General features: G+C 72.0%; 48 protein-coding genes and 5 pseudogenes (1 of these 53 running past the window's edge). 15 read left to right on the top strand and 38 right to left on the bottom strand.

Translation table 11 applies throughout. The annotated features are described in order from the left end of the window. Both ACH442_RS44420 and ACH442_RS44415 read right to left on the bottom strand, forming a co-directional pair. On the bottom strand, nt 1-637 hold the 5' end (the start) of the coding sequence (locus tag ACH442_RS44420; RefSeq protein ID WP_396344214.1) for an MFS transporter. The gene continues 767 nt to the left of window position 1, outside the view; 637 of the gene's 1,404 nt are visible here — the first part of the coding sequence; the start codon lies at nt 635-637; its stop codon lies off the left edge, out of view. Further along, entirely contained in the window at nt 624-1,160 is a 537-nt protein-coding gene (locus tag ACH442_RS44415) for a hypothetical protein (RefSeq protein ID WP_396344213.1), read from the bottom strand. Before ACH442_RS44415 ends, ACH442_RS44420 begins: the two co-directional genes overlap by 14 nt. 87 nt (nt 1,161-1,247) lie before the next feature. On the opposite strand from ACH442_RS44415, the gene ACH442_RS44410 reads away from it, so the two are divergent. Beyond that, nucleotides 1,248-1,739 carry a hypothetical protein gene (locus ACH442_RS44410; protein WP_396344212.1) on the top strand — a complete coding sequence of 164 codons (492 nt, stop codon included), beginning with the start codon at nt 1,248-1,250 and terminating at the stop codon, nt 1,737-1,739. A 318-nt stretch (nt 1,740-2,057) separates the two neighbouring features. Here ACH442_RS44410 and ACH442_RS44405 read toward each other — a convergent pair whose 3' ends face one another. From ACH442_RS44405 to ACH442_RS44375, 7 genes and pseudogenes are all read right to left on the bottom strand, one after another. Next, complete coding sequence (locus ACH442_RS44405) at nt 2,058-2,804, bottom strand: metallophosphoesterase family protein (protein ID WP_396344211.1); 747 nt, start codon at nt 2,802-2,804, stop codon at nt 2,058-2,060. Beyond that, nucleotides 2,801-3,730 carry a carbamate kinase gene (gene arcC, locus ACH442_RS44400; RefSeq protein ID WP_396344236.1) on the bottom strand — a complete coding sequence of 310 codons (930 nt, stop codon included), beginning with the start codon at nt 3,728-3,730 and terminating at the stop codon, nt 2,801-2,803. Before arcC ends, ACH442_RS44405 begins: the two co-directional genes overlap by 4 nt. Continuing rightward, on the bottom strand, nt 3,730-4,731 hold the full coding sequence (argF, locus tag ACH442_RS44395; RefSeq protein WP_396344210.1) for an ornithine carbamoyltransferase: 1,002 nt from the start codon (nt 4,729-4,731) through the stop codon (nt 3,730-3,732). Before argF ends, arcC begins: the two co-directional genes overlap by 1 nt. A 24-nt stretch (nt 4,732-4,755) precedes the next feature. Beyond that, nucleotides 4,756-5,974: pseudogene (locus tag ACH442_RS44390) on the bottom strand (arginine deiminase). Nucleotides 5,975-5,986: 12 nt separating this feature from the next. Next, complete coding sequence (locus ACH442_RS44385) at nt 5,987-7,324, bottom strand: amino acid permease (protein ID WP_396344209.1); 1,338 nt, start codon at nt 7,322-7,324, stop codon at nt 5,987-5,989. Beyond that, a complete protein-coding gene (locus ACH442_RS44380) occupies nt 7,321-8,157 on the bottom strand; it encodes a class II glutamine amidotransferase (RefSeq protein WP_396344208.1) in 837 nt (278 codons plus the stop codon). The genes ACH442_RS44385 and ACH442_RS44380 overlap by 4 nt, the downstream gene beginning before the upstream one ends. Before the next feature lie 57 nt (nt 8,158-8,214). Continuing rightward, nucleotides 8,215-10,035, bottom strand: coding sequence for an alkaline phosphatase family protein (locus ACH442_RS44375; RefSeq protein WP_396344207.1), 1,821 nt, complete (start codon nt 10,033-10,035; stop codon nt 8,215-8,217). A 194-nt stretch (nt 10,036-10,229) separates the two neighbouring features. On the opposite strand from ACH442_RS44375, the gene ACH442_RS44370 reads away from it, so the two are divergent. Beyond that, the gene (locus ACH442_RS44370) at nt 10,230-11,096 is read left to right on the top strand and encodes a YhjD/YihY/BrkB family envelope integrity protein (RefSeq protein WP_396344206.1); all 867 of its coding nucleotides are present in this window, start codon (nt 10,230-10,232) and stop codon (nt 11,094-11,096) included. On the opposite strand, the gene ACH442_RS44365 is transcribed toward ACH442_RS44370, so the two are convergent. After that, a complete protein-coding gene (locus ACH442_RS44365; protein ID WP_396344205.1) occupies nt 11,068-13,692 on the bottom strand; it encodes a LuxR C-terminal-related transcriptional regulator in 2,625 nt (874 codons plus the stop codon). The two genes, ACH442_RS44370 and ACH442_RS44365, sit on opposite strands and share 29 nt — an antisense overlap. Nucleotides 13,693-13,970: 278 nt before the next feature. Here ACH442_RS44365 and ACH442_RS44360 point away from each other — a divergent pair, with 278 nt between their 5' ends. Then, nucleotides 13,971-14,411 (top strand): hypothetical protein, encoded by a 441-nt coding sequence (locus ACH442_RS44360; RefSeq protein WP_396344204.1) that lies wholly within the window; start codon nt 13,971-13,973, stop codon nt 14,409-14,411. Here ACH442_RS44360 and ACH442_RS44355 read toward each other — a convergent pair. From ACH442_RS44355 to ACH442_RS44330, 6 genes and pseudogenes are all read right to left on the bottom strand, one after another. Further along, on the bottom strand, nt 14,408-17,023 hold the full coding sequence (locus ACH442_RS44355; protein WP_396344203.1) for a LuxR C-terminal-related transcriptional regulator: 2,616 nt from the start codon (nt 17,021-17,023) through the stop codon (nt 14,408-14,410). The genes ACH442_RS44360 and ACH442_RS44355 overlap by 4 nt on opposite strands. 114 nt (nt 17,024-17,137) lie before the next feature. Then, entirely contained in the window at nt 17,138-18,196 is a 1,059-nt protein-coding gene (locus ACH442_RS44350) for an alpha-amylase (RefSeq protein ID WP_396344202.1), read from the bottom strand. A gap of 76 nt (nt 18,197-18,272) precedes the next feature. Next, nucleotides 18,273-18,503, bottom strand: a pseudogene (locus tag ACH442_RS44345) (RDD family protein); the annotation flags it as partial. Further along, nucleotides 18,500-18,970 carry a hypothetical protein gene (locus ACH442_RS44340; RefSeq protein WP_396344201.1) on the bottom strand — a complete coding sequence of 157 codons (471 nt, stop codon included), beginning with the start codon at nt 18,968-18,970 and terminating at the stop codon, nt 18,500-18,502. The pseudogene ACH442_RS44345 and the gene ACH442_RS44340, both read right to left, overlap by 4 nt. Next, a complete protein-coding gene (locus ACH442_RS44335; RefSeq protein ID WP_396344200.1) occupies nt 18,967-21,606 on the bottom strand; it encodes a cation-translocating P-type ATPase in 2,640 nt (879 codons plus the stop codon). Before ACH442_RS44335 ends, ACH442_RS44340 begins: the two co-directional genes overlap by 4 nt. A gap of 19 nt (nt 21,607-21,625) precedes the next feature. Continuing rightward, nucleotides 21,626-22,114 carry a DUF6069 family protein gene (locus ACH442_RS44330; RefSeq protein ID WP_396344198.1) on the bottom strand — a complete coding sequence of 163 codons (489 nt, stop codon included), beginning with the start codon at nt 22,112-22,114 and terminating at the stop codon, nt 21,626-21,628. A gap of 195 nt (nt 22,115-22,309) precedes the next feature. On the opposite strand from ACH442_RS44330, the gene ACH442_RS44325 reads away from it, so the two are divergent. Continuing rightward, nucleotides 22,310-23,971 carry an aminotransferase class V-fold PLP-dependent enzyme gene (locus ACH442_RS44325; RefSeq protein WP_396344197.1) on the top strand — a complete coding sequence of 554 codons (1,662 nt, stop codon included), beginning with the start codon at nt 22,310-22,312 and terminating at the stop codon, nt 23,969-23,971. A gap of 22 nt (nt 23,972-23,993) precedes the next feature. On the opposite strand, the gene ACH442_RS44320 is transcribed toward ACH442_RS44325, so the two are convergent. The 5 genes from ACH442_RS44320 to ACH442_RS44300 form a co-directional block, all read right to left on the bottom strand. Beyond that, nucleotides 23,994-25,469 (bottom strand): amino acid permease, encoded by a 1,476-nt coding sequence (locus ACH442_RS44320; RefSeq protein WP_396344235.1) that lies wholly within the window; start codon nt 25,467-25,469, stop codon nt 23,994-23,996. Between the two features lie 120 nt (nt 25,470-25,589). Next, nucleotides 25,590-26,570, bottom strand: a complete 981-nt coding sequence (locus ACH442_RS44315) for a hypothetical protein (RefSeq protein ID WP_396344196.1) — start codon at nt 26,568-26,570, stop codon at nt 25,590-25,592. Beyond that, on the bottom strand, nt 26,567-26,923 hold the full coding sequence (locus ACH442_RS44310; protein ID WP_396344195.1) for a GntR family transcriptional regulator: 357 nt from the start codon (nt 26,921-26,923) through the stop codon (nt 26,567-26,569). The genes ACH442_RS44315 and ACH442_RS44310 overlap by 4 nt, the downstream gene beginning before the upstream one ends. A gap of 271 nt (nt 26,924-27,194) precedes the next feature. Then, nucleotides 27,195-27,512, bottom strand: coding sequence for a hypothetical protein (locus ACH442_RS44305; protein WP_396344194.1), 318 nt, complete (start codon nt 27,510-27,512; stop codon nt 27,195-27,197). A gap of 152 nt (nt 27,513-27,664) precedes the next feature. Continuing rightward, nucleotides 27,665-28,237, bottom strand: coding sequence for a TetR/AcrR family transcriptional regulator (locus tag ACH442_RS44300; RefSeq protein WP_396344192.1), 573 nt, complete (start codon nt 28,235-28,237; stop codon nt 27,665-27,667). 85 nt (nt 28,238-28,322) lie between these two features. Between ACH442_RS44300 and ACH442_RS44295 the strand changes: the two genes are divergently transcribed. Together ACH442_RS44295 and ACH442_RS44290 are read left to right on the top strand one after the other, a co-directional pair. Further along, nucleotides 28,323-29,204 (top strand): SDR family oxidoreductase, encoded by an 882-nt coding sequence (locus ACH442_RS44295; RefSeq protein WP_396344191.1) that lies wholly within the window; start codon nt 28,323-28,325, stop codon nt 29,202-29,204. 111 nt (nt 29,205-29,315) lie between these two features. Further along, complete coding sequence (locus tag ACH442_RS44290) at nt 29,316-30,653, top strand: aromatic acid exporter family protein (protein WP_396344190.1); 1,338 nt, start codon at nt 29,316-29,318, stop codon at nt 30,651-30,653. A 39-nt stretch (nt 30,654-30,692) separates the two neighbouring features. Here the strand turns inward: ACH442_RS44290 and ACH442_RS44285 are convergent, their stop codons facing one another. From ACH442_RS44285 to ACH442_RS44275, 3 genes are all read right to left on the bottom strand, one after another. Further along, nucleotides 30,693-31,205: a hypothetical protein gene (locus ACH442_RS44285; protein ID WP_396344189.1), complete on the bottom strand. Its 513-nt coding sequence runs from the start codon at nt 31,203-31,205 to the stop codon at nt 30,693-30,695. Nucleotides 31,206-31,329: 124 nt separating this feature from the next. Then, the gene (locus ACH442_RS44280) at nt 31,330-32,043 is read right to left on the bottom strand and encodes an SGNH/GDSL hydrolase family protein (protein ID WP_396344234.1); all 714 of its coding nucleotides are present in this window, start codon (nt 32,041-32,043) and stop codon (nt 31,330-31,332) included. Between the two features lie 2 nt (nt 32,044-32,045). Then, nucleotides 32,046-33,764, bottom strand: coding sequence for a phosphatidylglycerol lysyltransferase domain-containing protein (locus ACH442_RS44275; protein ID WP_396344188.1), 1,719 nt, complete (start codon nt 33,762-33,764; stop codon nt 32,046-32,048). An 85-nt stretch (nt 33,765-33,849) separates the two neighbouring features. Between ACH442_RS44275 and ACH442_RS44270 the strand changes: the two genes are divergently transcribed. Beyond that, entirely contained in the window at nt 33,850-34,758 is a 909-nt protein-coding gene (locus ACH442_RS44270) for a hypothetical protein (protein WP_396344187.1), read from the top strand. Further along, nucleotides 34,733-35,833 (top strand): alpha/beta hydrolase, encoded by a 1,101-nt coding sequence (locus ACH442_RS44265; protein WP_396344186.1) that lies wholly within the window; start codon nt 34,733-34,735, stop codon nt 35,831-35,833. The genes ACH442_RS44270 and ACH442_RS44265 overlap by 26 nt, the downstream gene beginning before the upstream one ends. A gap of 105 nt (nt 35,834-35,938) precedes the next feature. On the opposite strand, the gene ACH442_RS44260 is transcribed toward ACH442_RS44265, so the two are convergent. Then, on the bottom strand, nt 35,939-36,613 hold the full coding sequence (locus ACH442_RS44260; protein WP_396344185.1) for a response regulator transcription factor: 675 nt from the start codon (nt 36,611-36,613) through the stop codon (nt 35,939-35,941). A 134-nt stretch (nt 36,614-36,747) separates the two neighbouring features. On the opposite strand from ACH442_RS44260, the gene ACH442_RS44255 reads away from it, so the two are divergent. Beyond that, nucleotides 36,748-38,151, top strand: a complete 1,404-nt coding sequence (locus ACH442_RS44255) for a sensor histidine kinase (protein ID WP_396344184.1) — start codon at nt 36,748-36,750, stop codon at nt 38,149-38,151. Between the two features lie 698 nt (nt 38,152-38,849). Here the strand turns inward: ACH442_RS44255 and ACH442_RS44250 are convergent. The 4 genes from ACH442_RS44250 to ACH442_RS44235 form a co-directional block, all read right to left on the bottom strand. After that, a complete protein-coding gene (locus ACH442_RS44250; RefSeq protein ID WP_396344183.1) occupies nt 38,850-39,461 on the bottom strand; it encodes a pyridoxamine 5'-phosphate oxidase family protein in 612 nt (203 codons plus the stop codon). 17 nt (nt 39,462-39,478) lie between these two features. Beyond that, entirely contained in the window at nt 39,479-40,951 is a 1,473-nt protein-coding gene (locus tag ACH442_RS44245; RefSeq protein ID WP_396344182.1) for a carboxylesterase/lipase family protein, read from the bottom strand. A gap of 67 nt (nt 40,952-41,018) precedes the next feature. Continuing rightward, nucleotides 41,019-41,789, bottom strand: coding sequence for an alpha/beta fold hydrolase (locus ACH442_RS44240; protein WP_396344181.1), 771 nt, complete (start codon nt 41,787-41,789; stop codon nt 41,019-41,021). Nucleotides 41,790-41,834: 45 nt separating this feature from the next. Continuing rightward, on the bottom strand, nt 41,835-42,467 hold the full coding sequence (locus ACH442_RS44235; protein ID WP_396344179.1) for a class I SAM-dependent methyltransferase: 633 nt from the start codon (nt 42,465-42,467) through the stop codon (nt 41,835-41,837). A 228-nt stretch (nt 42,468-42,695) separates the two neighbouring features. Here ACH442_RS44235 and ACH442_RS44230 point away from each other — a divergent pair, with 228 nt between their 5' ends. Beyond that, nucleotides 42,696-43,208 (top strand): hypothetical protein, encoded by a 513-nt coding sequence (locus ACH442_RS44230; protein ID WP_396344178.1) that lies wholly within the window; start codon nt 42,696-42,698, stop codon nt 43,206-43,208. A gap of 413 nt (nt 43,209-43,621) precedes the next feature. On the opposite strand, the gene ACH442_RS44225 is transcribed toward ACH442_RS44230, so the two are convergent. Beyond that, a complete protein-coding gene (locus ACH442_RS44225; protein WP_396344177.1) occupies nt 43,622-45,136 on the bottom strand; it encodes an FG-GAP repeat domain-containing protein in 1,515 nt (504 codons plus the stop codon). Between the two features lie 298 nt (nt 45,137-45,434). On the opposite strand from ACH442_RS44225, the gene ACH442_RS44220 reads away from it, so the two are divergent. Both ACH442_RS44220 and ACH442_RS44215 read left to right on the top strand, forming a co-directional pair. Next, nucleotides 45,435-46,019 carry a TetR/AcrR family transcriptional regulator gene (locus tag ACH442_RS44220; RefSeq protein WP_396344176.1) on the top strand — a complete coding sequence of 195 codons (585 nt, stop codon included), beginning with the start codon at nt 45,435-45,437 and terminating at the stop codon, nt 46,017-46,019. After that, nucleotides 46,016-47,164: a GDSL-type esterase/lipase family protein gene (locus tag ACH442_RS44215; RefSeq protein WP_396344175.1), complete on the top strand. Its 1,149-nt coding sequence runs from the start codon at nt 46,016-46,018 to the stop codon at nt 47,162-47,164. Before ACH442_RS44220 ends, ACH442_RS44215 begins: the two co-directional genes overlap by 4 nt. Nucleotides 47,165-47,352: 188 nt before the next feature. Here the strand turns inward: ACH442_RS44215 and ACH442_RS44210 are convergent, their stop codons facing one another. The 6 genes from ACH442_RS44210 to ACH442_RS44185 are packed head-to-tail and all read right to left on the bottom strand — an operon-like array spanning nt 47,353 to nt 54,323. Continuing rightward, entirely contained in the window at nt 47,353-48,573 is a 1,221-nt protein-coding gene (locus tag ACH442_RS44210; RefSeq protein ID WP_396344174.1) for a hypothetical protein, read from the bottom strand. Next, nucleotides 48,570-50,246, bottom strand: a complete 1,677-nt coding sequence (locus ACH442_RS44205) for a beta-N-acetylhexosaminidase (protein ID WP_396344173.1) — start codon at nt 50,244-50,246, stop codon at nt 48,570-48,572. The genes ACH442_RS44210 and ACH442_RS44205 overlap by 4 nt, the downstream gene beginning before the upstream one ends. 8 nt (nt 50,247-50,254) lie before the next feature. Then, nucleotides 50,255-51,082 carry a carbohydrate ABC transporter permease gene (locus ACH442_RS44200; protein WP_396344172.1) on the bottom strand — a complete coding sequence of 276 codons (828 nt, stop codon included), beginning with the start codon at nt 51,080-51,082 and terminating at the stop codon, nt 50,255-50,257. Next, nucleotides 51,079-52,062, bottom strand: a complete 984-nt coding sequence (locus ACH442_RS44195; RefSeq protein ID WP_396344171.1) for a carbohydrate ABC transporter permease — start codon at nt 52,060-52,062, stop codon at nt 51,079-51,081. Before ACH442_RS44195 ends, ACH442_RS44200 begins: the two co-directional genes overlap by 4 nt. After that, nucleotides 52,059-53,387: an extracellular solute-binding protein gene (locus ACH442_RS44190; RefSeq protein ID WP_396344170.1), complete on the bottom strand. Its 1,329-nt coding sequence runs from the start codon at nt 53,385-53,387 to the stop codon at nt 52,059-52,061. The genes ACH442_RS44195 and ACH442_RS44190 overlap by 4 nt, the downstream gene beginning before the upstream one ends. A gap of 24 nt (nt 53,388-53,411) precedes the next feature. After that, nucleotides 53,412-54,323 carry a MurR/RpiR family transcriptional regulator gene (locus tag ACH442_RS44185; RefSeq protein ID WP_396344233.1) on the bottom strand — a complete coding sequence of 304 codons (912 nt, stop codon included), beginning with the start codon at nt 54,321-54,323 and terminating at the stop codon, nt 53,412-53,414. A gap of 95 nt (nt 54,324-54,418) precedes the next feature. Here ACH442_RS44185 and ACH442_RS44180 point away from each other — a divergent pair, with 95 nt between their 5' ends. After that, nucleotides 54,419-55,318: a BadF/BadG/BcrA/BcrD ATPase family protein gene (locus tag ACH442_RS44180; protein ID WP_396344169.1), complete on the top strand. Its 900-nt coding sequence runs from the start codon at nt 54,419-54,421 to the stop codon at nt 55,316-55,318. A gap of 79 nt (nt 55,319-55,397) precedes the next feature. Here the strand turns inward: ACH442_RS44180 and ACH442_RS44175 are convergent. After that, a pseudogene (locus ACH442_RS44175) lies at nt 55,398-55,687 on the bottom strand (Na+/H+ antiporter NhaA); the annotation flags it as partial. 292 nt (nt 55,688-55,979) lie between these two features. Here ACH442_RS44175 and ACH442_RS44170 point away from each other — a divergent pair. Both ACH442_RS44170 and ACH442_RS44165 read left to right on the top strand, forming a co-directional pair. After that, nucleotides 55,980-56,891, top strand: a pseudogene (locus tag ACH442_RS44170) (RNA polymerase sigma factor); the annotation flags it as partial. A gap of 12 nt (nt 56,892-56,903) precedes the next feature. Next, entirely contained in the window at nt 56,904-57,119 is a 216-nt protein-coding gene (locus tag ACH442_RS44165; protein ID WP_396344168.1) for a hypothetical protein, read from the top strand. Between the two features lie 164 nt (nt 57,120-57,283). On the opposite strand, the pseudogene ACH442_RS44160 reads toward ACH442_RS44165, so the two are convergent. Further along, nucleotides 57,284-57,494: pseudogene (locus ACH442_RS44160) on the bottom strand (ATP-dependent Clp protease ATP-binding subunit ClpC); the annotation flags it as partial.

The raw sequence follows: 57,494 nt of genomic DNA, 5'->3' as shown, positions 1-57,494 counted from the left end.
GCCCCAGCGCGGAGAGCACGGCGCCACCCGGGTCGGTCGGCTTCGACGGGTCCGGCGGCAGCGGGTCGTGCACCCAGCGTCGGCTCAGCACCGCGATCAGCAGCACCACCGCCACCTGGAACAGGAACGCGGCCCGCCAGCTGATCACCGTGGTGATGAACCCGCCGATCAGCGGACCCGTCGCCGCCCCGATCCCGCCCAGCGCGCTGATCGCACCGAACGCCTTCGCGCGCGACGTCAGATCGGTGAACAGCAGCGTCGTCAGGATGTAGACGGGCGGGATCAGCATCGCCGTGCCGACACCCTCCAGGATCGAGTTGCCGATGATCAGCACGCCGATGCCCGGGGCGAAAGCACTGAGCAGGGCACCCACGGCGTACACCAGTAGTCCGGCGGTCAGGCAGCGCTTGCGGCCGATCCGGTCGGTCAGCTTCCCGCCCGGGATCATCAGCGCCGCCATCACCAGCAGGAAGATCGTGATCGTCAGCTGCACCCCGGCCACCGTGGTGTCCAGGTCCTCGCTGATGTCGTTGATCATCACGTTCATGTTCGAACCGGCGAAACTGCAGATGAACTGCGCCAGCGCGAACGGGATCAGGGCCCGCCGCAGCGCAGCCTTGTTGTCAGTAGCGTCCACTGTCACGACTCCATCTCGGGCCGACCTCAAGCCATTCCCGCGTCCACGCGCGGTCCCGCCGCCGATCCAGCCCGGCACGGGCGATCCGGTACAGGCCGGCCAATCCGGCGGCCAGGCACAACACCACGGCCACGCCGATCGCCACCGACTGCGCGACCGGGTCGTGCTTGCCCGGCGGCGCCTGCAGTGCCCCCGCCCGGTCCACCCAGACCGGCACCCGCGTCCCGGCCAGGTCACCGGCGGTGGCCGGCACGAGCCCGGTCTGCAGGGTGCCGTCCGGCGCTCTCCACCGGGCCTTGGCGCTCTCCGAGGTCGCGGTCTCCTGCAGCAGGGCGTCCACCGGGAACAGGTGCTCGCGCTCCCACTGCTGGGCCTGCAGGTCCGACCGGTACCCGGCCTGCCCGGCCTGCCACGCCAGCAGCGGCGCCCCGGCCAGAAAAGTGAGGACCAGAAGGAAGACGAGCAGACTCTCGACCCGGTCCGAAGTGCGGCGCAGCAGGTTGCGCTCCCGTCGCCTGAACATGCGTCCCAGATTCACGGCGACGGGCCGCCACCGAATCACCCCGGCAGGGTGAGGGTCCGGGCGGGCTCTTCGGTGACGCTTCACCCCATGGCGCGTACGCGGATCCGCCTCACCCACGAGACCGCCGAGGCCACCGCCTCGGGCATCTACGGCATCATCGTCGGCGCGGCTGTCCTGGTCACCGCGCACAAGGTCGCGGCCTGGCGGGAGGTCCTCGCCGTGGTCGTCACCCTGATCGTGTACTGGGTCGCGGAACGCTACGCGCGGATCGTGGCCGACCGCATCCACGAAGGCCATCGGCCGGCGTGGCACGTGGTGCGCGAGCAGCTGACCAGCGGCTGGGAGATCATCACGGCGTCGCTGGTGCCGCTGGTAGTCCTGATCGTGGTGCGCGCGTCGGGGGCCGCGCTGCTCACCGCGGAGATCCTGTCGCTGACGACCAGCACGCTGCTGCTGTGCCTGGCCGGCTGGCGCATCGGATCCGGCGGCCGCCTCACCACCGGCGAACGCATCGTCTCGACCGTGGTGGCCGGCGCGTTCGGCATCGCCCTGATCCTCCTGAAGACCCTCCTGCACTGACACCGGCCCGCCCGCGCCGGCCACCCACCGCCGGGCACATGCCGGAGCCCCCGCGGGCCACCCTCCCCCGGGCACATGCCGGAGCCCCCGCGGGCCGCCCTCCGCCGGTCAAGTGGCTGAGCCCCCGCGGGCCACCCTCCCCCGGGCACATGCCGGAGCCCCCGCGGGCCGCCCTCCCCCGGGCAAGTGGCTGAGCCCTGCGCGCCGGCCGGACGCTGAGCCACGGCCGGGGCCTGCGGTGCTGCGGCGTCGCGCCCGCCGCGGGCACGACCGCCGGCGTCCGGCCGGCCGGCGTCGCGCTCCGCAGGATCGCGCGGTCTACTTCGGGGAGAGCTGTTCGACGGGCCGGGAGCGGGGGACGGTGATCAGGCGGGCGGTTCGCCAGCCGCCGGCCACGAAGTGGCGTTCGGTCACGGTGGTCACCCCGTCGCCGCTGGTGATGCGGCTCCAGGACGGCGGCGTGCGGCGCACCCGGCGGCTCGTCGCCGTGCCGGCCACCACCACGGTGGTGCCGTTCATCGGGCGTACGTCGGGATGGTGGGTGTGCCCGGCCAGCAGCAGGTCGGCGCCCGCGCGCAGGAGCTTGCCCCCGTTGAGGAGGGTCCGCCCGAAGGGCGGGTGGTGCAGCGCGACCAGCCGCAGGTCATCCGGTGGCGCGGCGGCGAACGTGGATTCGACGAGGGCCAGCTGGGAGCGGCGGACCAGGCCGTCCTTCCAGCGCCACCGCGGCATCGACTGCAGCCCCACCGCGGTGACTCCGGGAAGCCGCACCACGGGATCCAGGTCGGCGGAGATGAACGCACGGTACCGGTGGTACGGACGGTACAGCCGCCACGGATGGTCGAGCGGCAGGTCGTGGTTGCCGGTGACGACCAGCACCGGGCCGGGCAGCCGGTCGAGGAACGCCCGGGCCAGCTGGAACTCGCCGGCCCGGGCGCGCATCGTCAGATCTCCGGTGACCACGGTCAGGGCCGGCCCCCACGCGGTCACATCGGCCACCAGCAGGGACGCGGCTTCCGGATCGTGGACGCCGAAGTGCAGGTCCGACAGGTGAGCGATGTTCACCTTGCGAGATGGTAGTCCCCGGCGGGGGTGACGACCGTCCCCGCTTTGCCGGCCAGGATGGCGGCGGCGTCGTCGAGGGCGCCGATCGCGGCGAGGCCGCCGGTCAGTTCGACGAAGCGGCTGACCGCTTCGACCTTCGGGCCCATCGAGCCGGCCGGAAATTTCTCCCGGCGCAGTTCGGCCGGGGTGGCGCGGGCGATCGGGGCCGGTGCCGGGCCGCCGAAGCCGCGCAGGACCGCGGGGACGTCGGTGAGCAGCAGTAACGCGTCCGCGTCGAGGGCTTCGGCGAGGACGGCGGTGGCCAGGTCCTTGTCGACGACGGCTTCGACGCCGCGCAACCGGCCGTCCTCGTCGCGGACGACGGGGATGCCGCCACCGCCGGCGCAGACGACGACCGTGCGGTCGAAGAGGAGCTGGCGGATCGTGCGGGTCTCGACGACGCGTTGCGGTTGCGGGGACGGGACGACGCGCCGCCATCCGGCGCCGTCGGCCGCGATCGACCAGCCGCGCTGCTCGGCGTACTGTCGCGCGGTCTGTTCCTGATAGACCGGGCCGACGAACTTGGTCGGGTTGGTGAACGCCGGATCGGCGGCCGAGACCAGGGTCTGGTCGAGGATCGCGGCGACCTGCCGGCCGGGCAGCGCGTTCTGCAGCGCCTGCAGCAGCCAGTAACCGATCATGCCCTGGGTCTGGGCGCCGAGGACGTCGAACGGGTACGGCACGTGCAGGCTCGCGTCGGCCGCCGACTGCAGGGCGAGCATGCCGACCTGCGGGCCGTTGCCGTGGGTGATGACGATCTCGTGCTCGGCGGCGAGCGGCGCGAGCGCGTCGACGGCCCGTACGGCGTTGGCCCGCTGGACGTCGGCGTCGGGGCGCTGGCCGCGTTCGAGCAGCGCGTTGCCGCCGATGGCGACGACGATCCGCATCACGAGCCCAGCGTGGCGACCATGACCGCCTTGATCGTGTGCATCCGGTTCTCGGCCTGGTCGAAGACGATCGACGCCGGCGACTCGAACACCTCGTCGGTGATCTCCAGGGCGTCGAGTCCGGTGTGTTCGAAGATCTCCTCGCCGACCTTGGTGCGCCGGTCGTGGAACGCCGGCAGGCAGTGCATGATCTTCGTGGCCGGGTTGCCGGTCGCGCGGACCACGTCGCCGTTGATCTGGAACGGTTTCAGCAGCCGGATCCGCTCGTCCCAGGCCTCTTTCGGCTCGCCCATGGACAACCACACGTCGGTGTAGAGGAAGTCCGCGCCGCGCACGCCCTCGCCGACGTCCTCGGTGTGGGTGATCCGCGCCCCGGTCGTCTCGGCGATGGCCTCGGCCGCCTTGATCACCTCGTCGGGGTTCCAGCGGGACTCGGGGGCGACCATGCGCACGTCCATGCCCATCATCGCGCCGGCGACCAGCAGGGAGTTGCCCATGTTGTTGTGCGCGTCGCCGAGGAACGCGAACGACACGTCGTTGTCGTGCTTGACCGTGTGCTCGCGCATGGTGAGCAGGTCGCACAGGGTCTGGGTGGGGTGCCACTCGTCGGTCAGGCCGTTCCAGACCGGCACCCCGGCGTACCGGGCGAGCGTCTCGACGCTCTCCTGGCCGAAGCCGCGGTACTCCAGGGCGTCGTAGAAGCGGCCGAGCACCCGCGCGGTGTCCTTGACCGACTCCTTGTGGCCGAGCTGGGTGCTGCCCGGGTCGAGGAACGTGACGTGCGCGCCCTGGTCGTGGGCGGCCACCTCGAACGCGCAGCGGGTGCGGGTGGACGTCTTCTCGAAGATCACCGCGATGTTCTTGCCGGTCATCCGGGGCACCTCGGTGCCGCTGTACTTGGCCGCCTTCAACTGGGCGGCCAGCCGCAGCAGGTAGCGCCACTCGCCGGGCGTGAAGTCGAGTTCCTTGAGGAAGCTACGGTTGCGCAGGTTCACAGACATGATCAGTTCCTTTTCGGTACGGGATCAGGCGGCGTCGCGCTCGACGGGGCAGGTCATGCAGCGTGGCCCGCCACGGCCGCGGCCCAGTTCACTGCCCGCGATGGTGATCACCTCGACGCCGTGTCGGCGCAGGTACGTGTTGGTGGTGACGTTGCGCTCGTAGCCGACGATCACGCCGGGCTCGACGGCGAGGAAGTTGTTGCCGTCGTCCCACTGCTCGCGCTGCGCCGCCCGTACGTCCTCGTTGGTCTCGAGTACCTGGATCTTGTCGATGCCCAGGGTCTCGGCGATCGTGGCGAACAGGTCGTCGTTGCGGACGACGGTGAGCCCGTCCTCGTCGTCGCCGGGCAGCACGGTCCACGACCGCAGGGCGTCCTGCAGGTAGGGGTACATCACGAAGGTGTCCCGGTCGATCATGGTCATCACCGTGTCGAGGTGCATCATCGCGTGCGAGTGGGGCAGCTCGATGGCGATCACCTTGGTCGCGGCGCCGGCCAGGAACAGGTTGCGGGCGAGGTTCTCCACGCCCATCGCGGTCGACCGCTCCCCCAGCCCGATCATCACCGCCGTTGCCGAGCACGTGGATGTCGCCGCCCTCCAGGGTGGCCGGCTGGTGCGGCTGGTCGTCGGCGCCGTACCACATGTCGAATTCGGCGAGGGTGAACATCGGGTGGAACCGGTAGATGGCCGAGCTGTGCACGGACTCGCGGTGCCGGGCGGCCATCGCCATCGGGTTGACGCTGACCCCGCCGTAGATCCAGGCCGAGTTGTCCCGCTGGAACAGGTGGTTGGGCAGCGGGGCGAGCACGAAGTCGTCGGCGCCCATCAGCTCCCAGCGCAGGCTGTTGACGGTGAACGCGGACAGCTCCTGCTTGAGCACACCGCCGATCAGGTATTCGGCCAGCTTCCCGCTCTCGGCCTGCTCGGCGAGCCGGCGCAGCGGCCCGGCCAGGGTCACGCCGACGGTGTCGTCGGTGATGATCCGGTCGAGGACCCAGTTGCGGGCGTGCGGGATGTCGAGCACGTCGGCGAGCAGTTCGGCGAAGTAGTGCACCTTGATCCCGCGTTCGCGCAGCACCTCGGCGAACGCGTCGTGCTCCTCGCGGGCCCGGCGCGCCCACAGGATGTCGTCGAAGAGCAGGTCCCTGACGTTGTCCGGGGTGAGGCGGCTGAGTTCGACACCGGGACGGTGCAGGATCACCTGCCGCAGGCGGCCGGTCTCGGAGTCGACGTGGAATGGCATGGTTCTCCCCGATCATTCGTGGGCGGGGACCGGCGGCGGCGCGGTCATGTGCTTACGGACGGACAGGTAGACCGGGATGCCGAGCAGGAAGGCGCCGCCGGCCATCAGGAACGGGCCCCACACCACGAACCAGCGGTCGTCGCCGGTGTTGCGCGAGTACCAGACGAAGAGGATCGAGAAGAGCAGGCTGAGGACGGCGATGACGACGTCGCGCGTCAGCCGGCCCTTGACCCGCCACTTGAGCTGGGCGAGGGCGCTGAACGCGTACGGGATGGCGGCGGTTATCCCGGTCATCAGCACCAGGGTGTTGAAGACGGTGGCCCCGCTGGCGCCCATGTAGCTGATCGCCATCGCCACGCTGCCCAGCACCGTCGACGACAGGATGCCGATGGCCGGCACGCCGCGGGACGACATCTTCCCGAACGCCGCCGGGAACACGCCGTCCTTCGCCGCCGCCAGGGGCATCTCGGCGCAGATCATGGTCCAGCCGTTGAGCGCGCCGAAGCCGGAGACGATCACCGCGAGGGCGGTGAGGTCGCCGGCCCAGGTGCCGCCGCCGGCCATCAGGTTCGCGGCCGCCGAGTAGGACGCCTTGTCCTCGGCGAGCGTGGTCAGCGGCACGATGCCGAAGACGGCGACCATCGAGAGCAGGTAGACCACGGCGGCGGCGAGGGTGCCGAGCACGGTGGCCCGGGGCACGTTGCGAGCCGGGTCGCGGACCTTGGCCGCGGCGACCGCGGCGCACTCCACGCCGAGGTAGCTGAACAGGCAGATCGCCATGGCGCTGCCGATCGCCTTCCAGTCGCTCTCCCCGCTGACGTTGGCGGGCTTGAAATTCGCCGTACTGATGAAGAACAGCCCCATCGTCGACATGATCACCAGCGGGATGAACTTGATGACGGTGGTCCAGAGCTGGACCACACCCATGTTCTTCACCCCGGACAGGTTGATCAGCGCCGGCACCCAGAGCCCGACCAGAGCGATGAGGATGCTCCAGCCGACTTTCCCGTCCTGGTTGACGAAGTGCTCCACGTAGTAGACCCAGCCGGTGACGATCGCGGCGTTGCCGGCCCATGCGGTGATCCAGTAGGACCAGGCGTTGGCGAACCCGACGGTGTTGCCGAACGCCGCGCGGGCGTAGGCGTACGGGCCGCCGTCGGCCGGCAGGCGCCGGGACAGCGCGGCGAACATCACGGCCAGGGCCAGCGCGCCGATCGTGGTCAGCACCATCGCGAGGATGCTGATCGAGCCGATCCCGGAGAGGGAGTACGGCAGGTTGAAGATCCCGACCCCGATGATCGTCCCGAGGATCAGGGCGGTGGCCTGCGGGAGCCCGAGCGTGCGGTTCACGGCGCGGCCGGTTCGAAGTGACCGAGTTCGTCCGCACCCTTCTGGATCACTCCGTAGGACGACTCCGGGACCGGCTGCCAGGCACCCTCGAGTTCACCGAGCGGCTCGGAGACGACCAGCCGGGTCTCCTCCGACAGGCGCTGGAGCTGCGGGTTCTCTGGGTAGAGGCGCTGCAGCGCGGTGGTCTCGGTGCTGTAGTACAGCGACCGGCTGCGCCCCTCGCTGGAGTACCGGAAGCACCACACCCGGTCGCCGTCGGTGGTGCCGACCGTCATCTGCAGCGGGTCCGGCACGCCGTGCGTCCGGCCGACCGCCTCGACCAGGCCGGCCATCCGCTCGACCGCGGCGACCGGCCGGTCCCGCAGGCCGAACGTGAGCGCGAGGTGGAACATCACCTCGGAGTCGGTCGAGCCCTCGATGGTCGGGAACAGCCGCGGGTCGACGGCGAGCAACAGGTCCCGTTTGAGTTTGTGGAACTCGCGGATCGAGCCGTTGTGGACCCACATCCAGTTCTCGTGGCGGAACGGGTGACAGTTGGTCTGCTGCACGGCGGTGCCGGTGCTGGCGCGGATGTGGGCCAGGAACAGCGGGGACGACGTCGAGCGGGCGATCTCGCGCAGGTTCGCGTCGCTCCAGGCCGGGCCGACACTGCGGAACAGCGCGGGATCGGCCGGCCCGTCGACCGGGTACCAGCCGACGCCGACGCCGTCACCGTTGGTGGTCTCCACGCCGTACCGGGAATGCATGCTCTGGTCGATGAGGGAGAAGCGTGGTCTGTAGAGCAGCTCGTCGAGGCGGATCGGCGTGCCCGAATACGCAAGCCACCGGCACATCGCGGCTCCTTCCGAGGTCGATGCGGGTCATCGTCGGCGGGCCGGGCCCGCGCGGGTTCACCCCGGCGGGGTGAGCTTCTTCAGCGAGCCGAGCAGGTAGCGGTACACCTCGTCGGCGCCGACCAGGTCGCCGGGCGGATCCCAGCCGGACGGGTGGATCAGGACCGCGCGGCTCTGGGCGCCGCCGAGACCGCCGTGGCAGCCGATCAGGTCCTCGAACGCGGCGACCTCCTGCGTGGCCGGGTCCCAGACGCTGTTGACGACCAGGTCGCCGGTGTGCGCGAGGCGGTCGTGGCGGCGCAGGTCGTCGGCCGCGTGCGGCCCGAAACCGTGCAGCGGGTCGGTGCCCTCGACGTGGTCGTCGTCGAGCCAGCGGCGCCCGTCGGGACCGAGAACGATCGGCCCCTCGCGCTCCGACCGGACCAGCACCCAGCCGACCCCCGGGTGCGTGATCAGGCCGGGCAGCAGATCGGGCCAGCCCTCCTCGATCTGTTCCAGGGTCACCCGCCCTGGTCGCTCGGTGAAATAGATCAGGGCGAGATTGCCCGACGCGGCAACGACGACACCCTCTTCCCGCGTACCGGCGAGGCCCGTCACCAGAGCCTCGACGGTCTCGCCGTGGCGCTGCGCGAACGTGGCGCCCTGACTCTGCCCGTGGTCGGAGAGCACGACCAGGTGGTACGGCCGGGGTGCCGCCGCGGCCACCTCCTCGAGGACGGCGAGGGTCGCGTCGATGCCTTCGAGGGCCGCCAGGGACTCGGGACGGGCCGGGCCGGCGTGGTGGGCGATCTCGTCGTAGTCGACGAAGTCGCAGTAGATCACCGGTTTGCCGCGCATCAGCTGCTCGGCCAGCACGGCCAGGTTCAGGTGCCGCAGCGCGACGTTGGTGGCGCCGCGCAGCAGCACGTACGACCAGGCGCGGTGCATCCGCGGCCGGACCCGGCGCAGCCGCTGACGGCGGGCCTGGTACAGCTCCTTGAGGATCTCGCCGCCGGTCAGGACCAGGGAACGAGTCAGGCCGAACGGGTCGAGCAGGTACGTCGAGACGTACGTGCGGGGGCCGTCGGAGGCGCGGCGGGCGGTGCTCATCGTCAGCAGCGACGTCGGCGCGTCCCCGGAGAACACGTTGCTGACGCTGACCCCGCCCCCGGCCAGCAGTCCCTGCCCGTCGGAGCAGCGGGCCTCGACCAGGGCGGCGTCCCGGGGGTGGTTGGTGACGACCAGGCGGGCGGTGTCCTTCTCGTACCACCGGAACGCCGGCACCTGGTCACTCGCGCCGTGCAGGATCCCGGCCTGGCTCGCCGGCGTGGTCGCCGGCAACTGCGCGTACCACTCGGTCATCGTGTGCGTGCCGGCGGCGAGCCGGCGGCCCAGCGCGGGCAGGTTCCCGGCCTCGACGGCCCAGCGCGCGAGCGGCGCCGACAGCCCGTCGATCTGCACGATCAGCACGCCGGGGACGTCGGTGGCCGGCACGCTCGCCCGGATCCGCCGGTTGATCCGCAGTAGACGCTGGGTGACCACGCCGTCCTGTCCCGCCGTGACCACCCAGAGCCCCGCGCTCATCAGGCCCGCGCCCAGCCACGCCGCGCCGAACGCCGCCCCGAGCCCGTCGACGTGCACCCCGGGCGCCAGGTCCAGCACCACGTAGACCAGCAGGGCCTGGGCGAGCAGCCACCCGCACACGACCGCGGCCCAGCCGGCCGCCGACAGCAGCCGGACCAGCGCCGGTCGCAGCAGCGCCCCGGCCAGCCCGATCAGGGTCGCGACGCCCACGACGGCCCAGGCGTTGTCCGCGCTCACCCCCGGCAGGACCACGATCGTCAACCCGAGGGCGGCCGCCCCGAGCACCACCGTCGCCACCAGCGCCGTCACCCGCATGTCCCCACGGTCGCGGGTCGCGGGCCGGCGCACCTCACTCCGGCGGGGTGAGGGCGGGGGCGCGGCGTGGCCGGACGCGGCCGTGGCCGTACGGCAATCGGGTTCTGCGGGTTTCACTCGCCCGGGGTGGGGTGAGCCGGCGGCCGGGAGCGGACAGTGGGCCGGCAACCACAGCAGAGCGGAAGGTGGCCGCGATGCCGGAGCCCCTCGGGCCTCTCCAGCGGATCCCGGGCCGGCTACGGCCGCGGGCCGACCTGATCCTCGGCAGCCGGCCGGGGAAGCTGCTGCTGCACGGCGCGGGCGAACTGGTCCGGGTGCAGATCTTCGACCGGGCGATGACCCTGGCCGCGCAGTCGTTCACGTCGATCTTCCCGATGCTGATCATGCTGGCGGCGCTGCTCGGGCCGGGCTACCGGGCCCGGCTGGCCGAGGTGCTGCAGCTGCCGGACTCCAGCGAGCGGCTGTTGCAGGCCGCGCTGAGCGGCAGTCACAGCAACGCCTTCGGCGTGGTCGGCTGCCTCATCGTGATCCTGTCGGCGACCGGGCTGAGCCGGGCGCTGGTCCGCTCCTACCGGGTGGTGTGGACGGTCGCGGCGCGACCGGCCGGGGCCGCGGCGACCGGGCGGCAGATCGGGACCGTGGTCGCGCTGGTGGTGTTCCTGCTGTTCGCGCGGGCCCTGGGCACGCTGGCCGCGCTGCTGCCGGCGCCGCGCCTGTCCGGGGTGCTGGTGGCGCTGGTCGCGGACACGGCGCTGGCGATCCTGCTGCCGTGGCTGCTGCTGGGCCCGCTGGCGCCGCGGCGGCCGCTGATCGCCGGTGGGGTCGCGTTCGGCCTGATGATGGTCGCGGTGCGCGGCGCCGGGGCGGTCTATCTGCCCCGGGCACTGCAGTCCAGCACCGACCGGTACGGCACGATCGGGCTGGCGTTCACCTACATCGGCTGGCTCTACGTCCTCTCCTTCTGCCTGCTGCTGGCCGCCGTGATCGGCGCGCTGCTCGCCGGCCCGGACACGGACGACCAGGCCGGCGACCTCACAGATGCCCCAGCTGACGAGCGATGACCACGGCCTCGCGGCGGCGAGCGGCGCCCAGCTTGCGGTAGATCGAGCGCATGTGCGCCTTCACCGTGTTCACCGAGATGCCCAGGTTCTCGGCGATCTCCCCGGCGGTCAGGACCGTCGGCAGGTACTGCAGGACGTCGATCTCGCGTTCGCTGAGCGGCCCGGCGGTCGGCGGCGTGCCGATCAGGATCTCCCCGGTGATCTCGGCCAGGACGCCCTCACCGGCGGCGCCGCGCGGCTCGGTCAGCCACTGCTGGCGCTCGGCCAGCATCATGATCCGCCCGGCGTCGAAGCGGCGGAACGGCCGCCGGATCCGGTTCGGCTCGGCCGCGGCCAGCGCCCGGCCGAGCGCTTCGGCGGCCCGCTGCCCCCGGCCGTTGGCGTCCGCGGCCAGGGCGGTGAGCAGCCACGCCGAGACTGCGGAGATCTGGTCCGGCCCGTCACGCAGCACCGCCAGCACCGCCTCGGCCCGGGCCGGGTGACCGGCCGCCTGGTACGCCTGGGCCAGCCGCAACTGCTCGGGCGCGAAGAGCCCCTCCTGCCGGGCGTAGCGGGTGAGCACCGGCCACGGATCGTCCAGCGCGAGGTCGGTGTCGGCCTGCGCCAGCGTGACGATCCGGTCCAGGATCGGGGCGTTCACCCGCGGGCCGGCCTCCTCGACCGCCTTGGTCAGCACCGCCCGGGCGGTGTGCGGCTCACCCCGGTCGATCAGCAGGCCCGCCCGTAACGAGCCGGTCAGCACGGTCAGTGCCGCTTCCGGATTGTCGCCGCACGCGTGCAGGGTGCGCCGCATCGACTCCTCGGCCTCGGCCTCCCGGCCCTGCTCCCGTTCGATCACCGCCTGGGCCAGGTACGCCGGGGCGGTCGCGATCCGGTTCTCGGCGCCGATGCGGCGCGCCACCCCGATCGCCGTGGCCGCGTGGTCCGCGGCCTCGCGCAGGGCGCCCTGGATCACGCAGAGCAGGGCCAGGTTGCCGAGCGCGTTGATCTCGATCAGCGGGATCCCGGCGGCTCGCGCCCCGGTGGCGCCGGCCCAGAGGTAACGGTCGGCGTGGTCGAGCTGGCCCGACCAGAGCAGCCCGGCACCCTTGCAGGCCAGGGCGATCGCGCGGTACTGCGGCATCGCCGGGACCTGGTCCCAGCGCAGCGCGGCCAGCCGGTTGAGCACCCGGGTGGATACTTCGATCAGCGTCGGCATGTCGCCCTGCCAGCGGGCCACCATGGTCGCCTCCAGCACGTTCAGCGCGATCCCGATCGAGCGCTGGGCGTCGGCCTCCCGCCCGATCAGCAGCTGCCGGACCCGGCCGAGCTGTTGCTGCACCCCGGCGACGTCGCCCATCGAATAGGTGATCATCGTCTGGCAGAAGGCGATCTCGGCGGTGGCCGGCAGCCGGTCGACCGGGATCCGCCGGATCAACCCGGCCAGCTCCATCCGGTCCGGCGAGACGAACAGCGGAACCGCGTAGTCGACGACCAGGCGGCCGGCCAGACGCCAGTCGCCCCCGGAGACGGCGTGGCTCAGCGCGGTGAGCGGGCTGCCCTGCCGCGCGTGCCACTGCGCGGCGAGCAGGTGCAGGCGGCCGGCGTGCCCGGTCTGTTCCTGGGCCAGCCGGCCGCGCAGTGTGGCCCGGAACTGCCGGTGGTAGCGGAACCAGCCGCCGCCGGACCGGTCGAGGAAGAGGTTGGCCCGTTCCAGCTGCTCCAGCACCTGGACCCCGTTGCGGCGGCCGGTCAGCGCCTCGGCCAGGCTGCCCGAGATCCGGTCCGGCAGGCTGGTGGAGAGCAGGAAGTCCCGGATCTGCGGGGGCTGCACGGCCAGCACCTCGCGGATCAGGTAGTCGGCGGCGGCGTCGTCCGGGTCCACCCCCGGCGGTGCGTCCAGCGCCAGCCGCAGCCCGGCCCCCCAGCCCTCGGTGGTGCGGACCAGCGTGGCCAGTTCGTCCCCGGGCATGCGCCGGCCGAGCAGGGCCAGCAGTTCGGCCGCCTCGCCGACGCGAAACGCCAGGTCGGAAGCGCGCAGCTCGGTCAGCTCGCCGGCCGCCCGCAGGCGGTGCAGCGGCAGCTCGGGCACGGTGCGGCTGATCAGCACGAGGCGCAGGCGTTCCGGCGGGTTGCGCAGCAGGCCGGCCAGTCTGGACAGGACCCGCGGCTCGGTCAACTCCTGCAGGTCGTCGAGGACGATGACGATCGGGCCCGGCGCACCGCCCAGACCGGAGCCGAGGCGGCGCAGGAAGGCCGGGCCGTCCACGCCGAGCAGTGGACCACGGTCGGGGACGACCTGGCCGGGGCGGACCACCCCGCTGCAGCGTAGGGCGAGCATGAGATCGGACCAGAAGACGTACGGGTCGTTGTGTCCCGCGTCGAGGGCGAGCCAGGCGATCGGCCCGTTCATCGACCGCGCCCCGGCCCACGAGGACGCCAGGGCGGTCTTGCCCCAGCCGGGGCCTGCGCAGATCATCGTCACCGCTCGTTGCGTCCCGGTGTCGATCATCTCGGCCAGCCGGGACCGCCAGATCACTCCCTGGGGCAGGCGCGGGCGTGCCACCTGCGCGGACGCTATCGCGGTCGGTGGGCCGTTGCCCCGCTGCTCCCGCATATCGCCTCCCACCCCGGAAAAGCCCGCAAATCGGTCGCATTACTCAGAGTTACTTGTAACGCCAAGTTTCGGCCGCGTGACGCCACTCCCGGGACACGACGGTGACGATCAGTGACAGAACGTCCGAGCCACTCCGCCACGCAATCACAGGGGGTGCATGCCCAGCAACCCCCCGCATTCGCAGGTGTCGAAGAATTTACTGTGCAACTTGCAGGATTTGGCACGTTCACCCCTGACGTGTGAGGTGTCCAGCAGCAGATCGCCGTCTGCTGTGAGCTATGTCGAACAGTTACGCGAGTGAACGTCCTACCGGCGCCGACGCCCCTGCCCCGCCCGCCACCGGGTGGGCCGGGGTGCTCGTCTTCGCCGGCATCATGCTGCTGTCGCTGGGCGTGTTCCAGGCGACCGAGGGCGCGGTCGCCCTCCTCCACGAGCAGGCCTATGTGGTCACCTCGGAAGGCCTGCTCGTCGAACTGGACTACGCGGTCTGGGGCTGGGTGCACCTGATCCTCGGGCTGCTCGCCCTGGCCGCCGGCACCGGCGTCTTCCTCGGGTGGCTCTGGGCCCGGATCATCGGGATCCTGATCGCCTTCGCCGGTGCCCTGCTCCACTTCGTCTTCCTGGCCGCCTCACCCGTGTGGTGCACGATCCTGCTCGGCATGGACGTGCTGATCATCTTCGCTCTGGCCGCCCACGGCCGGGACGTCCGCAGTTCCTAGATCAGATTGAGGGATCGCGCCCGGCGCACCGCCTCGTTGCGCCGGGACGCGGACAACTTCCGCAGGATGCTGCGCACGTGCGTCTTGACCGTGTTGACCGAGACGTACATCGAGGCGGCGATCTCCTCGGTGGGCAGCATCTCCGCCATCCCGCGCAGCACGTCCAGCTCCCGCTTGCTCAGCGCCTCGGCCACGACCGGCTCGGCCACCGACTGCTGGTGCCCGCCGGTCGGAGCGCCGATCGCGGCCAGCTTCTCGTCGCGCAGCACCCGCCGCAGCACGCCCCAGGCCTGGTGGACCGGTCGCCGCAGGTTCTCCGGGCCGGCCACCCGCAGCCCGCGGCGCAGCGCCTCCCGGGCGCCGACCACGTCGTCCGCGGTCGCCGCCAGCATGGCCAGCAGCAGCCACGCGTCCAGGGCGGTGGGTGCGGCCACCCCGGCCGCGTCGGCGACCGTACGGGCCACCTCGTGCGCCCGGCCGGCCTCGCCCCGGGCCAGGGCCAGGGCGGCGTCGAGCACGGCCACGTCCGCGGTCCGCGGTTGCGGGTACTCGGCGAGGATCGCCGCGGCCTCGTCGGGCTTGCCCGCGCCGAGCAGCAGCCGGACCCGGCCCAGATCGATCTCGCGGCGCAGCCACGGCGGCGCGGCCGGGATCGGGGTCAGCGCGTTCAGCGCGCCGCGCAGCTCGCCGCGGACCTGCAGGCGGCGGGAGCGGACCAGCGCGTAGGTCGCCACCGCAAGGGGATCCTCGCCGGGCTGGGCGCCGCGCAGGTGCCGGTCGGCGGCCTCGATGTCGTAGCGTTCCAGGGCCACCCAGGCCAGGGTCACCTGCGCGGCGACCGGCCGGTGCTCCGGGGCGAGGTCGCACTGCGCGGCCAGGTCCAGGGCCTGCCGCGCCATGCTCTCGGCGCGGGTCAGCCGCCCGCGGTACGCCTCCAGCACCGCGATCGTCCGCAGACCGTCCACCTTGACCGCCTCGCAGCCGGCCGGGGCCACCGCCACCGCCTCGTTCAGCACCTCCACGGCACCGCCGACGTCGCCGCAGGCGCTTCGCGCGGCCCCCTCGGCGGCCAGCAGCAGCGCCCGCAGCTCAGGGTGCCGGGCCAGTTTCCGGGCCGGGGCCACCCCGAGGAACGCGTGCGCGACCGGCGCCAGTTCCCGGGCCCGTTCCGGCTCGGGTCCTCCGGCCAGCAACAGCAGCTGCATGAGGAAACAGGTCAGGGTGAGGCCCTCGCCGCAGTCACTGCCCTGGATGGCGAGCAGGTTACCGGCCAGCGTGAACAGTTCCCGGGCCTCGTCCGGGTGACCGCCGCCCCAGGCCAGCGCGGCCCGCACCATCACCACCTCGGGCAGGTCCAGGTGCTCCGGGAGCCCACCGAGCAGGCCGCCGAGCCGCCCGCGGGTGCCCTCGAGGATCAGCCGCCCGATCGCGAAGTCCTCGATCACCATGCTCGCCGCGGTCCCCCAGTCACCGGCGATGACCGCATGGTCGACCGCGTCGGTGAGGCGGCCGTTCTGCGCGAGCCAGTGGGCGGCGCGCTGATGCAGCGTCGCCACCCGCTCCGGTTCGGCCCAGGCCAGCTGGGCGCGGAGCAGCTCGGCGAAGAGCCGGTGGTAGCGGTAGAGGTCGGCGCCCGCGGCGACCGGCTGGATGAACGCGTTCTTCCGCGCCAGCTCGGCCAGCAGGCGGGGCGCGTCGGACCGGTCGGTGACCGCGGCGGCCAGTTCCGGGGAGAACGTGTCGAGGAGGCTGGTCTCCAGCAGGAACTGCCGCTTCGCCGGGGTCTGGGTGCGCAGCACCTCGCCGATGAAGTACTCGGCGATCGTGGACTCGTCACCGGAGATCGTGGTGACCATCCGGGTGACGTCGGCCCGGCCCTGCATCGCGCAGGCGCAGAGCCGGATCCCGGCCGCCCAGCCCTCGGTGTGCTCCAGCAGCGCGTCCAGGTCGGGGCCGGCCACCGGCACGCCGTGCAGCTCCATCAGCCGGGCCGTCTCCTGCGCGGTGAACGCCAGATCGGCGCCGCGCACCTCGCGCAGCTGCCCGGCGAGCCGGTAGCGGTAGAGCGGCAGCGGCGGGTCCCAGCGCCCGGCCAGGACCACCCGCAGACCGTGCGAGTGGGCCAGCAGGAACTCCAGCCCGGCGGCCCAGTCCAGGCCGGGCAGCTGGGCCGCGCCGTCCAGGATGAGGACGACCGGGGTGGGCTGGGCATCGATGATCGCCGCGAGCCGGGCGAGGACCGCCCGGCTCGCGGCGGCGCCGGGAACGGCCGGTTCCGGGGCCGGCACGCCGGCGCGGCGCAGGCCCTCCAGAACGTACGACCACAGGTTGGCCGCCGGCTCGTCCCCGTTCTCGCAGGTGATCCACGCGATCGGCCAGTCATGCGTACGCGACCGCACCCACGAGGCCAGCAGCTGCGTCTTTCCGCTGCCGGCCAGCCCGGTCACCACGGTGACCGGGCCCCGGACGGCGTCGCTCAGCCGGGCCAGCAGGGCCGGGCGCGCCACCATGAACGGAGGCGCGGCCGGCACTGCGAACTTCGAGGCGAGCAGAGATCCGTCCGCGTCATACGCGGTTATGTCTGGTGAGTCCGCTATCAGGTTTATGGACACGATGGTTCCCTCCGGAAGCCGACCCCATTTCGATCTCCTCGTTCAGACTCCCGGCGCTACCAGACCCGCGCATCGTCCGGATCGGATAATCCGTGACCTTCGGTGCTGGTCATCTCACTCGCCGACTAGAACATGCGTTCCCCAGGGTGGCAGATCGACGTACAGCCCGTCGCGGGCCAGTTCGCTTCCGGAGCGTTCGAACACCCGGCCGTCCAGACGGTCGGTCAACCGCCAGGCCCGGCCGCCAAGATCGGCCCGGACCAGCAAGATCCTTCCCTGGGCGGGCCGGTCCGAGAAGTTGACCACCACGACCGAGGAGTCCCACGCCCAGGCGAGCAGGTCCTGATGCGACGGGTTGTCCGGCCACCCGGCGGTCTCCAGCATCTCCCACCGTCCCTGCCGGACCTCGGCGGCGGCTGCTACCACGGCGCGATAGAAGTTGTGCAGTGATTGGTCAAACGGCTCAATCGGATATCTCGCCAAGAAGACCGGCATTTGCGTACGCCGTCCGCTGAACTGCCCGTCGTGCCACAGCGTCGCGCCGGGCAGCGTGGCGATCACCACCGCCGCGGCCCGCGCCCGACCGTCCGGGAAGGTCGCCGCCGCCCGCGGCTCGTCGTGGTTCTCCACGAACCGGATCAGTCGCTCCTGGTAGTCCAGCCCGGCGCTGAGGTGCTTGCGGATCGACCCGGCGTCCTCGTGGACCAGCCGGTCGTAGAGGCGCTTGTCGTAGCAGTGATCGAAGCCGTGCTGCTGCAACAGCCACTCGGTGTCCCAGTACGCCTCGGCGACCAGCGTCACGTCCGGGTGCCGCTCCCGCAGCCGCCCGATCACGTGCGGCCAGAACTCCTCCGCCGGGGGTGAGCCGGCAAGCTCGCCCCAGGTCCGCGCGAAGATCTCGTTGACCAGCAGCATCGCCATGTCGCAGCGGATGCCGTCGCACTGTTCGGCGATGCCGGAGAGCGCGGCCACGGTCGCGTCGCGCGTGCCGGGCGCGAACGCGTTCAGCTGCAGCACGTCCGGCCAGGGCGGGAAGTACGGGTCGCGGCCGTTGGCGATGGTCCCGTCGGCCGCCCGGACGAACCACTCCGGGTGCTCGGTGACCGCCGGGTGGTCGGGGGCGACGTGGTTGGGCACGTAGTCGAGGAAGAGCTTCACCCCGCGGCGGCGCAACTCCTCGCGGCGCCGCGAGCCACCGCACCGGGCTCCCGTCGGCGCGCACCACCCGCACGCCGAGCATCGCCATCCCGGGGGTGCGCCCGGCCAGGGTCCAGAACAGCGCGCAGTAGAGGGCCAGTAGTGCCGGCAGGAAGACCAGGTAGGACGAGATCAGCCACCGGGCCGCCTCGCGGGCCTCGGCGCCGACCACCGAGGCGACCATCGCGAGCGCGGTCACCGCGGCAGCGGCGACCGCCGCCACGGTGAGGGTGTCGATCAGGTACGCCAAGGTCCGGCTGACCAGCCCGGCGTACCGGCTCATGGCACGTCGCCGCGCCTCGACATCCGCAGCGTGAGCCGGTCCACCGCGCTGTCCCCGGCGGCGGCGCCGGCCCGGACCCGGCCGACCGCCTCGCCGACGATGCTCTCGCGCTGGCCGCGGATCAGGCCACGGACCCGGTCCGGCTCGTTCTCCAGCAGGGTCAGGACCCGTTCGAGCTGGGCGTCGACGACCCGTTCGACGATCGGTGAGTGGGCGAGCCGTTCGACGGCCGCGTCCACGGCCCGCTGGGCGCCGCGCTTGCCGCGCTCGCGCTCGGCGGCGCCGCGCTCGGCCAGCACTGTCCAGCGGGCCCAGACCTCCGCGGCCGTACGCAGGCTCTCCCGGTCGAACCGCGTCCTCTCCCGATCGAGCCGCGTCCGGAACGCAGCGAGTTTGTCGGCGCTCTTCTCCCCGGCGCGGATCGCGGCACCGATCGCCACGTCGCCGAGCTGGATCAATGCGATCATGATGGACTCCCGGCCCGGCGCCGTAGCACCGCCTTGCGGATCTCGGTGGGGATGACCACGGTGAGCGCGGCGACCAGGCAGATCGCCCACTGTCCGAGGTCGAGGTGGACGGTCTGCAGGATGCGCTGGAACAGGCCGAGCTCGGTGGCGAGCACGATCGCGGCCAGTGACATGCCGCTGGTGATCACGAACCGCCGGTCGTTGAACGTCTCCAGGCTGAACACCGAGCGCAGGTCGCTGCGCGCGGTCCAGGAGAAGATCAGGTTCATCAGCGAGAACGCGGTCAGACCCATGGTCCGGGCGACGCCGACGTCGTGGTTGCGCTCGGCGAACCAGAGCACCACCAGCGTGATCGCGCCCATGAACACACCGAGCAGGCCCAGCCAGCCCAGCACCCGGTTGGTCAGCAGCGGCTCGTCGGAGCGGCGCGGCGCCCGTTTCATGAGGTCCGGCTCGGCGTTGCCGTAGCCGAGGCCGACGGACTGGAACACCTGAGTGGTGAAGTTCAGCCACAGTGTCTGCAGCGGCAGGAACGGGACCCCGGCGGCGATGTTGCCGATGCTCGCCGCCAGGAAGGTGACGATCATGCCGGCCAGCACGCCCATCTGGAAGTAGATGTACTTCTTCAGGTTGGCGTAGAGGGACCGGCCCAGCCCGACGGCCTTGACGATGGTGGCGAAGTCGTCGTCGGTGAGGATCATCGCCGCGGCTTCCTTGCTCACCTCGGTGCCGGTGATCCCCATCGCGATGCCGATGTCGGCCTTCTTCAGCGCCGGCGCGTCGTTGACGCCGTCGCCGGTCATCGCCACGATGTGGCCCTTGCGCCGCAGCACGTCGACCAGGCGCACCTCGTGCTCGGGGGTGACCCGGGCGATCACGCCGATCTCCCGGTCGGCCTCCTCGTCGCTCATCGCGGCGAACTCGGCGCCGGTGATCGCGCGGCCGCGGATGCCGAGCTTGCCGGCGATGGCGGCGGCGGTGATCGCATGGTCACCCGTGATCATCCGGACCTCGATGCCGGCCGCGTGCGCCTCCTCGATCGCGCCCTTCGCCTGCGACCGGGGCGGATCGACGATGCCGACCAGCGCGAGCGGCTCGAGATCGTGCAGCAGGTCGAGCAGGTCGCCCTCGACGCTGTCGACCTCGGTGCGCGCGGTGGCCATCACCCGCAGGCCCTGACGCGCCAGGCGCTCGTTCTCGGCGAGGTAGCGGTCGCGCTGCTCCGGGGTGATGGCGCAACGCGCGAGGATCTGGTCCGGGGCGCCCTTGACGAAGCAGACGGTCCTTCCCGAGATCTCGTGAAAGGACGCCATCATCTTGTACGCGGCGTCGAACGGCAACTCGGCGACCCGGGGGTACTTCGCGCGCGTCGCCTCGGCGTCCAGTCCACCCTTCTCGGCCAGGACGACCAGCGCGCCCTCGGTCGGGTCGCCGATCAGCGTCCCGTCGGTGACCACCGCGTCCGACGCCAGGATCATCGGCAGCAGATGTTCCTCGAGAGGCACGTCGGGCTCCCCCGCGACCCGCTTGATCATGCCTTCCGTCGAGTAACCGCCGCCGGAGATCACGTATCGGCGGCCGGGGATGGCCATCTCGGTCGCGGTCATCTGGTTCAGCGTCAGGGTCCCGGTCTTGTCCGAGTTGATCGCCGACGTGGAACCGAGCGTCTCCGTCGACCGCAGCCGCTTGACGATCGCGTTCGACTTGGCGAGCAGCTGGGTGCCGAGCGACAGGATCGTGGTGACCACGGCCGGCAGCCCGGTGGGGATCGCCGACACCGCGAACGCGACGGCGGCGGTGAACACGACGTTGAACTCGTTGCCGCGGGCCAGGTTGATGATGACCGACGCCAGGAGCGCGAAGCCGGCGACGTACAGAATCTGGTTGGTCAGTCTCGCCAGTTGGCGGGTGAGCGGAGTGTCGGCGTCCTTCTCCGTCTGCAGCATGCCGGAGATGCGGCCGACCTCGGTGTTCATCCCGGTGGCGGTGACCAGCAGCTCTCCCGAGCCGCGGGTGACGTTGGTGTTCATGTAAGCCATGTCGGAGCGGTCGCCGAGGTCGGTGTCGGCCTCCGCCAGCGGCTCGACGTTCTTCGCCACCGGGAGGCTCTCGCCGGTCAGCGCCGACTCGCCGATCTCCAGCGTCGCCGCGCGCAGCAGCCGCCCGTCGGCCGGCACCACGTCACCGGCCTCGATCTGCACCACGTCACCGGGCACGAGCTCCTCGGCCGCCAGCTCGGTCAGCGCGCCGTCGCGGCGCACCCGGGCCTTGACGATCATCATCTTCTGCAGCGCGTCGATCGCGGCGGCCGCCTTGCCCTCCTGGTGCAGGCCGAGAGCGGCGTTCAGCAGGGTCAACGCGATCAGCATGACGCCGGTGCCCCACTGCTTCAGCGGGTAGAGGCTGCCCAGGCCGGCGATCAGCAGGACGATCTGCATCGGGTCGGCGTACTGCCGCACGAACGAGCGCCACCACGGTTCCCTCTTCGCCTGCGCGAAGCGGTTCGGCCCGTACTTCTGGCGGCGGTTCTCGGCCTCCTTCGTGCTCAGCCCCTGTTGACGGTCGACATTTTCCACTTCCAGGGCTTCCGGTACGGAGAGGGTGTGGAAGATCGGTGTCTCCGGCGGAGTGGTCATCGTGGCCATCGCGGGCCGCCTACCGGTACTGCTGGGGGTAGGGCCGCGGGGCCGGCGGTCGCGTGTCCGTGCGGACCAGGCGCGTCGCGCTGCGGGCCACACCGGAGAGCAGCGAGCCGATCGCGATGCCGATGATCATGTTCAGCCCCGAGGTGTAGAACTTCTCGGCCCGGCTCGCGTCGGTGACGAACGGTGCCAGCATCGCCGAGATCGTCGCCAGCGCGACCACCCAGCCGAAGAACCGCATCGGCCGGGGCGTGGTCAGGATCAGCACGTGCACCAGGCCGGTCGCGACCAGCGCGGCCAGGGCGGCGCCGAGGGCGTACCAGCCGGTGCTCGCGTCACCCCAGGTTCCCTGGCCCTTCGGGGCGAGCACGTCGATGTCGAAGATTCCGCGCCCCAGCAGGATCCCGGCGACGGCGATCAGCGCCGCCACGGCCGCGGTGGCGCCGCCGCCGGCCCAGAGCTTCCCGGCGTTGACGGTGGGTTTCACAGGTTCGGCGGTCATGCGATTCTCCTCGGTCAGCGCTCACGTGGCCTGCCGCGCCGAGAATCGCCGGACGCGCCGATCGCCGCCTCATCCAGCCGGGATGACTCTGCCCGGCGGTGCTCGCAGCAGCCCCGTCCAGGGCTTACGGATCTTTGCGACGACGGTAGGTTCTGCCGATTGAAGTGCGCAGACCCGACCCGTTGAATGGACAACATGAGCGACCCTCGTAACGGCATGCTGGCGCGGATCCGCGCCGGTCTCCTCGGCGCCGGGCACCCCCTGGACGGACCGTTCGGTCCCCGGCGCATCACGTACGCCGACTACACCGCGTCCGGCCAGGCGCTCGACTTCGTCGAGGACTTCCTTCGCGACCAGGTGCTCACCCGCTACGCCAACACGCACACCGAGGCGTCGGCGACGGGCGCGCAGACCGGGGCGCTGCGGGAAGAGGCGCGGCAGATCATCCACCGCAGCGTCGGCGCCGGGCCGGACCACGTGGTGATCTTCTGCGGGTCCGGGGCGACGGCGGCGGTCGCCAAACTCGCCGGGCTCCTCGGACTGCGCATTCCGGAAAACCTCGACGACCGGTACGGCCTGAGCGCGCACATCCCCCGCGACGAGCGACCGGTGGTGTTCGTCGGCCCGTACGAGCACCACTCCAACGAGCTGCCGTGGCGCGAGTCGATCGCCGACGTCGTCGAGATCGACTCCGACCACAGCGGGCACGTGGACCTGGACTCGCTGCGCGAGGCGCTGGTCGCCTACGCGGACCGCCCCGTCCGGATCGGCAGTTTCTCCGCCGCGTCCAACGTCACCGGCATCCTCACCGACACGGCGGCGGTCTCCACCGTGCTGCGCGAACACGGCGCCCTGTCGGTGTGGGACTACGCCGCGGCCGGACCGTACGTGCCGATCACGATGGCCGGCAAGGACGCCGTGTTCCTGTCCCCGCACAAGTTCGCCGGTGGTCCGCAGACCCCGGGCGTCCTCGTCGTCGACCGGCGGCTGATGACCAACCGGGTGCCGGTCACGCCGGGCGGCGGCACCGTCGCCTACGTCGACCCGACCGGCCACCGCTACCTGACGGACCCGGTCGTCCGGGAGGAGGGCGGCACCCCGGCGATCGTCGAGTCGATCCGCGCCGGCCTGGTCTTCGCGGTGAAGGACGCGGTCGGCACCGACCTGATCACCGCCCGCGAGCACGCGCTGTGGCAGCGCGCCAAGCGCCGCTGGGTCGCCGAGCCGAACATCGAGATCCTCGGCGACGTCGAGGCCGACCGCTTGTCGATCGTCTCCTTCCAGATCCGGGCCGGCGGAAAGTACCTGCACCACAACTACGTGGCGGCGCTGCTCAACGACCTGTTCGGCGTCCAGGCCCGCAGCGGCTGCTCCTGCGCCGGGCCGTACGGGCACCGGCTGCTCGGCATCGACGAGGCTCACTCCCGGGAATTCCGCGACGAGATCCTCGACGGCTGGGAGGGCATCAAACCGGGCTGGTCACGGCTGAACTTCAACTACTTCATCTCCGACACCGTCGCCGACTACCTGATCGAGGCGGTGCTGCTGATCGCCCGGCACGGCGCGCGCCTGCTGCCGGACTACCGGTTCGACCCGCGGACCGGCCGGTGGACGCACCTGCGGCACACTCCCCCGCCGGTACGGCTCGCGGACCTGCGCCTGGCCGCGGACGGCACGGTCACCACCCCACCCCCACCGGCGGCCGGCGTGGGCGAGGAGGCGCTGGCCGGCTACCTGGACGAGGCCCGGGCGGTGCTGGCCGCACGAGCGGAACCGGCCGACGGCGTACGCCTGGATCTGCCTCTGGGTTTCGAGAAGCTGCGCTGGTTCCTCCTCCCGGACGGCTGCCTGCGCTGACACCGGCTCGGCCGGGAGAGGGTCACCGGCCGGGTGCGGCCTCGTCCACCGACTCCTCCCGGCGCGCCAGCCGGTTGTTGCGCCGCCCGTAGGTGAGGTAGACGACCAGCCCCGCCGTCATCCAGGCCAGGAACCGCAGCCACGTCTCCACCGAGAGGTTCGTCATCAGGTAGAGGCAGGCCAGCGCCGACACCACTGGCAGCAGCGGCGACAGCGGCACCCGGAACGGCCGCTCCAGCCGCGGCCGGGTGCGCCGCAGCACCGGCACCGCGACGGAGACGACGACGAACGCGAACAGCGTCCCGATGCTGACCAGGTTGGCCAGCGACGACAGCGGCACGAAGCCGGCCAGCGCGGCGATGAGCAGGGTGGCGCCGATCGTCACCCGGAACGGGGTGCCCCAGCGCGGGTGCACCGCGCCGACCGACGCCGGGAGCAGGCCGTCGCGGGACATCGCGAACCCGATCCGGCCGATGGCGACGATGTCGACCAGGATGACGCTGGTCAGGCCGGCGACCGCGGCGATCGACACGAGGTTCGAGGCCCATCCGGCGCCGACGGCGCTGAACGCCGACGCGATCGGCGCGCCAGGGTCGATGCTGCGGTAGTCGACCATCCCGACCACCACGAACGACACCGCGATGTAGAGCACCGCCGACACCCCGAGGGTGCCGAACAGGCCGAGCGGCAGGTCCCGGTGCGGCCGCCGGGTCTCCTCGCCGAGGTTCGCGACGGCTTCGAAGCCGGTGTAGGCGAAGAAGACCACCGCCGCGGCGGTCAGGACCCCGGCGATCCCGTACGTCGACGGCGCGAACCCGAACAGCAGTTGCGTCAGCGGCTGGGTGAGCCCGGACTCCTGCTCCGGGCTGGGTTGCGCGGCCGGCACGAACGGGGTGAGGTTCGCGGCCTTGACGAAGAAGAGCCCGGCCACCACCACGAAGACGCAGATCGCGATCTTCACGGCGACCAGCACGTTCGTGACCCGGGACGACTGCCGCACCCCGGCGGCGGCGACCGCGCCGAGCAGCAGGGTGATCGCCACCGCGCCGACGTTGACGGTGCTGCCCTCCCCGAACAGCGTGCCCGGCAGGTCGAAGAGTTCGGCCAGGTACCCGGACCAGCCGCGGGCCACGACGGCGGCGCCGAGCGCGAATTCGAGGACCAGGTCCCAGCCGATGATCCAGGCGAAGATCTCTCCGAGGGTCGCGTACGCGTAGGTGTAGGCGCTGCCCGCGGTCGGCACGCTGGAGGCGAGTTCGGCGTAGCAGAGGGCGGCCAGCAGGCTGGCCACCCCGGCGATGGCGAACGCCACGGTGACCGCCGGCCCGGCGTGGTCGCGCGCCTCGACCCCGGTCAGCGTGAAGATCCCGGTGCCGATCACGATGCCGATCCCGAAGCCCATCAGGTCGAGCGGCCCGAGGCGCCGGCGCAGCCCGCGCCCGCTGCTCTCGTCGTCGCCCTGGGCGAGAACGTCCTCGATCGGTTTGGTCCGCATCATCGACACGAGTCCGTCCTCTCCCCCGGTGCCGCTGTCACCGCGGCATACCCCGGCCGGGCGATCTTGAACACGGTCCTGGCCGGCGTCTCGCCGCCGATCGCCCGTTCGCCCGCTGATCGGTTACCGTCGCGTCCGGTCGGCCAGGGTGTTCAGCAGCGCGGCCCCGGTGGCGGCGTCGTCGACCGTCACCACCAGCGACCGTCCGCCGCTGCGCTCGACCAGCAGCCCCGCACCCGAGCGGAGCACGACCCCGACCCGGCCGCCGCGACCCAGCCGCCAGCCCCACCCACCGAACTCGCGGATCGGGTGGACCTCGGTGACCGACGCGCGTTCCACCTCGTCTGCCGGCACGTGCGTGCCGGGCCAGCCCACGATCGACCGCACGGTCAGCCCGGTGGCGTCGACCCGCACCGTGTAGGCGAACATCGCCGCGAACACCACCGCCAGCAGCACCGGCACGACCAGCATCGCCCACTGCCGCACCGCCACGGCGACCAGCGCGGTGACGACGATGGCGATGCCCCCCACGACCAGGCCGGGGCCGCCGTCGGCGCGGCGGAACCACACGGCACGTTCATCACCGGTCAGGCCCAGGCGCGGGGCGTCCGCCGCCACCGGGCCGCCGGCCGGCTCGTGCGGGTCGCCGGGCACGATCCGGGCGGCGACGGCGGCCGGCACGAGCGGGACGACGATCACGGCGGCGACGGTCCAGCCCGGCAGCGTCGCCTGGTGCGCGTCCGTCAGACCGCGCTGGCATGCGGCGATGGACAGCAGCACGCCGGCCCCGAGGCCACCGATCCACACATTGGACGCCGCCACCATCCGCCGGGTGATCCCGGACGCGCCCCAGAACCAGCCGAGCGCGCTGAACATCACGCAGAAGACGATCACCAGCAGCGCGGAGCCGGCGATCAGGGAATTCAAGGACATGAACCCATCCGGTACGGAGGAGTTCCCGCCCCAGTGCGAAGCGAGTGGATCCGGCAGGTCGGCCCGCCAGGTCCAGACGATGACGGAAACCACTGCCACCGCCCCGAGTGCCGCCAGTGCGGACCACAGCGCCGCTTTCCGCGCGGGTGCCCGCCAGGAGTGGGTCGTCATTGCGTCATCGCCTCCTTGAGAAGCACGGTCAGAGTTTCGGTGGAGATGTTCGCCGCGCGAGCCGCGCCGACCAGTGCCGTCAGGGCGTCCTTCACCGGCGACAGGTCGGTGTCGGCCCGAGCGGTGACGACGGCACCCCGGCCGCGGCGCAGCTCGATCAGGCCCTCGTCGCGCAACTGCTGGTAGGCCTTGAGCACGGTGTGCACGTTCAGGTCGAGCGACTCGGCGAGCTCCCGGGCGGCCGGGAGGCGGTCGCCGGGCCGGAGCTCGCGACGGGCGGCGGCGAGGTGCACCTGAGCGGCGAGTTGCGCGTAGAGCGGCTCGTCGCTCGCCGGATCGATCCTCCAGAGCATGCTTCGACTCTACTTGTTCTATTGCAACTAGAACAAGTAGAGGAGACCTCTGCCACCGAGATCGCGCATCACGGAACCCTCGGCAGGGAAGGAGGGCCGGCGGCAACGGCATCTGGCCGCCAAGCTCAGCCCCGCGCCGCCGGTACACAGAAGACTACCCAACGGAGTTGCCGTCACACCCGTCCGTGACGATCGACACTGGAATGATCTTCATGTGTTCCCCTGCGTCGCCTCGCCCGGCCACCTCGGCCGCCGTGCCCACGGCCGCTCCTCACGCCGGGACGATCAGGGGCTGTGGCGCGGCGGCCTTCAAGCGCGAGTTCTGGCCGGACGCGTGCGTGCTCACCTTGATAGGCTCGGCGTCCCGTAGCCCCCGCGTGGCCTGCCGCACCACCGTCCACGTCGTCTGCACCAGCGTCCCCAGCACGTGAAGATCCTGCAGGTCACGCACCAGCCCGACCGGCCCGGTGCGAACCTCGGCGAGCCCGTCGGCATGCAGCCGGTCCGGCTCGTCGACCCCGGAACCGTGCCGCTGCTCGCCGTAGCGTTCGACGATCGGGGTCAGGCGCCGGACGTGCTCGCCACTCATCTTCGCCGGCGCCTCACAGGTGAGGAGCACATCCGGGTGCTCGGCACGGCCCGCGCCGACGGTCCGCGCTGTCCCGGCTGGTTCTCCGGGTCGTTGTTCGGGCCTCACGACGACCCGGAGAACCAGCCCGGACCGCGACGCGCGCCGGGAGGTCAGCTGAGAAAGGCCGTCGCGGCGCGCAGTTCGCCGAGGGCGGCCACCGCGTAGGGCGCGAACTCGTCCTCCCGATCACTTTCGGACCAGGCGGTGTAGCCGCGCTTGAACGCGAGCAGCCCCAGCTCCCCCGCGAGCGCCGCGATCGCGTCCGGCACGCCCCGGGTCACGAGGGCGGACGTCATCGCCGCGGCAAGGCTGACGCTTTTCAGCGCGTCCCGTTCCCGCAGCTCCGCGCTGGCCGCGACGGCGGCTTTCAGGCGCGGCGCGATCTCCTTGCTCATCGGCCCGATCGCCCCCGACGCCCGGGTCAGCCCGGCCGCCACCGCTTCGAGCGGGCTGGTCCCGGCGGGCGCCTCGGCGATCCCCTCGGCGAGGAGCCGGCTCAGCGTCTCCTGCCCGGCGACGAGCAGTTCGCGCTTGTCCGGGAAGTGCCGGAAGAACGTGCTCTTGGTGACCCCGGCCCGTTCGGCGATCTGGGCCACGGTCGTCGCGTCGTACCCCTGTTCGGTGAAGAGGTCGACCGCGGCGACGACGAGGCGTTCACGAGCGCCGGGTTCCCAACGAGCCATGACGCCCATCATAGGCGACGGGACTTTTGTCCCATCACTCTGCTACGGTGACGGGACTTAAGTCCCATCACTTCGGGAGAGTGCCATGCACGTCTTCATCACCGGCGGTACCGGCCTGATCGGCACCGCCGTCGTCGCCGAGCTGCTCGGCCACGGCCACACCGTCCTCGCGCTCACCCGCTCCGACGCCTCCACGGCGGCAGCCGAGGCCGCCGGCGCCACCGCCCTGCGCGGCAGCCTCGCCGACCTGGACGTCGTCCGCGCCGGCGCCGCCCAGGCCGACGGCGTGATCCACCTGGCGTTCGGCAACGACTTCAGCAGCCCGGAAGCGGTCGCGCGCTCGGTCGCCGAGGAAACCGCGGCCCTGACCGCGCTCGGCCGGCAGCTCATCGGCAGCGACCACCCGCTCGTGACGGTTTCCGGGACCCCGTGGGTGCCGGGCGCGGTCTCCACCGAGTCCGACCCGCTGCCGACCGACGGCCCGGTCGGTGGCCGCGGCCGCACGGTCGACGCGATCCTGGCGCTGGCCTCGCAGGGCGTGCGCAGCAGCTCCGTCCGGCTGCCGCGCACGGTGCACGAGAACGGCAACGGCGGGTTCGCCGGGCTGCTGACCCAGACCGCGCGGCAGTCCGGGGTCGCCGGCTACCCGGGTGACGGCACCCAGCGCTGGCCGGCCGTGCACGCGCGGGACGCGGCGGTCCTGTTCCGCATCGCGCTGGAGTCGGCCCCGGCCGGCACGGCCTGGCACGCGGTCGCCGACGAGGGCGACGCGGTGCGCGACATCGCCACGGTCATCGGCCGGCGGCTGGGGCTGCCGGTCGAGCGGGTGCCCGAGGAGACGTTCGGCCCGCTCGGCCCGATCTTCGCCACCGACCAGCCGTCGTCCAGCGCGCACACCCAGGCGACGCTGGGCTGGAAGCCGGCGCACCCGAGCCTGCTCGACGACCTGGAGAACCTCCAGCCCTGACCCACCGTTCGAGCGCGACGATCGTCACATTTCGCCCTAATTGTCGCAACGGGCGGATCGTCGTCATAGCTTTCTGGGGGTAATGCCCGTACCGAGGAAAGCTGTTGTTTCTTGTCCCGTTCGTTCACCGTCGTCATCGTCAGTCTCGCCCTCTGCGCCCTGGTCGCCGCGCTGTTGCCGCGGGCGGTCCGGCCCGCCGTCGAGGCCGCCGGCCGGGCCGCGTGGGTCCGTCTGCGCCCGCATCTGCCGGGCCGGCTGCGACGGGCGGCGCGGGCGGGCCGGGACCGGATCGACCCGGCGGCCGGCCGCTCCGCGCTGGTGACCGCGGCCGCCGCCGGGATCGCCTGGTCCGCGGCGGGCACGCTGCACCTGGCCGGGCCGGTGGTCGCGGCGGTCTCGGCGACGCTGTCGGTGCAGATGAGCTCGCACGCCTCGGTCCGGGAAGGGGCACAACGCCTGCTCGGCACGCTCGCCGGGATCGCCGTCGCGGTGGTGGTCTGGGGCGCGTTCGGTCTCACCCCGTGGTCGATCGCGGTCATCACGGCGTGCGGGCTGGCGGCCGGCCGGCTGCTGCGACTGGGCGACAGTGCGGTGTCGGTGCCGGCGACCTCGCTGGGAATCCTGGTCGCCGGCAGCGCGGCCGGGGAGGCGATCGCCGGCAGCCCGATCACCGAGGCCGTCGTCTGGCAGCGGATCGCCGCGACCGCGCTCGGCATCGTCGTCGGCGCCATCCTGTCACCGCTGGTCGGGGGCATGACCCCGGTCCAGCGGGCCCGGTGGGAACTGGCCGGGCTCTCCACCGGGATCGCCCGTCTGCTCGACCGGCTCGGCGCCGGTGTCCGCGACGGCTACGACCGGGAGCAGGCCGCGCAGTGGCTGGCCCGCTCCCGCGAACTGGCCGAGGACCTCGACGACGCGACCGACGCGGTCGACGACCTGCTCCGGCAGGCCCGCTGGTCACTGCGAACCCCGGTACGGCGGGTGACCCCGCTGCAGCAGACCCGGCGCGCTCTCGACCACGGAGTCCAGCAGGTCAACTCGGTCGCGAGGTCCATGTTCGACGCGACCGCGACCCCGCGCGCCGCCGCCGTCCCGGAGCAGATCGGCCCGGTGCTGACCGCCGCGGCGGAAGCGTTCACGGCACACGCGGCCCTGGTCGCCGACCCGCGTGCGGACGCCGAGACCGGCACCCTGCACGAACTGCTCGCCACCCTGCGCGACGTCCGCCGGCAGACGCTGCGCACCGTCCGCACCGAGATCGACGACACCGGCGTGCTGGTGCTGACCGGTTCGATCATCACCGACATCGACCGGATGGCGGGGACCCTGGAACGGTCGGCGCCCGCCCTGTCCGTCGGCGTCCGCGAGCCGGGCCCGGGCATCCCGGCCGTGTCCGAGGTCCTGCCGGCCGTCCGGCTGATGTGGGAGAAGGCCAGAGCCGCCCGGTGACGAACGCCGCCCACCCCCGGTGGCAACCGACCGGATGTCCTACGCGGCGGCGTCGCGCTCCCGGCGCCGCCCGGCCAGGTGCCGGACCCATCTGATCGCCGACGACGCCATCATCGCCTCCAGCTCGGCCCGTGCGTCCGGCGCGGACACCACCTCCCGCCGCCGCGATGCCGGCCGGGCCCGCTGCGACTCCAGCGCGACCAGGCACGACGCCACGACGGCGTCGAAGGTGACCCGATCCGTGGCGGCCATCGCGAGCAGAACCCGGTCGAGCACGTCCGGCCCGCTCGCGTCGGCGGGCACGTCGAGCATCCACGCCCGCTGCCGCCGCTGACCGTTCTCGGTCAGCGTGTAGGTCCGCGGCCCACGACGCCGCCCGCTGGCGCGGACATGACCGAGCCGCTCCTGCCGGGTCAGCGACGCCACCACCCGGAGCACGTCGACGCCCCGGTCCGCCCCGAACGTCTGCGCGTGGCGTTGCCGCAGCTCATACGCGCTCCCGGGACTGTCCGCCAGGAACACGAGCAGGATGTCGCCGAGTGTCGCGGTCACGCTGACACGCCGCCCCTCTGGTCGGCTCCAACTTCTACAGGAAAATAGAAGCTAGCATGCCCGCGGCCGGCACAGCTTCCTTCCGCGCTCCGCCACCCATCGAAGGAAGTCGCCGTCCCACCCGTCACTCAGCGGCGTGGATCGCCTTCGCGATCGCCTCGTGCCCGGCCGCATCCGGATGATCACCATCGACCGCGAGCAGCCCCGTCGGGTCCCCGGACCGATCCGCCCCCTTGAACGCCGCCTCGGTCGTCACATACACGGCCCCGGTCTGCTCCGCCGCCGCCCGTAACGCCTCGTTGCCGTACCTGGTGGCGCTTTCCGCCGACCGCATCCCGTCGCTCCCGTAGGCCGCGAAGCCCGCCGCCCCGTCCTTCACCACGTTCCAGTACCCGACGACAAAGACCTTCACCGGCGTACGCCGCCCCCGCCGCACCGCGGTGACGATCCCCGTCACCGCGGCCCGCACCCGATCGGCAGCCGCCGGATAATCCCCGCCGTCGTCGAAGACCTCCGCCATGTCGTTGGCGCCCACCATCACGATCACCACGGAAGCCGCACCGAGATCGGCCCGCAAATCCCCGCCGGAAACCTGATTCTGTACGTCCACAGCGGTGTACCCGGGCTGCGCCAGGTTCACCGCCCGCGCCTCCGGTGCCAACATCCGCGCGTACAACTGGGGAAACGGCTCACAACCGCAGGCGGTGCCGGCCGGAACCGAATCGCCCAGGGCCACCACCACCGGGACCGGCGACACCGGCGACGCGAACGGCATCGACGTCGCCACCGCGCTCAGGCACATCACGGTCACCAGTCGGACCACCCGCCCGGCCGTCACGGTCAAGCGGCCACCACCGTGACCGGCCCCGTGGCCACTACCGGTGCCGCCGCCCGCCCCGACGGAAGGAAAGCCTCGGCGGTGAGCGCGGCCACGGCGATCCGCGGCAGGTCCCGCGCGGTCGGGAAGCACAGGTAGCGCGGCTGCCACGTCGGCAGATACTTGGCGTTCGCCCGGTACAGCGACTCGATCTGCCACAGCCCGGAGAGCAGCCGCAACAGCCGGTGCCACACCCGCAGCACCGGCCCGGCCCCGAGCTCCTCGGCCCGGGCGAAGACCGACCGCAGCACCGCGAAGTTCAGCGACACCCGCCGCACCCCGAGCGCCGGTCCGGCCTCGATCGCGGTGACCACCATCAGCTCGGTCAGCCCGTTCTCGGCGCTGCGGTCGCCGCGCATCAGATCGAGCGAGAGCCCGTCGGCGCCCCACGGCACGAACTGCAGCACCCCACGAAGGTGCTTGCCGCCGTCGCGGGCCAGCACCAGCAGGCAGTCCCCGTCACGCGGGTCGCCGAGCCGGGACAGCGCCATCGAGAAACCCCGCTCCACGTTGCCGTTGCGGAACACCTCGGCGGCACTGAGCACCGCCGCCAGCTCGTCCGGCGGCAACTCTCTCTGCCGCACCACCTCGCAGGTGTAACCGGCCCGGCGCATCCGGTTCACCGCCTGCCGCACCCCGCGCATCGGCCGCCCGTCCAGGGTGAACGCCCCGACCTCGATCACCGCCTCGTCACCGAGCTCGATGACGTCGAGACCGTGCCGCCGGTACGCGGTCCCGCCGGTGCGCCCGCAGCCCAGCACCGCCGGCGTCCAGCCGTGCGCCGTGCAGTCGGCCAGCCACGCCGCGATCGCCTCCGGCCAGGCCGCCTCCACCCCGATCGGGTCACCGGAGGCGAGGCTGACCCCGCGCACCACCCGGTACGCCACGGCGGCCTTCCCGGACGGCGCCCACAGCAACGCCTTGTCGGCACGCAACGCGAAGTAGCCCAGCGAGTCGTTGCCGCCGTACCGGTGGAGAAGGTCGCGAAGCCGGTCGTCGTCGGCCTCGGTCCGCACCGGGCGGCGCTCGGCCGTCTGCAACAGCAGGACCGCCGCCGCGATCACGGCGAGCAGCCCGAACGTGCCGGTGGTGAGACTGACCGTGTCGGCCGCCCACGGCCGCACGAACCGCACCGGCCCGGTCACGCCGATCAGGCCGAGAGCGGCGTGCTGCACCCACTGCAGCACGCCGGGCGCTCCGACCAGGTGATCGGCGCGGATCGCGATCTCGGCCAGGCCGAGCACGAACCCGGTGGCGGCGAAGCCGGTGAACGCGGTCACCGCCCGCCAGCGGCTACGCGGGTCGGGCACCGCGGAAAACCTGCGCCGGACCACGACGAGCATCACCAGCAGTGCGGTGGAAACCGCCGCCGCGTCGAAGTCGAGTCCCTTCAGGACGTGCAGCAGCACCGCCGCGCCGGCCAGGGCGACCGCGAGCTGCCAGGCGCGACGCTTACCGCGGCGCAACCCGTTGCCGAGGTAGACCAGCAGCACCCCGGCGGCCGCGGTGGCGGCGTGCGCGGAGAGGATCCCGGCGACCGGCATGAACTCCTCCAGCCGCGCCATCCGCGCGCGCTGCTCAGGGAAGACAGCGGTCACGACGTCCAACAAGCCGGCCAGTTGCACCAGGCGGGCGATCGCCGCCCGGGACAGCGGCGGCCGGGATTTCCAGGCTGCGGTCATGACCGCAGGCTAGGCCGTCGTCCGTGAGAGGAAGATGAGAGAGACTCTCACCGATCTCTCATCGTCGCCGCGGCACTCTGGTCGCATGAGCCTCACCGGCATTCCGCTGATCGTCGTGGCGGTCGTGGTCACTCTACTGACCGCGGCCGCCACCGTCGTGAGCTGGCGGCGCGGCGGGCGCCTGCGAGTCGTCCTGCGTACCGGCGGGGTCCTGCTCACCGAGACGTTGTTGCTGCTCACCGTGGGACTGGCCGTCAACCGGTCGGAGGATTTCTATCCGACCTGGGCGGCGCTGTCGTCATCGGCGCAGACGAGCGGGACGACGTACGCGCTCACCCCCGGCCGCCTCGACGGATGGCTGCGCGCGCACGGGCCGGCGTTCACCTGGGAGCCCGACGGGTGGACCGGATGGCATCTGGCGGCGGCGCCGACGGTCGTGGTGCCGGACGGCTATCTGGAGCATCCGGCGTGGCGCTACTCGGCCCTGGTCGTCGTCGACAACGGCAGTGCGGGGTGGACGCCGGCGGTGGAGACGGCGGCGGCCCGCAACGCCTCGGCCGACGGTGGCGCGGTTGTCGTCTTCGCCCGCACCACCGCGGCCACCGGCCCGGACGACCTCGCCCTGGGGCTTCCGGCGGCGCTCACGCACGACCTGCGGGTGACCGGGCAGCGGTGGGCCCTGATTCCCGGGGCCGCCGACGCCGCACTGGCCCACCGCGTCGCCGCCGCCGCGCCGGGCCGCTACACCGCCGTCGCGGGCAAGGCTTCCGCGGGCACGCAGCCGGTCGCCTTCCACCCCGGCGATCTCGGTGCCGCCCTGCTCTGGGCGTGCCGGCAGACGCCGCCGCCGCTGGCCGCGTCGACGCCGCCGGTCACCTTCCTGCCCGCCGCCCCGAACAAGCATCACCACCATCCGGTGCCGGGCGCCTCCGCCTCGGCACCGGCCGGATCCCGTACCGGAGGAAAGAATGTCCCTCGACAGCCTGGGCACTGAGATCACGGCAGTCGTCGTGGCGGTGCTTTCCGCCGTGGCCCTCAGCGCCGTCTGGAACCGCGGACGCGGCTGGCAGAGAATCTCCCTCCGCACCGTGACCGCGGTGCTGTGCCTGCTCAGCGCGGCCGCGTCGGGTCTGCTCGCGGTGAACCGGCAGGTGGAGATCTACCCCACCTGGTCGAGCCTGACCGGTGGAAGCCCGGACGGCGACGTGGCGGTGCCGGCTTCCGCACCGGTCCGGCACAGCCCGAAGGGCCAGATCCTCAACCTGTCCGTCGCCGGCCCGGCCAGCAATCTGACCATGCCGGTCTACGTGTACCTGCCGCCGGGCTACCAGGACGACGGCACCGTCCGGTACCCGGTCGTCGAGGCGCTGCACGGCTATCCCGGCTCACCGACCGGCTGGCTCAACCGCCTGCACGTCGCCAAGGTCCTCGACCAGGAGATCAAAACCGGCCGGATGGCGCCGACCATCGTGCTGTTCCCGTACCAGACGCCTGATCCGCTGCTCGACACCGAATGCACGAACCTGGCCGGCGGCCCGCAGACCGAGACGTTCCTGACCAAGGACGTCCCCGCGGTCGTCCGGGCGCGATTCCCGGTGCGCACCGACGCCGGGTGGGGGCTGATCGGCTACTCCGCGGGCGGTTACTGCGCGATCGACCTGGCGATGCGGCACCCCGGCCAGTACACGGCCGGCGCCGCCATGTCCGGATACGCCGAGCCGGGCATCGCCATCGGCAACGGCACCGAGAAGACCCTGTACAACGACCTGTGGCGGCTCAAGCACCTGCCGGTTCCGGCGGTCGCGCTCTACCTGGCCGCCGCCCGCGCGGACGGCCAGCCGCTGCGCGACACGCACGCGCTGGCGCAGGCCGCTCACGCCCCACTGTCGGTGACCACCTCCTACATCGACGGCGGCGGCCACAACGTGCAGACGTGGCAGGCCATGGAGGCGCCCGCGTTCGACTGGCTCTCCACCCAGCTGGGCCGGCCGGTCACGTCGTCCACGCCCGCGCCGGCCGACGATCAGTCGCGGTCACCGGCGTCGCTGGCCATCGCGCCCCACATCTGAGGGACAAAGCTTGTGACCTTTCCCGTACGCCGTGAGCCCGCCGACCACCGCACCCCCGACCACCGTGACACTGCGTCACCGGCACCGTTCCGCCGCGCGGTGGCGTCAGGCGTCCGGATCGAGCCGGTACCCGGCACCACGGATGGTGCGGATGGTGTCCCGCGCGAACGGCCGGTCCACCTTGTCCCGCAGGTAACGCACATAGACGTCGACCACGTTCGACCCACCGTCGTACGCGAAATCCCAGACGTGCTCGATCAGGTAGGTCCGCGTGAGGGTCTCGCCGGCTCGGCGCATCAGTTCCTGGAGCAGCGCGAACTCTTTCGCCGACAGCGCGATCGGCGTGGTCCCGCGCTGCACCGTGCGGCTCGCCGGATCGAGCGTCAGGTCCCCGACGCGCAGCACCGGCGGCCGCTGCGCGGGCTCGCGGCGGGCGAGGGCCCGCACCCGGGCGAGCAGTTCCTCGAAGGCGAACGGCTTGGTCAGGTAGTCGTCGGCACCGGCGTCGAGACCACGCACCTTGTCATGGACACCGTCACGGGCGGTGAGCATCAGCACCGGCACCCAGCGGTCCTTCTCCCGGACCTGCCGGCACACCTCGAACCCGTCCGGCGCGGGAATCATCGCGTCCAGGACGACGACGTCGAAATCGGTCTCGACGATCGTCCAGACCGCGTCGGCGCCGGTCGCGACGGTATCCACCGCATACCCCGCCCGGCGCAGGCCACGGCCGACCATGGCGGCCATCGCGGGATCGTCCTCGACCACCAGCACCCTCACGACGCCAGCATAGGGTCGAGCGAAGCCCTCGGCCCGCGCCGGACCACCGATGCGGGCCAGGTCACGATCACTCGCGGTCATCCCGCCATCGTGCGCCGGGCATGATGAGACGACCGTGAGACCAGGGAGGTGACGTGCGCAGGCTGATCCCGACGTCGCTGCGCGCCCGGCTGGCGCTGGTCTTCGGCGTCGGCACCTCGGTGGTGCTGCTGCTGGCGTTGTCGCTGCTCTACGTGGTGCTCGACCACGAACTGGCCGAGGCCGTGGACCAGGATCTGGCCGCGCGCAGCGACGACCTGGTGGCCGCCGTGCGCACGCACGACCTGGGCGCCGTGCACGGCGATCCGATGGCCCAGCTCTACGGCGCCGACGGCGTCCCGATCGTGACCGCCGCGGCGATCCGCGGCCAGCTCCTGCTCACCCCCGGCCAGGTCCACGCCGTGCGCGGCAGCACCTTCGGCGACGGCACGCTCCCGCCACGCGACACGGGCAGCCCGATGCCGCTGCGGCTGCTGTCCCGGCCCGTCGGCAGCACCGGCCAGGTGCTCACCGTGGCCCTGCCGCTGTCCGCCATCGATCGGGCCGGCGCCCGTCAGCTGATCGTCCTCGCGGTCGCCACCCCGGTGCTGATCATCGCGCTCGCGGCGCTCGGCTGGCAGCTGCTGCGCGCCGCGCTGCGCCCGGTCGGCGAGCTGACCCGGCAGGCCGCGGCGATCTCCAGCCTCGACTCCGACCGGCAGTTGCCGCAGGTGCCCGGCGACGACGAGTTCGCCCGGCTCGCCGCGACGCTCAGCGGCATGCTGGCCCGGCTGTCGGTGGCCTTCGAGCGGGAACGCGCGTTCGTCGACGACGCCAGCCACGAGCTGCGCACCCCCATCGCGGTCCTGCGCGGCGAGATCGACCTGGCGCTCGCCGCGGTCGACGACCCGGCCGAGGTCCGCGAATCCCTGATCGCCGCGCAGGGCCAGGTGATCCGCCTCGGCCGGCTCGCCGAGGACCTGCTGCTGCTCGCGCGCGAACGCGCCGGCACGCTCGTCGTCCTGCGCACCCCGGTCGACCTGACCGACCTGGCCCACTCCGAGGCCGCAGTCCTTTCCAAGGTCAAAAGCCTGACGATCGAGACGTACGGCGATCCGGCGCCCGTCGAGGCCGACACCGACCGCCTGCGTCAGGTGATCGGCAACCTCGCCGCGAACAGCGCGGCAGCCGGCGCCACCACGGCCCGGGTGACCGTCACCGCCGACCGTGCCCACGTGCGGCTGCAGTGGGCCGACGACGGTCCGGGCTTCCCCCCGGCCCTGCTCGACTCGGCGTTCGAACGTTTCGTCCGCGGCGACGCCGCCCGCTCCGCCACCGGCGGAGCCGGCCTCGGCCTGTCCATCGTCCGAGCCATCGTCACCGGCCACGACGGCACCATCGACATCCGCAACGGCCCGCCACTGGGCGGCGCGGTCGTCAGCATCCGCCTCCCGGTCGGCCGCCCCGGCACCGCCGGCCCGGACCGTCACGCCCCGGTCCCGACGACGCCCCCTGACTGACTGATCGCATGACCCCGCGGCGCCGCCATCCCGCCGAGCCGCCCGCCTGTCCTGTCCCGTCCTGCCACGCCGCCCGCCGCGCTCCGCCGCCGTCGTGCCCAGCCGCCCGCCTGTCCCGTCCCGCCACGCCGCCCGCCGCGCTCCGCCGCCGTCGTGCCGAGCCGCCCGGCGAAACTGTCCCCCCGTTCCGCAGCGAACGTCCTACCGACCACCCCGGACTTCGGGACCGCGCCGGCAGAGACTTCCCACCAGCACGGATGAGCGTTTCCGGGGCCGCCGCGACGGCCCGGCACCGATTCACTCCTGTCATTCGTGATTGGATTCCGCGCCACCGGGGAAAGTCGTTGAGTACAGCACCGCCCGGGTTCGTGAGGCAGCGATCCCCGTGCCCGGACGTGAATGACAACGGCCCCATCGCGCGATCAGCCGATGAGGGCCTTTGTCACGCATGCTTCGGCCCCGCCGACGGCACCGGCACCTGCACCGGCTTCTCGTCACGCCGCTCGGCCGGCGGCGAGTTCCGGCATCAAACGGCAACGGGCAGAAGGCTTCGTCGCCTCGCCCGCCGATGGCGAACACCGAGACCGGCGAGGCAACCGGTAGAAGCCTTCGTCACTCTGCTTGCTCGGCGGCCGGTTCGGGCACCCGGGCCGCCGGGAACGTCGCGCGCCCTGTCCACCCCGGACTCCGGTCGGCCGTCACCCCGCAGTCCCGTCCAGCACGTCCCCACCCTGAGGAACATCAGGTTGGACGAACGTTTCCGGCACCGCGGGCAGTCCGTCGATGCTGCGGTCGTTGCGGGTGCGCCGGTACTCGGCGAGTTCCTCGTCGCTCTTGCGGTCGGTCCAGCGGACCAGCAGGTCACGATCGCCGGCGTACTCCATCAGCGGGACCTGGTAGCCGCAGGCGTCACTGACCCGCTCGACCTCGACGTCGATGATCGCCCGCAGGCCGCGGCCCGGGTCGCCGGGAAACGAGGCCAGCAACTCCGCGAAACCGGCGTCACCGGGCAGCACGGGGCGGCCACAGCCGTACAACCGAAGGATTTTCGGTGGTCCTCGGAACGCGCACGCCATGAGCGTGATGCGGCCGTTGTCGCGAAGGTGGGCGATGGTCTCCGCACCGCTGCCGGTGTAGTCCAGGTAGGCGACGCGATGGCGGCCGAGCACGGCGAGGGTGCCGGTGCCGCCCTTGGGCGAGAGGCTGACGTGCCCACCGGCACCGCTCGGCGCGGTGGCGACGAAGAAAACCGGCTGGGCCAGGATGAAGTCGCGCAGCCGGTCGTCGATGCCTTCGTAAACTTTCCCCATCCGACGATCCTCGCAGGTCAGTCGAAATCTTCTGACGGGCGCAGCGAGAGGAGGAACGCGGCGTCCGCCCAGATGCGCAGGGAAGAGATTTCCGGGTACGTCGTGACGGCGTCCCTGGTGTCGAAGACCTGGGTGAGCCGCTCGTCGCGGGTGTAGGCGGGCCACCCGGGGTCACCGGTGGCGGCGAAACCGGTCCACGCCGAGCGCATCCGCTGGGACAGGGCAACGGCGTCCGGGCCGGGTTCCGTGCCGATCAGCAGGCCCGGCTGCCCCGCGGTCAGGTTGCCGAAGACGAGCGGCACGTCCAGTCCGTGACAGGCACCGAGCGCCCCGCCGAAACCCGGTGCCGGCCAGGTCAGCTCGTACAGGTAGGACCGGCCGGTGTGCGCCTCCGCCAGCCGGGCACCGGGCATCCGGAACAGCCAGTCGGAGAACACCAGTTCGTGCAGCAGACCCGGCCCGGCCTGCGGATACGCTTCCCGGTAGCGCCGGGCACCATCCGGGCCGGGTGCGATCCGGTCGAGCGCCGCCCGCGCCTGCTCCGGTGTGATCGGGGCGGGCTGCCCGCCGAGGACGTCGAACAGGCGGTGCTCGTCACGGGTGTGACCGGCGATCAGGACGACGTCTCGGGACGCGCCCGCGGCGAGGGCTTCCCACGGCGTACGCGGAAGAATGTCTCCGTCGACGACGGGGGCGAAAAGAATCGACCGGAACCCCGCCGGCCCCCACCGGTCCGGAGCCGTGCCGGTCGCGGGAGGGTCCGGCACGAAAGGTCGCGGCGCGTGGTCCGGGTCGACGATGTCCGGCCACAGCTCGGCGGCGATGTCGGCGGCGAGTTCCGGGGTGAAGAAGGTTCCCGCCACACTCTGCGCGACGGCACCGCGGAACAGGCCGGCCGCGCTCGGCATCGCCAGCAGCGCCGCCACCGAACCACCGCCGGCGGACTCGCCGAAGATTGTGACTCTCGCCGGATCGCCACCGAACGCGGCGATGTCGTCGCGCACCCATTCCAGCAGGGCGACCTGGTCGAGCAGGCCACGATTCGGCGGCGCCCCGGGCACATGACCGAAGCCTTCGAAGCCGACCCGGTAGTTGAAGGTGACCACCACCACGTTGCCGTCGCGGGCGAGGTGACCGCCGTCGTACTGCGGCAGGCCGGACCTGCCGATGGTGTATCCCCCACCGTGGATCCACACCATCACCGGCAGTTTCGCCGCCGGATCCGGGTCCGGCGTCCACACGTTCACGGTAAGCCACTCGTCACCGGCAACGCCCGCCGGCGCACCGTGGCCGAACAGGTCGGGTTGCGGTGGTGGCGGGCCGAACTGCGCCGCCGGCCTCACCCCGTCCCAGGCCGATGGCGGTCGCGGAGCCCGAAGACGATCCCGGCCAACCGGCGGCGCGGCGAAAGGCACCCCGCGGAAGACGGCGATCCCGGACTCACGGAGGCCACGCAGCACTCCGCCCCTGACTCTCACGTCGAGCGACATGGCGGCATCGTCACGCAGATCCGCCCCCGGCACTACCGAGATTCCCCGCGCCCAGCCCGGGGCGGCCTCACCCCAGCATGCTCAGAGCGGCGCAGTCGTGCAGGTAAGTGGCGATGGCAGCGGCCGAACGGCGGCCCGACGTGGTCAGGACGTTGTGCGCGGCCTCAGGAACTGTCACCGACACGCCTCCGGCCATCGCCGCCACCTCGGCGCGCCACCGCGCCGGCGCCACCGGGTCGAGAGAACCGCCGAGCACGAGCGGAGGTACCGGCAAGCGGCGCAGATCGTGTTCGATCGCGTTGCGGACCGAATGACCGAGCGTCGCCAGCACCCGCCACGGTTTCGCGTCGGCCACGTCCCGGGCCAGCACCGCCGCCTGCCACGGCTGCTCGACCAGCAGATCCACCGCCCAGCGCCCGATCAGCGCCCGGCGGGACCGGGCGGCCGGGTCACTCGTCGGGCTCGCCAGCACGATCGCCGCGGCCAGATCCGGGCGCAGCACCGCGAGACGGGCCACCACCTCGGCGCCGAACGAGTGCCCGGCGAGGCACACCCGCCGCAGACCCAGCCGGTCGAGCCAAGCGGCGAGGTGCCCGGCGTGACGGCTCACGTCGTACGCCGATGGCGGTTTTCCGGATCTTCCGAAGCCCGGCAGATCAGGCACCAGAACCGGGTGCCGGGCGGCAAGCGCGCGAGCGGTCGGCATCAGGTACCGATGCGAGACGGCAAGGCCGTGAACCAGCACCACCGGAAGGCCGGCCGGGTCACCGGCATGAAGATCATGCGTGGGTACGCCGTCGACCGTCACCCACCGATGACGGAACAGGGAATCGGGCATGACGTGGCCATACCCAAGATCGGCCACTCGTCACCGCCACCGGGGTCAGGCGATATCCGGTTTTCGGGCGTGCAGCCGCTCGACGGTGCCGGCTTTCAGGCGCGCCGCCTCCACGATCGTGAACCCGGCGGCCTCGACCAGCGGGCGCTGCCGCCGCAGGAAATTCTCTCCCGCCATCGGGACGGTGATCCGGTCCAGCAGCCACTGCGCGGCGCGGATCGGCGGCCAGGTGCTGCCGATGTGGTCCAGCAGCAGCAACCGTCCACCCGGGACCAGCACCCGCCGCATCTCGGCGATCGCCGCCCGCGGGTCCGGGATGGTGCAGAGCGCCAGTGCGCAGACCACCGTGTCGAAGGAGGCGTCACCGAACGGGAGATGTTCGGCATCACCTTCGCGCAGGTCAGCAGCCCGGCCGAGGGCGGTCGCGCGGCGGCGGGCGTGGTCGAGCATGGCGGGGCTCAGGTCGATCCCGGTCACGGTGGCGTCGGCTGGGTAGTGCGGCAGGGTCCGGCCGGTGCCGACACCGACGTCGAGGACGCGGCCGTGGGCGCGAGCACCTAGCCACTCGCGGCCGCCGGTGAACCAGTGCCGTTCCAGGAACGCGATCTGCCGGTCGTAGCCGGGGGCCGAGCGATCCCAGACCCGGCGTGCCTTGGCGGTGGCTGGTGACTGTTCCACAGGTCCTCCTCCGGCGAGCGTGGCCATCTTCCTCATCGTGCCCGCTCACCACCAGCAACGGTCCGGCGAGTGCGGCCTCATCGTGCCCGCTCACCGCCAACGGTTGTCGGGCGCATGCCGCCCCGCACGTCCGCTAGAGCATCCTAGGAACCTGGGTTGGATTCTGCAGGCTGCAGAGCCGGCCGAAGAGCGGTTCCGCCGGCGATGGCCTGGCCGTGCCGTGACCGGGTGTTTCAGCAGGAACCCTCGCCGACTGCTCGGCCATGGCAGGTCGTCGGCGCCGCCCGCCTGCAGACCGCGGTCGCCGGTCTGCTCGTCGTCGCAGCGGTGACATACGCGGCGAGTGCCTACCTGTACCAGCAGGTTTTCGCCGGCAGTGCGATGGGATACGGCGCCGCTCTCCTTCTCCTTCCCGCCGTGTGGCCGGCGGTCACGACGCCCGGTCTGCGCCGGGGCAGCCGCAACGCCCGGCGGTGGAGTCTGGCCGGCTTGGTCGTGCCGCCGGCGACGCTGGTCGCGGGCGGCACCACGTACCCCTCCGAGCTGGCGTTCTTCACCGGGCCCGGCGCGGACCCGGTGAGGGTCGCCGCCCGGCTGGATGCCTCCTTCATCCTGTCGACCGGTGCGATCGGGGTCGCGGCGGTCGCGCTGATTCTCGGGTTGGTGACCGCGGCGCTGCTGCTCAGCCACCCGGTCCGCCGTTTCGTCCGGTCAGTGCCCAGCGCGGCGACCCGGTCGTAGAAGGCCGGGAGGCAGAGCGGGACGCCGGCCACCGACGAGCCAGGCTCCGCGACCCGGCCGCAGAAAGCCGCGAGGCACAGCGGGACACCGGCCACCGACGAGCCAGGCTCCGCGACCCGGCCGCAGAAAGCCGCGAGGCACAGCGGGACACCGGCCACCGACGAGCCAGGCTCCGCGACCCGGCCGCAGAAAGCCGCGAGGCACAGCGGGACGCAGGCCACCGACGAGCCAGGCTCCGCGACCCGGTCGTAGAAAGCCGCGAGGCAGGGCGGGGCGCGCCGACGTTCGTGGTGGAGGTCAACGGCAGGATTGCTGGTGCCGCTGCCGACGAGACCGGCCCGTGCGCACCACGGCCACGGGCGACACCTCGGTGCCGGGCGGCTGACGACCGTACTGGAAAAGGGGTTCGAAGGTCAGCCGCCGAGGACGGTGACCTCGGCGCGACCGGTGGCGGTGCCGCTTTTCCGGACGACGACGAGATCGGGGCGCTTGTCGCCGTTGAAGTCGCTGACCAGCAGCTCTTGCTGATCGTCGGCGGCCTGGCCGGTGCTCGTCTGCGACAGGTACCGGTTCAGCGACGACGCGCCGTCGAGGACGTGCACGTCCGATTTGGCGGACTTGCGGATGGTCACCAGGTCGGGGTGCTTGTCGGCGTTCCAGTCGGTCACCGTGGCCTGCAGCCCGTCGGCGGCCGGCTCGGCGGTGGTGATTTTCGCCGGGCCGAGCGGCTGCTGGAAGTCGGTGGCGCCGTCGAGGACCTGAACCTCGACCTTCTTGCTGGCGGTGCCGGCGGTCTGGGTGGCGACCAGGTCGGGCTTGCCGTCGGCGTTCCAGTCGGCGACCGCGAACTGGGAACTGTCGTCGGCCGGGGCCAGCGCGGTGGAGGTTTCCACCAGCAGCTTCTGGAAGTACGACGCGCCGTCGACGACCCGGACCTCGACGTGCCCGCCGGCGGTGCCGGAACGCTGCACCACGACCAGGTCCGGTTTGCCGTCGGCGTTCCAGTCGGTGACCGTGTAGGTCTGCGTGCCGTCCGACGGGCCGAGCGCCGTGGCCGTGTTCAGCAGCAGCGACGAGAAGCCGCGCGAACCGTCCATGATGCGCAGTTCGGTCTTGCCGGTGACGGTGCCGGAGGCCTTCACGACGACCAGGTCGGGTTTGCCGTCGGCGTTCCAGTCGGCGAGCGTCAGTGAGTGCGCGCCGTCGAGCGGGCCGAGCTCGGCCCCGGTGGTGACCAGCGCGCGCTGGAACGGGCCGGTCGGCACCGCCGCCGGCGCCGCCGTCGAGGTGCCCGGCTGCGGGGCCGCGACCCGGGCCCACAACGCGCCGACGATCAGCGCGGCGTCCGGCACCTCCGGCGCGTACGCCCCCGGGGTGGCCGACGTCTGGACGCGCTGACTGATCGCGCCGATGTCACCGGCCATCCACGCGTTCTTCGGGTACTTGCGGACCATCGCGTCGAGGAACGCGTTCGTCGCGTAGGTCGGGTCGACCAGCTGGCCGGGGTTGCCCCAGCCCTGCGACGGGCGCTGCTGGAACAGGCCGAGACTGTCGTGGTCGGTCGCCACCGTGTGATTGGTCAGGGTGCTCTCGGCGATCGCCGTGGCCACCGCGATCACCGCGGCCCGCTGGCCGAGCCCGCGTTTCTGCACGGTGCGGACGATGATCCGGGCGCAGGCGACCCGGTCGCCGTTGATGGCCGAGCCGAGGCGACGGCCGCTCATCAGGGGGCGGATCTGGTCGGCGATCACCCGGTCGGCGGAGATCACGTCGCCGGGGCGGCAGTTGACCGGGGCGACGGTGGCGGTGGCGTCGGGCTGGGCCTGCGCTGGTGACGGCATGAGAACCGTCCCGGCGGCGAAGGTCAACGCGACCGAACCGGAGAGGACGCCGGTGAATCGTGGAAGTCCCCGCTTGCTCTGATTCACAGCCTGTTCTCCCCGCTTTCCGTGCACCGCGCCGCACCAATCTGCCACAAACCCCGGCGAACGCGAAAGATGTTCGAGGGCGGTGATCTTCACTTCCGGCTCGGCGGGACCGAAGCCGTGCTGGTGGCGGCGGAGTTCCGGGAATTGTGAGGAGAAGGACTCCGGGGAACGGGAACCCGCTCGGCCGCACTGTCCACTTCGCTCGGCACGCGGTTCGGGTTGTGCACCGCGACGGCAACGCCGTGACGATCATCCCTAAGTAATGTAGGCGCCAGCCTAACGGGTATAGGCTGACGGCGTGGAACGTGCCCCGCTCACCTCGACCGCCGTCATCACCGCCGCCGTCGACCTCGCCGACGAGGCCGGCTTCGACGCCGTCACCCTGTCGGCCGTCGCGCGCCGGCTCGGCGTGCGGGCACCCAGTCTGTATTCACACGTCAGGGACCGTGACACCCTGCTCGACGGGGTCGCCGCCCGGGCGCTCGCCGACCTGTCCGACCGGGTCGCCGTGGCGATCGCGGGCCGGGCCGGGCGGGACGCGCTGGCCGGTTTCGCCGGTGCGCACCGCGAGTTCGCCCGGGAGGCGCCCGGCCGGTGGCAGTCGCTGCAACGCCGCGCCGGCGACACCGTCGTGCGCTCCGAAGCGGCCCTGCGGATCGTCACGCTGAACAAGGCGGTGCTGCGTGGTTACGCGCTGCCGGAGGACCAGCACGTCCACGCGGTCCGCCTGCTCGGCGCCACGATCAACGGCTTCCTGGCGCTCGAACGCATCGGCGGCTTCGACCACAGCTCCCCCTCCCCCGAGGCGTCCTGGGACAAGACCGTCGAGGCCCTCGACGCCCTGCTCCACGCCTGGCCCACCGACCACGGAGACCGATCATGATCACCACCACCATCACCGCCGGCCTCGTCCACGGCGCCGCCGAACTGGAGACCACCGAGCGTGGTCTCCGGCCGCATCGTCTACCGGCCACGGTGCCGGCCCGCTTCCCCGATCCGCAGCTGACGATGGTCGAGGCCCAGCCCTCCGGGGTCCGGATCGTCGTCCGGACCGCCGCGCGCACCGTCGAACTCCACTGCCATCCGAGCCGGGTCGGCTACCGGGGGGCCGACCGGCCGCGGGGCAGCATCGACCTGGTGATCGGGGACGAGATCGTCGCGAGTGACCGGCTCGGCGACGGCGACCTGGCCGAGGTGGACCTGCGCACCGGCACCAGCGAGTTCCGGCCGGGCGGCCCGCACACGGCGACCTTCACCGACCTGCCGGCCGGTGACAAAGTCGTCGAGATCTGGCTGCCGCACAACGAGGCGGTCGAGCTGATCGCGCTGCGCACCGACGAACCGGTGCAGCCGGTGACCTCGGGTCGACGGCTGTGGGTGCACCACGGCAGCTCGATCAGTCACGGCTCGAACGCCACCACCCCGGCCCGGACCTGGCCGGCCGTCGCTGCCCGCCGCGCCGGGGTCGACCTGCGCAATCTCGGCCTGGGCGGCAGCGCGCTGGTCGACTCGTTCACCGCTCGCGTGATCCGGGACGCGCCCGCCGACCTGATCAGCGTCAAGCTCGGGATCAACGTGGTGAACCTGGACGGGATGCGGCTGCGGACGTTCGTCCCCGCCGTGCACGGGTTCCTGGACACGATCCGGGACGGCCATCCCCGTACGCCGATGGTGGTGATCTCTCCGATCTTCTGCGCCATCCACGAGGACACTCCCGGGCCGGGCGCGGTGGATCCGGCGACGCTCGGCACCGATCAGGTCCGGTTCGTCGCCACCGGCCGGCCCGGCGACCGGGAGCTGGGCCGGTTGTCGCTGCAGGTGATCCGCGAGGCGCTGGCGTCACTGGCCGAACGGCGTGCGGACGATCCGAACCTGCACTACCTGGACGGGACCGTGCTCTACGGCGAGAAGGACGCGGCCGCGCATCCGCTGCCCGACGCGCTGCACCCGGACACCGCCACGCATCAGCTGATCGGCGAGCGGTTCGCCGATCACGCCTTCGGCCCGGATGGCCCGTTCCACCGGTGAACTTCGGCGCCTCCTGACCGATCCGAGGGTGGCATCCGCGCCACCCTCGGACGGGCCATCGGTCACCTCAGTGGCAACGTGACGCGGCGCCCTGCCCGAACTCGCCGGCCGCGTCGCCGGTGACCGCGGCGAACGACCCCGGTGGCACCCCGTCGAGGGTCGCCGGCCACGACGCCGCTGTCCGGAGGTCAGAGACGCAACGGGTTGCTGCCCCGGGCGGCCAGGAGGAACCACGCGGTCGCGCCGGTGTGGAGGCTCCGGTAGTAGAGATCGCCGAAACCGGTGTCCAGTCCGTCGCTCGATGCCGCCGGGATGCCACCCGTGTCGTCCTGGGCCTGTTCGATGTTCCACAGCAGGCGCTTGCTGAGCAGGCTGTCGCCCTTGGCCCGGCGCACCGCCAGGGCCAGTGCGGTCTGACCGGTTCCCTCCAGCCACACCTTGCTGGTGTCGGCGTTGCTGAAGCTGACGCCGTGCACCCCGGCGTCGTAGGCGCAGAGGTTGTCGACGACCCACGAGACCGATCGCCGGTACCGCTCGTCGAGCGTTGCCAGGAACGCCCACACCTGCACGTCCTCGGGGATCGGGTATCGGTTGACGGTGACGCCGTCCGGGTCGGTGCCGGTCCACAGGTGGCCGGACGCGCGGTCCTGCATCGCCGCGACGAAGGAAAACGCCGTCGTGGCGCGGTCCTTCCAGACACGGTCGCCGGTCAGGCCGCCCAGCATCGTGAAGAACGCACCGACGTCGATGTTGTGCTCGGTCGCCTTGTAGGTGATCGGCTGGTCGCCGGCGGTGCGGCCGCCGGTGTAGCCGTAGGGTGCCCGGGACCCGTCGAACGTGGTGGAGAATATCCACCGGGCCAGCCGCAGGGCCCCGTCGAGGAATCGCCGCTCGCCGGTCCGCGCGTAGAGGTGGGCGAACGCCATCCCGGCCCACGCCTGGTTGCCGGTGTAGGCGGCCGGCGAGCCGATGTCGAGTGTCCCGTCGAGCACCGTGAACGAGTCGGGCTGATACGACGCCCGGGTCCGCCCGTCCCCGATCGGGTCGTGCTCCTGCGCGTACAGCAGCGTGTCGCCCAGCACCACCGCCCGGCCGGCGTCGCCGTGGGCCAGCCACGCCAGGATGACGAGCGCGTCGTCGTAGGTGAAGGAGCTGACGAACGTCCACGCCGGCGTCTCGAAGAAACCACCGGTGTAACTGCGCGGCACGCGGAGCGCGTCCCCGCTGCCGTACTCGTCGAACTTGGCCTGGAGGAAGGAAACTGCCGCGCGTACGCCGCCGGCACTGCACCCCGCGGTCCAGCGCGGCGCCGCGGAGGCCGGAGTCGGCAGGTAAGCGCCGGTCAACAGGCCGGTGAAAGCGCTGGAGGCGCCGATCAGCAGCCCACGACGGCTGGCGGAGAACGTCATGACACTCCTTGGTGGGCGATGTTCTCGACCAGCCGGGCGATGTGCGCGGCCCGCTGTTGCCGGGTGTCCGGGCGTCCGGGCACCCCGGGCCGGCGCTGCCACGGCAGCGGCCCGCCGGCCCGCCGGTACTCCACCCCGAGTGCGTCGAGACGGGTCAGGTGATGGCCGAGCCGGCGGGAGAACTCTTCGTAGTCGCCCCCGGCCGGGCTCCACAGCGCCTCGGCGACCGCGCACAGCCGGGGAAACGCCAGGTAGTCGACGGTTCGCGGCGAGTCGGCGTGCTCGGTCCAGATGTTCGCCTGCCCGCCGAGCACGTGCCGCGCCTCCTCCGCGGTGAGCCCGGCCGGCACCGGGTCGAACGCGTACACGTCGGCGACGGTGAGCGGGATCGACACCGGGATCGGCTCGTCCGGTGACTCCGACTGCCGGTAGTCCAGGTAGACCTGGTCGTCGGGGCAGGCGACCACGTCGTAGCCGCGCCGGGCGGCCGCGATCGCGCCGGTCATGCCGCGCCAGGAGGCGATGGTGGTGCCGGGCGCCAGGTCACCCTCGAGGATCTCGTCCCAGCCGAAGAGCCGGCGCCCGGCTGCGGTGAGGTGGTCGTCGAGCCGGCGGATGAACCAGGCCTGGATCTCGTCCTCGTCCGTGAGTCCGAGTTCGATCATTCTTTCCCGGGTACGGGGGTCGTCCCGCCACTGGTCGCGTGGGCACTCGTCGCCACCCACGCCGATCCACCGCGACGGGAACAGGCCGAGCACCTCGTCGAGCACGTTCCGGAAGAACGTCACCGTCGACTCCTCGGCGTTCAGGACGTTCCGGTTGATGCCCCACCGGGTGTCGACGTCGAGCGGCTGACCGGTCACACCCAGCTGCGGGTACGCGGCGAGCGCCGCCTGCACGTGACCGGGGGACTCGATCTCCGGCACGATCGTGACGAACCGTTGCGCCGCGTAGGCGACGATCTCCCGTACGTCGTCCTGGGTGTAGAAACCCCCGTGCGGGCGGCCGTCACCGGGCGCGTCGCGGGTCGCCCCGACCTGGCTCTCCCGGCGCCACGCGCCCACCTCGGTGAGCAGTGGATAGCGCGTGATCTCCAGGCGCCAGCCCTGGTCGTCGGTCAGGTGCCAGTGCAGGGTGTTGAGTTTGTGCAGCGCCATCAGGTCGATGAAGCGCAGCACGTCGTGCTTGGGCATGAAGTGCCGGGCGACGTCGAGCATCGCCCCGCGCCAGGCGAACCGCGGCTCGTCGAAGATCTCCACCGCCGGGATCGCCCAGCGTTGCCCGGCCACCGGCGAACGGCGGTGGACCGCGGCCGGCAGCAGTTGCAGCAGGGCCTGGCAGCCGTAGAAGACCCCGGCCGCGCTCCCGCCGTCGATGACGGCCCGCCCGGCGGTGACGGTGAGCCGGTACGCCTCGGGGCCGAGCTCGCCGTCGAGCCCGAGAGTGATCGTGGCCTGATCGGACTCCCGCAGGGGCAGGCCGGTGGCCGGCCGCAGCGCCTGCTGCAGCCAGGCCAGCACCCCGCCGAGCTGCTCGGCGACGGAGCCGGCGGCGGCGACCTCGGCCGGGTGGCAGCCGACGGTGGTGCCGCGGGTCAGGACGAGCTCCCCCACGCCGGTGGTCAGGGAGAGCGGGCGGGGAGTCAGCCCATGGGTGGGGCGGGAGTCAAGCAAGGTGGAACCTAGCCCTTCACCGCGCCGGCGGACATCCCGGCGACGAGGTTGCGCTGGATGATCAGGAAGAACACGACGACGGGGACGGAGAAGAGCACCGACGCGGCCATCTGCCCGCCGAAGTCGGTGCCGGTGTGCGGGTTGGTGAACGACGCCAGCCACACCGGCAGCGTGTAGCGGCTCTGGTCCTGCATGAACGTGTAGGCGAACAGGTAGTCGTTCCACGCGGCGATGAACGCGAAGATGCCGGTCGAGATGACGCCCGGCGCGACCAGCGGGAACAGCACCCGGGTGAGCACGCCCCAGGTGGTGGCCCCGTCGAGCTGCGCGGCTTCCTCGATCTCGGCCGGGATGGCGACGAAGAATCCGCGCATCACCCAGATCGAAAAGGGGAGCACCGTCGCGACGTAGGCCAGCACCAGCGCCGCGTACGTCCCGAGCAGGTCGAGGTGGTTGAACATGACGAACATCGGGATCAGCAGCGCGGTGCCCGGCAGCATCTGGACGGCGAGGATCACCACCATGATCGCGCGCCGGCCGGGGAACCGGAACCGGGACAGCGCGGCGGCGGCGAAGATTCCCAGCACGATCGAGGCGAGCACCGTCAGCGCCACCACCACGACGCTGTTCCGCAGGTTGAGGAGGAAGTTCTCCTGCGAGACCGCGTTGACGAAGTTGCTCGTCGTCGGGTGGTAGGGCACGAAGTGCGGCGTGGCCGTCATGACCTCCGGCCGCGGCTTGAACGCGGTGTTGACCATCCAGTAGACCGGGAAGATCCACAGCAGGCAGAAGATCGCCGCGATGCTGTTGACCGCCCGGCGGCTGCGGTGCCTCACAGGTCCTCCCCCGACTTCAGCAGGCGCCGGATGTAGAACGCGGTCAGCCCGAGCAGCAGCAGCGTGGTCACCACGGAGATCGCCGCGCCCTGCCCGATGTGGAAACCGACGAACGCGGTCTTGTAGGTGAACACGCCCAGCGTCGACGTGGCGTCGCCGGGCCCGCCGCGCGAGATCAGCCAGATCTGGTTGAAGACGTTGTAGTCCCAGATCACCGACAGGATCGTGACCAGCAGCAGGATCGGCCGCAGGTGGTTGAGCGTCACGATCCGGTACACCGCGAGCTCGTTCGCGCCGTCGAGCCGCGCCGCCTCCTTGTACTCCGGCGGGACCTGGGTCTCCGCGGCGTTGAGCGTCAGCGCGATGAACGGGACCGCCTGCCACACGATCAGGAGCCAGATCGCCACGTACGCCCGGGTGGGGTCCTGGGCCCAGTTGAGATCGGTCGTGTCCCCGAAGACGCCGAGCCGGTCGAGGGCCCAGTTGACGATCCCGTAGCCGGGCTGGAACAGCCAGTTCCACACCAGCGACGACGCCACGTTCGGCATCGCCCAGGCGACGATCAGCACCACCGTGACCGTGTGGCGCCAGGCCAGTCCGAGCCGGGTGAGCAGGTGCGACACGCCCATCCCGATCAGCACGCTGCCGGCCACCATCGCGGCCGTGAAGAGCACCGTCCGCAGCAGCGACGCCCCGAACGCGGCGTCGCCCAGCAGATCGGCGAACTGGTCGAACCCGACCCAGGAGTATCGCCCGGTGAACAGCGTCCGCTGGTTGTAGTCGGTGAACGCGGTGAAGACCAGGAACCCGATCGGCACCAGCGTGACCACGGCCAGCACCAGGCCGGCCGGGCTGAGCAGCCACAGTGGGGCCAGGTCCGGCCGGCGACGGCGGGACCGGGGCGCGGGCCCCGGTGGTGCGACCGGCGTGGCGCCGGTCGCATCATCGGAGACGACGGTGGTGACGGGCACGACGGTCACTTGCCACCGGCGAGGGTGGACTCCAGGTGCGAGTCGAACTCCTTGGCGGCGTCGGCCGGCGACTTGGCCCCCGAGACCACAGCGGAGAAGACCTGGTTGATGCTCTTGTCGCCCTCCAGGGTCGGCCACTCCGCGGCGGCCGGCGTCGCCTTCGAGTTCAGGGCCGCGGCGAAGAAGCCCTTCTTCAGCTCGTCGACGCCGGCCTGGGCCGCCTGGATGCCCTGCGTGCTGTTCGGGATCCAGCCGTCGTTGCCGAAGACGTTCTTGTCCTGCACGGCCGGGCCGGCGGCAATCTTCACCCACTGCAGGGCCAGCTCGGGCGTGTCGCTCTTGGTCGCGATGCCCCAGTCGGAGCCACCCAGCATCACGGGCTGGGCCTTCCCGGAGACGCCGGGCAGCGGGAACGTACCCAGGTCCTCGGGTTTGATCTGGGGGTTAGCCTTCTGGATCAGGCCGAGGGAGCCGGCCGTCGACAGGATCGCCGAGGTCTTGCCGTCGGCGAAGACCTGGTTCTGGTCCGGGGTGATGGTGTCGATGGCCTGCGACGCCTTGGTCGAGTACGTGTTCTGGAACGTCTTGAAGTCGGTCAGCCCCTTCTGACCGGCCGCGCTGGAGAAGCCGCCCTTCCAGGTGCCGCCGTCCTTGGTGGCGATGTCACCGCCGGCGTCCCAGATGAACTGCATGCCGGCGTACCAGTACTGCCCGGGCAGGTAGAACGGGGAGAAGTCGGCCGCCGGGTTCTTCGCCTTCACCTTGTCCAGGGCGGCGGTCAATTCCGCGTACGTCGTCGGAGCGGCCGTCACCCCGGCGGCGGCCCACGTCTTCTTGTTGTAGATGACCGCGCGCGCCCCGGCGAAACCCGGCACCGCGTAGAGCGCCTTGTCCACCGTCGCCGGTTCCTCCAGCCCGGCCAGCCAGGTCCGGCCCTGCTGCAGATCAGCCCGGTACGAGGTGAGGTCGAGCAGACCGCCGTTGGCCGCGAAACCCGGCACCTGCGTGTTGCCCAGGTCCAGCACGTCGGGCGTCCCGGTGGTGGACAACGCGGTGCTGATCTTCGTGGTGATGCTCTCCCACTGCTGGGTCTGCACGTCCACCTGCGCGCCGGTGGCCTGCGTGAACTGGTCGTTGATGGCCTTGACGGTGGCGTCGGTGTAATCGCCGTCCATCACCCACACGGTGAGCGTCCTGCCCTCGCCGCGGGTGGTCGGCACGGTCTTCGGCGAGCCGTCGTCACCGGCGGCCGAGGAGCCGCCGCCACAGGCGGTCACGGCGAGAAGGGTGGCCACGCTGACGGCGGCCGCGGCAGTGAAGCGACGTTGGCGCATATGGACTCCTGAATCACGAGGGGATCACTGGTTCTTCCGGCCCCGGTTTCGGGTCGGGTTCTTCTCGGGAAGGCGATGGGCGTCCACGGCGCGCACGGTCAGTTCGAGCGCCTCGGCGGTCCGCTCGTAGGTGCGCTGCGCCACCGCGACGTAGATCATGTCGAGGATCAGCAGCTGGGAGTGCAGGGCGGACAGCGCCGCCAGACGGAAGGTGGTTTCCTGCACGGCGGTGGTGAAGACGACATCCGCCACCTCCGCCAGCGGTGAACGGCTGTAGCTGGTGATCGCCACGGTCAGGGCACCGTGATCGGCGGCCTCGGCCAGCGTCTCGATCACTTCCCGGGTACGCCCGGAGTGCGACAGGCCGATCGCCACGTCCCCGGGCAGCAGCAGGGCGGCGTTGGTCAGGGCGGTGTGCGAGTCCACCCGGTGCCACACGGGGACGCGGATCCGTTCGAGCCGGAACGCCATCTCCCGCGCGGAGGTGCCGCTGCTGCCGAGGCCGAAGATCTCCACCCGCTTGGCCTCGGCGATGGTTTCCGCCACCCGCTCGACCGAGGCCATGTCGAGGCCGGCCGCGGTGTCCTGGATCGCGCGGGTGTCGGCCGCGGTGACCACCCCGAGCACGTCGCTGAGCGGGTCGTCGGGCGCGATGTCGCCGCTGATGTCGGTCTCCCACCGGGCCTGGGTGGCGCGGCCGGTCTCGGTGGCGATGGCGACGCGCAGGTTCGCGTACCCCTTGAAGCCCAGCGTCCGGCTGAACCGGGTCACCGTCGCCGTCGACGTCCCGGACCGCTCGGCCAGGTCGACGATGCTCGCGTTGGCCGCGGTCTCCGGGTCGTCCAGGATCGTGTCGGCGATCTTCGCCAGCGCCTCCGGCATCGCCGGACCCTCGATCCGGAGCCGCCCGAGCAACCCACCGCTCTCACCCGTCACTGTGGTCATCCTTTTCATCTCACGCCGTTGCTGATGAAAATTACGACCGTCACGAGGTCTAGTCAACAACTCTTCCCTATGTTTCGATCTCGTTCATGGAACTGGTGGTGGGTGTGGACGCGGGTGGCACCGCGTCGACCGCCGTCGTGGCGACGACCGGCGGCGCGATCGTCGGCCGCGGACGTTCCGGCCCCGGCAACCCGCTGACCGCGGGATCCGGCAACGCGGCGGCGGCCGTCGCCGCGGCCGTCCGGTCCGCGCTCGGCGGGCACTCCCCCGCGCTGGTCCGCGCGGCGACGCTGGGGATCGCCGGGCCGGCCGGCGCCGGGCAGTTCACCCCGGCCCTCGCCGCGCTCGGCGTGACCGGGCCGGTCACCGTCGTCGGCGACGTCGTCACCGCGTTCGCGGCCGGCACCCCGGCCACCTCCGGCGCCGTCCTGATCGCCGGCACCGGGGCGATCGCCGCGGCCGTGCACGCGGACGCCGTCGTGCGCACCGCCGACGGCCTCGGCTGGCTGCTCGGCGACGAGGGCTCCGGCCGGTGGCTGGGACTGCAGGCGATCCGGGTCGCGGTGCGCGACTGGACGGCGCCGCTCGCCGCGCAGATCGCCGCGCGGGCCCGGGTGGGCAGCGCCGACGAGATGGTCTACTGGGCGCAGGCGCTGCCGTGGGAGCAGATCGGCGGCCTCGCTCCCCTGGTCTGCGCGGCCGCCCGTGCCGGTGACCCGCACGCCGCGGTGATCGTCGCCGAGGCCGTCGCCCACCTGGTCCACACCCTCGACGAGCTCGGCGCGGACGGCCCGGTCGTGCTCGGCGGCAGCCTCCTGGCCTGCGACACCCCGGTCCGCGACGGGGTCCTGACCACGCTGCGCGCCCGCGGCCGCGAGCTGCGAACCGGCCACGACCCGGCCGCCGGCGCCGCGTGGCTGGCCGCGCGCCCGCTCACCACCCTCACCCCGCCCGCCCTGCACGAGGCGCTGCTCGGCCGCCCCTGAACCGGCGAGCCACAGAACGGCGGGCCGCGCCACCCGGGGCACCGGCCACGGAATCGATCCGGCCGGCCGCGACCAGCGATCAGCGCTGGTACGCCTCCGGCACGTCGTCGTGGTCGCGGTCCACCCGCTCGGCCTCGTACAGCCGCCGGTAGGTCCTGCCCCGGATCCGCAGCACCACCGTGGCCGGCAGCGCCGCGATCAGCGAGCCCACCAGCACGGCCACCTTCACATGGTCGTCGCGCTCCCCACCCCCGAACGCGAGTTCGCCGATCAGCAGGGACACGGTGAAGCCGATGCCGCCGAGCAGGCCGGCCCGGCCACGTCGACCCACGCGAGCCCCTGGTCGATCCGGGCCCGGGTGAACCGCGCGGTGCCACGGGCGAATCTCTCCCCGGAAGAATTCCGCGGTGAATCCACGCGTATTCGCCTGGACGGAATACCGCGCTCAGACGGGTATAATCGCAATCGCTTCGCGCCACACCCCCGAAGAGCCACCAGGCCTCTCGGCAGCGCTTCTTCCCAGGCTGCGATGCCTCCGTATCCATCCGGAGTTGATTACGTGACGACGACGACGATCGACCGCACCCGCACCACGGAGACGACCGGCGAGGACGAGCAGGAGCAGGCTCCCGCCCGGCTCCCGCAGAGCCATGTGGACGTCGACACCGTCAAGGCGTACCTGCGCGAGATCGGCCGCGTCCCCCTGCTCACCGCCGAGCAGGAGGTGGAGATCGCGAAACGCATCGAGGCGGGGCTGTACGCGACCGAGCTGCTGCGCGCCCACGACGACGCCGAACGGATGATCACCGCGGACCGGCTGCACGACCTGCGTTTCGTCGCCCGCGACGGGGAACGCGCGAAAAGTCACCTTCTCGAGGCCAACCTGCGCCTGGTCGTCAGCATCGCGAAACGCTACAGCGGGCGCAGCATGCCGTTCCTCGATCTGATCCAGGAGGGCAATGTCGGCCTGATCCGCGCGGCCGAGAAATTCGATTACACCAAGGGTTTCAAATTCTCGACGTATGCCACGTGGTGGATCCGGCAGGCGATTTCGCGAGCGATGGCCGACCAGAGCCGCACGATCCGGATCCCGGTGCACATGGTCGAGCTGATCAACAAACTCGTCCGCGTCCAGCGCGACCTGCTCCTGCAGCTGGGCCGGGAGGCCACCCCGGCCGAGCTGAGCGTCGAGATGGATCTGCCCCCGGCCCGGGTGCAGGAGATCCGGCAGTACGCGCGGGAGCCCATCTCCCTCGACCAGGAGGTCGGCGCCGAGGGTGACGCGCAGATCGGCGACTTCATCGAGGACACCGACGCCGTCGTGGCGCTCGACGCGGTCAGTTTCGGTCTGCTGCGCGACCAGCTGGAGTCGATCCTGGCCACCCTCACCGAGCGCGAGGCCGGCGTGGTCCGCCTCCGGTTCGGCCTCAGCGACGGCGTCCCGCGCACCCTCGACGAGATCGGTCAGGTGTACGGCGTGACCCGCGAGCGCATCCGCCAGATCGAGATGAAGACGATGTCCAAGCTGCGCCACCCGGCCCGCTCCGGCGCCCTGCGCGACTACCTCGGCTGACCGTCACCCGGCGTGACCGGAGCCTGGTCGCAGCCCGCGATGCCGTTGCTCAGGGCCGCCCGTGAGCTCTCCGGCGCCGGTGCCGTGGCCCGGAGACGGGTCCGCAGCGGCACCGTGAGCACGGCCGCGCCGGCGCCCCCGAGCCAGGACGGCGCCGCCGGCCACGATCGCGTCGTCGGCGATGACCACCGCCGCCAGGCCGATCCCGCCGAGGACCGCGCCGGCTGAAGCGGGCCAGGAACCAGCCGCCGCCGGCCATCGCGATGTTGAAGGCCGGGTAGACACCGGAGCTGAGCGCCGGGTCGAGGCCGTGCCCGTCAGGCGGCGACGGTGGAGCGCATGCGTACGACCATACACGCTGATGTACGGCCGTACGCATCGCCGTTACGGTCCTACTCGATACCGGCCGGAACGGTGTCCGGCACCTCGGTCGCCCGGTCCGCGGCCCGGAAGACCAGCTTGGACTTCTCGATGTTCTCCGGGTCGCCCTCGCAGTCCACGACGACGGTCTGGCCGGGGCGCAGCTCGTTGAAGAGGATCTGCTCGGAGAGGGTGTCCTCCAGGTCGCGCTGGATCGTGCGGCGCAGCGGCCGGGCACCCAGG

The sequence above is a fragment of the Actinoplanes sp. NPDC020271 genome (assembly GCF_044388125.1).
GTDB lineage: Bacteria > Actinomycetota > Actinomycetes > Mycobacteriales > Micromonosporaceae > Actinoplanes.
This window is presented reverse-complemented; position numbering and strand designations above follow the sequence as displayed.

Coding starts and splice junctions, on each gene's coding strand:
- ACH442_RS44415 (WP_396344213.1), bottom strand. CDS start 1,160: ATGTTCAGGCGACGGGAGCGCAACCTGCTGCGCCGCACTTCGGACCGG.
- ACH442_RS44410 (WP_396344212.1), top strand. CDS start 1,248: ATGGCGCGTACGCGGATCCGCCTCACCCACGAGACCGCCGAGGCCACC.
- arcC (WP_396344236.1), bottom strand. CDS start 3,730: ATGCGGATCGTCGTCGCCATCGGCGGCAACGCGCTGCTCGAACGCGGC.
- argF (WP_396344210.1), bottom strand. CDS start 4,731: ATGTCTGTGAACCTGCGCAACCGTAGCTTCCTCAAGGAACTCGACTTC.
- ACH442_RS44380 (WP_396344208.1), bottom strand. CDS start 8,157: ATGTGCCGGTGGCTTGCGTATTCGGGCACGCCGATCCGCCTCGACGAG.
- ACH442_RS44375 (WP_396344207.1), bottom strand. CDS start 10,035: ATGCGGGTGACGGCGCTGGTGGCGACGGTGGTGCTCGGGGCGGCCGCC.
- ACH442_RS44370 (WP_396344206.1), top strand. CDS start 10,230: ATGCCGGAGCCCCTCGGGCCTCTCCAGCGGATCCCGGGCCGGCTACGG.
- ACH442_RS44365 (WP_396344205.1), bottom strand. CDS start 13,692: ATGCGGGAGCAGCGGGGCAACGGCCCACCGACCGCGATAGCGTCCGCG.
- ACH442_RS44360 (WP_396344204.1), top strand. CDS start 13,971: ATGTCGAACAGTTACGCGAGTGAACGTCCTACCGGCGCCGACGCCCCT.
- ACH442_RS44340 (WP_396344201.1), bottom strand. CDS start 18,970: ATGATCGCATTGATCCAGCTCGGCGACGTGGCGATCGGTGCCGCGATC.
- ACH442_RS44335 (WP_396344200.1), bottom strand. CDS start 21,606: ATGACCACTCCGCCGGAGACACCGATCTTCCACACCCTCTCCGTACCG.
- ACH442_RS44330 (WP_396344198.1), bottom strand. CDS start 22,114: ATGACCGCCGAACCTGTGAAACCCACCGTCAACGCCGGGAAGCTCTGG.
- ACH442_RS44325 (WP_396344197.1), top strand. CDS start 22,310: ATGAGCGACCCTCGTAACGGCATGCTGGCGCGGATCCGCGCCGGTCTC.
- ACH442_RS44320 (WP_396344235.1), bottom strand. CDS start 25,469: ATGATGCGGACCAAACCGATCGAGGACGTTCTCGCCCAGGGCGACGAC.
- ACH442_RS44315 (WP_396344196.1), bottom strand. CDS start 26,570: ATGACGACCCACTCCTGGCGGGCACCCGCGCGGAAAGCGGCGCTGTGG.
- ACH442_RS44310 (WP_396344195.1), bottom strand. CDS start 26,923: ATGCTCTGGAGGATCGATCCGGCGAGCGACGAGCCGCTCTACGCGCAA.
- ACH442_RS44305 (WP_396344194.1), bottom strand. CDS start 27,512: ATGAGTGGCGAGCACGTCCGGCGCCTGACCCCGATCGTCGAACGCTAC.
- ACH442_RS44300 (WP_396344192.1), bottom strand. CDS start 28,237: ATGGCTCGTTGGGAACCCGGCGCTCGTGAACGCCTCGTCGTCGCCGCG.
- ACH442_RS44295 (WP_396344191.1), top strand. CDS start 28,323: ATGCACGTCTTCATCACCGGCGGTACCGGCCTGATCGGCACCGCCGTC.
- ACH442_RS44275 (WP_396344188.1), bottom strand. CDS start 33,764: ATGACCGCAGCCTGGAAATCCCGGCCGCCGCTGTCCCGGGCGGCGATC.
- ACH442_RS44270 (WP_396344187.1), top strand. CDS start 33,850: ATGAGCCTCACCGGCATTCCGCTGATCGTCGTGGCGGTCGTGGTCACT.
- ACH442_RS44265 (WP_396344186.1), top strand. CDS start 34,733: ATGTCCCTCGACAGCCTGGGCACTGAGATCACGGCAGTCGTCGTGGCG.
- ACH442_RS44250 (WP_396344183.1), bottom strand. CDS start 39,461: ATGGGGAAAGTTTACGAAGGCATCGACGACCGGCTGCGCGACTTCATC.
- ACH442_RS44245 (WP_396344182.1), bottom strand. CDS start 40,951: ATGTCGCTCGACGTGAGAGTCAGGGGCGGAGTGCTGCGTGGCCTCCGT.
- ACH442_RS44240 (WP_396344181.1), bottom strand. CDS start 41,789: ATGCCCGATTCCCTGTTCCGTCATCGGTGGGTGACGGTCGACGGCGTA.
- ACH442_RS44215 (WP_396344175.1), top strand. CDS start 46,016: ATGATCACCACCACCATCACCGCCGGCCTCGTCCACGGCGCCGCCGAA.
- ACH442_RS44210 (WP_396344174.1), bottom strand. CDS start 48,573: ATGACGTTCTCCGCCAGCCGTCGTGGGCTGCTGATCGGCGCCTCCAGC.
- ACH442_RS44190 (WP_396344170.1), bottom strand. CDS start 53,387: ATGCGCCAACGTCGCTTCACTGCCGCGGCCGCCGTCAGCGTGGCCACC.
- ACH442_RS44180 (WP_396344169.1), top strand. CDS start 54,419: ATGGAACTGGTGGTGGGTGTGGACGCGGGTGGCACCGCGTCGACCGCC.